Origin of the sequence: Gabonia massiliensis, from assembly GCF_001403595.1 — a bacterium.
GTDB classification, from domain to species: domain Bacteria; phylum Bacteroidota; class Bacteroidia; order Bacteroidales; family Coprobacteraceae; genus Coprobacter; species Coprobacter secundus.
In genome coordinates this window covers 1,454,481-1,512,151 of record NZ_LN877940.1, presented here as the reverse complement: position 1 = coordinate 1,512,151, position 57,671 = coordinate 1,454,481, and the positions used below count along the sequence as shown (strand labels likewise).

Sequence of the window (57,671 nt, the reverse complement as noted above, 5' to 3'; positions counted from 1 at the left end):
ACCGCCGAATTTGTAACCGAGCTCAATGCTGAACAAGAATTTCCGGCATGGAAAACAGACCTCGAGTCTGGAAACATAAATGGAGGACTGCCCATACATATCTGGCGAAACGATATTACTACCGATATAAAGAAAAGCCAAACCGCTAATCCGATATACATCTACACACAAGGAAAAGACATCATAATAACCTCGGCATCCGACATACAAACCATACACCTATATAACATCACAGGACAATTGATAAATACTATAGACAAAAACCTGGCAAATACGACCCGGATAAATATACATACCTCCGGAATCTATATGGTTGTAGTGACCGCTAACAACACGAATACAGCACAAAAAATTATCATAAAATAATACATTTGCGACCCCCTCTCTGTTTCGAAAATAGGTGTAATTATAGATAGCAAAACACTGCACCTTTTTTTCGAAACAGGATTAAGCTCGTAATATCCTTATTGCACTCCCCACAGTACGCCACTGACAACAACAACAAAATTTTACGCAAACACACAACTTTTGCCAGTATATTTCATCAAATATTTAAAGGATTGTTCGCTAAAATCTTCACACACTAACAAATAGACAAAAATTACATCAAATTAAATTCAAATTGTAGCTTATTTCTTTGTCGTACACAAAAAAAATATTAATTTCGCATCATTATTACAATATCTGAGAAACAGACAAAAAACAATATAATTAACTATAAAAACGATCAAATGAAGAAGCACAATTTTTATGCAGGGCCTTCTATCTTAAGTGAGTACACCATTAAAAATACAGCTGATGCTGTATTGGACTTTGCAGGAACCGGACTATCACTATTGGAAATCTCCCACAGAAGTAAAGAATTTGTTGCCGTTATGGACGAAGCCAGAGCTCTCGTAAAAGAGTTGTTGGAAGTACCTGAAGGTTATGATGTTGTTTTTGTAGGAGGCGGTGCCAGCATGCAATTCTGTATGGTGCCCTTTAATTTATTGAAAAAGAAAGCTGCCTATCTGGAAACAGGTACGTGGGCTGTAAATGCCATAAAAGAAGCCAAGCTCTTCGGTGAAGTCGATGTCGTTGCTTCTTCCAAAGAAGATAACTTCACATACATCCCTAAAAACTATACCGTACCCGAAGACGCTGACTATTTCCATATCACGACCAACAATACGATTTTTGGTACGGAAATGCGCTATGACCCGGACGTTAAAGTTCCGTTAGTAGCCGACATGTCGTCCGACATATTCTCCCGTCCTATCGACGTTGCCAAGTACGATATAATCTATGCCGGAGCTCAAAAAAATCTGGCTCCCGCCGGAGTAACCATTGCCATTGTCAGAGAAGGTGCTCTCGGACATGTAGAGCGGGCTATACCTACTATGCTTGATTATCGTACCCACATCAAGAAAGGTTCTATGTTCAATACACCGCCTTGCTTGCCGGTATTCTCTGCATTGCAGACACTCAAATATTACAAACAACTCGGAGGTGTAAAGGTACTCGAAAAGATGAACCTTGAAAAAGCAGCCATCTTATACGATGAAATAGATAGGAACAAGCTCTTTAGAGGTACTGCCAAAGAAGAAGACCGGTCTATCATGAATGTATGCTTTGTTATGAACGACGAATACAAAGACCTCGAAACCGAATTTGCCGAATTTGCAACCAGCAAAGGAATGATAGGTATCAAAGGTCACCGCTCAGTAGGCGGATTCCGGGCATCTATATACAATGCGATGCCGAAATCAAGTGTAGAAGCTCTTATCGAGACAATGAAAGAATTCGAAAAGAATCACTAATTTTCTAATACAGTACAATACAATTAGAGAGTTGTCTCATAAACCAACGCCATTATACGTTGTTTTGAGACAACTCTCCGCTTTTAAAAAAAACATCACATCTGCCACTGTTTAGCCGAGTGGCACGTAGCAGTGACAGATATAAAAAAATAAAAACATGAAAATATTAGTAGCTACAGACAAACCTTTTGCTGCCATTGCCGTAGAAGGAATCAAAAAAGAACTGGACAAAGCCGGTATCGAAATGATTCTCCTGGAAAAATATGGAGAAAAAAGTAAACTTATCGAAGCCATTGCCGATGTAGACGGTGTAATTGTAAGAAGCGACATTCTCGATGCCGAAGTATTGAACGCAGCAAAAAAACTAAAAATTGCTGTACGTGCAGGTGCAGGATATGACAATATAGATTTGGCAACAGCAACAGCAAACGGAGTATGTGTGATGAACACCCCCGGACAAAACTCAAATGCCGTTGCCGAACTTGTATTTGGCATGGCCGTAATGCTGGTTCGTAACTTTTATAATGGAACATCCGGCACCGAGCTGAAAGGGAAAAAATTAGGTATACACGCTTTCGGACAAGTCGGCCGTAACGTTGCTCGTATTGCCAAAGGATTTGGCATGGAAGTATACGCCTTTGACCCCTATTGCCCTGCTGAAGCTATAGAAGCCGAGGGGGTAAAACCGATTACAGATATTAACGAAATGTACTCAACCTGCCAATACATCTCATTACACATCCCAGCCACTCCGGAAACGAAAAAATCAATCAATTACAATCTGCTTAAGCAAATGCCCAAAGGGGCAGTACTTATCAATACAGCCCGCAAAGAAGTAATTGACGAAGAAGAACTCGTAAAACTGATGGAAGACCGTGCCGACTTCAAATACATATCCGATATTAAGCCGGACAACGCATCTGTATTTGCCGAAAAATTTGAAGGCCGCTATTTCTTCACTCCGAAAAAGATGGGAGCTCAAACAGCCGAAGCCAACATCAACGCCGGTATCGCAGCAGCCAAGCAATCAGTAGGCTTCCTCAAAGAAGGCATCGACAAATTCAAAGTAAACAAATAAGAACCCGTTAAGGACACTACAAAGAGTAAACAATTGATAACGGATTGTTTACTCTTTCTGTATTAATAGACGATTATTGTCATAAGCTTTCCTGGAACTTCGCCGAAATCGAAATATAAAATAAAAATTCCCGGAGAGATTTGCAGGCAATCCGGAATTCAAAATATCCGTCTATTACAAATCCCGAACAGTTCTAAAATCCGGTATCGGTTGCCCGAAACACTGCGATAAAGTCCCAGCCGATTCCAAAAACTCCACAAAATATAGAGTAAAAGAAAATAAAAAAAATTTCAGCTCTTGACGCTCTTTCCTTTTTAAATATTATTTTCGCAAAAAATTTACTTATAGTTAACTTATGAATATCGGCAATCTCAATGACACCAAATTCGGGAAAAACGATATTCCCCATAATTCGACATACTCATGGCACGGATAAAACCTTTCAAAGGAGTAAGACCTCCAAAAGAACTTGTAGAGCAAGTAGCATCGCGTCCTTACGACGTTCTCAACTCGGAAGAAGCGAGGAACGAAGCCGCCGGAAACGAAAAGTCGCTTTACCATATCATTAAACCCGAAATAGACTTTGCTCCGGGAACCGACGAACACGATCCCAAAGTATATCAAAAAGCCATAGAAAACTTCAAGAAGTTTCAAGAAAAAGGATGGCTGCAACAAGACCCGACCGAAAGATATTACGTATACGCCCAGACCATGAACGGACGTACACAATACGGACTCGTCGTAGGCGCTAATGTCGATGATTACCTCAACGGTGTTATCAAAAAACACGAACTTACCCGCCGCGACAAAGAAGAAGACCGGATGAAACATGTCCGGATAAACGATGCCAATATAGAACCTGTATTTTTCGCCTATCCCGACAACAAGGAAATAGACCAAATCGTTGCAGAGACAACATCCCATCCTGCAGAATACGATTTCATTGCACCCGATGGGTTCGGACATCATTTCTGGATAATAGATAATCCGGAAACCATAGACCGCATCACCCGGTTATTTGCCCAGATACCTTACCTCTATATCGCCGATGGTCACCACAGGACAGCAGCAGCAGCTCTCGTAGGAGCCGAAAAAGCAAAAGCAAACCCCAATCATAACGGAGACGAAGAATATAACTTCTTCCTGGCAGTATGTTTCCCCGCTTCACAACTCAACATTATCGACTATAATCGAGTAGTAAAAGACCTTAACGGACTCACTGACGAACAATTTCTCGAAAAAATATCAGAGCACTTCTTTATCGAAAAAAAAGGCTCCGAAATATACAAGCCCGCTGCTCTGCACAATTTCGCTTTGTACCTCAATCACAACTGGTATTCGCTCACGGCCAAACCGGGAACCTATAAAGAAAATGACCCTATCGGAGTACTCGACGTCACCATATCATCAGACCTTATCTTACGTGACATATTGGGTATCACTGACCTGCGTTCCGACAAAAGAATCGATTTCGTCGGAGGCATACGTGGACTGGGTGAACTTCAAAAACGTGTCGACAGTGGAGAGATGCGTGTAGCTCTCGCATTATACCCTGTATCAATGAAGCAACTCATGGACATTGCCGATACCGGAAACATCATGCCCCCCAAAACAACATGGTTTGAACCTAAACTTCGTTCCGGACTTGTAATACACAAGCTTAGTTAAAAAACATAAAAGCCGTGCAGCTATCAGTAAACTATTTGCATCTTACTAATAGCGCACGGTAAAAAAGAAACATTACCGAATGGATGAAATACAACTTATAAAAGGTTGTAAAGAAAATAAACCGAAAGCGCAAAAAGAGCTTTACGAAACCTATGCTCGCAAAATGATGGCCGTTTGCCTGCGTTATACCAACGATAGGGAAAGTGCGCAAGATTTGTTGCAAGATGGGTTCATTAAAGTTTTTACAGCTATAGGTACATACAGCGGTAATGGATCGTTCGAAGGTTGGATGCGTAAAATTTTTGTAAATACCGCGCTTGAATATTTGCGAAAAAATGACATCCTCCGTGAGACTGTCGATATAGACAGTCCCGATACTTTAAAAGAGCCCGATTATTCGGCACTCGAAAAAATATCGGCAGATGAACTGATGGAATTAGTACGGGAATTGCCGACAGGATTCAGAACCGTGTTCAACATGTTTGCCATTGAGGGCTATTCGCATAAAGAAATAGGCGAAGCATTAGGCATAAATGAAAGTACATCAAGGTCTCAATTTACAAGAGCAAAAAAATTGCTCCAAAAAAAATTAGAACCTTTCAGGTGAACGATTATAAGAAATACAGGTTAATTAAAGAAATAAGGTATTAATAATAACAATGGACGACAAGCGATTTGAACATATCATTCAATCGAAACTGAAAGATTACGAAGCCGACGTTCCTCAGGATCTTTGGTCCAAAATAGAGAACGAGCTGCCTCGTAAAAAGACAGTTTGGATGAAGCCCGTCTATCGCTATGCGGCAGCTTGTGCTGCTTTGCTGATAGGAGGGTTTACTGCGTTCATGTTCCTATACCGGCCGGAATCAGGCAACCATCTGGCAGTCAATAATGAGCCTATATCCATTACGTTACCCGAAAAACAGGAGATACCGACGCCACACCAAAACATCGACAAATCCTCAGAAGAAATTCTTTGGGTCGACAATACTCAAGGCCTAATATCTCCCCAAAAACAGAAAATAAGAAGTACTGACCACCGTACAGATGTCCAAGTAAAAACGACTCCGGAACAAGAAAACAAAGTTGAGGCAGAGTCGCATGCCATTGCCTTCCCTGTCGAAAACAAGGAGAATCGACCTTTATTGGCTGAAACACCGGTAACAAACCGGCCTCAATCCATTTCACAAGAAGAATACGAGCGCAAACTGAAAGAATTCGAATCGGCAGGGCAACAACTGCAAGAGTCTGATTACGAACAGATACTCAATTCCAAGCATGATGAGCACGGATTCTCCATAGGACTTATGGCATCTAACTCATTGCCCGGAAATAAAAATATGGAAAACAGGCCTCTCACTCGTAGTGCTATGGAAATAGATGATGAGCTCAATCTCTATTCGGCAGAAGAGCCTCTCAAGTTTATGCATAAGGTACCTATTTCATTTGGTATTACAGTAGAGAAAAAACTACCTCGAAATTGGGGATTAGAAAGCGGAATAATATATACTTTACTACGGTCTGACTATAAAACTGCCAGTAACAACAGAAAAGGGAAACAAGAACTTCACTACATAGGCATCCCATTAAACGCGATATATCGTTTTGCTCACATACAAAATGCATCGTTCTATGCGGCAGTAGGAGCAAAAGCCGACTTCAATGTAAGCGGCCGGCGCACTGAAAATGCACAAAATGACAACAAAGATGCCAAACTGTCTGAAGATATAAGAGACCATAGAGTACAATGGTCATTCCACGCCAAAGCGGGAGCTGCCTATGCATTCCACAAGATGGCAGAACTTTATGTTGAGCCCGGAGTTTCTTATTACGTGGACAACAGTAACATCCCCAACTTGTGGCACGACCGTCCTGTAAACTTTACAGTACAAATAGGGCTAAGAACAAACTTTTAATCACATTAGCAAAATAATATATTAATTAATAAAAAGCAATTAAAAACAAGACCAACTGTATGAAAATGATGAAAAAAATCAGCTTTGCCTTGATGGCTGTCGCTTCAGTAATGCTGACGGGATGTTTGAAAGACAACGGTAATATCCTCACCTCCTATGGTGTAGGTACGATAAAACAGACAGCAATGGGGACCAAGTATATACAATTCGATGATAGCAGACTTTGTATTCAAAGTGAACAGATAAATCCTGACAGCCATGTAAACCAGCGCGTTTTTACAGGATTCACTATCAATTGGGACGAACAGCCTGCCTCTGCCAACCAAGACGGAATATACGCTGCCACTCTTAACGGGGAAGCCGACTATTTCACAGTAGGAGAATGCAATGCTTTCTCAGAGCAGAATAACGCAGCTTTCAGTACCAGTGACTCGTTGTTAGACATGTCTACGCCCTATATTACATACCTCTATGACAAGGTGAATAACATTATCACGTTCCAAACAGCTATGTACGAAACCGAAACCGGGCAACCCACATTACAATTAATGAAAGGAATATCAGGCCTTCACGAAGAAGGTTCGATAAAAACCGATACACTCTTGTTGGTATTCGACCAAGGCGATATAAAAAAAACATCAAAAAAATATCCTTGGAAATCGTTCCATTTACCATATTATCACGAAAACGTAACTATTGTGTTTAAAATAAAAGCACACAACCTGTCATTCAACGCCACTAATCCCAAAGGGACCGATTACTATACATTCAATGTACAATATACGAAACCCGAAGAAAACTAATAAACAAGGCTTTTATTTATTGATGTGATATTTCCAGTGAAAGGCGGGCTGCATATTCTTAATGTAGTCCGCTTATTTTATTAACCCTTTCACAAAAAAGCAACCCGTGACATCTCCAATAACACACATCCCATTGACAACCACAACCTCTATTCCCACCAAATTATATCAGAACAGAGTATGCCGTACCTTCATTTAAGCAATATAGAAACAGACGACAAAAATAAACTCCAAAAACCGTTTAAATACCCAAATAAAAAAATTGAAAATATTGATAATTTGCTATACGATACCTATTTTTCATCCTTACTATTTTATTCTGAATACGAAATGTCGATATTCCTAACTTTATCATAGAACGATACCCACTCTTTCAATCCGTACATTCAAAAAAGAAAAAACATAATAATTTATCATCACATACATCATTTTCTTAAAAAATCAATAAAAACATTCCTCTCCACACACCATTATTATATAAATAAAAATATATCCAAATAACTCTGTATGCACAAAAACACCTGCTTTCGAAACATTTTTACCCTTCGTTAAAAAGCCCGTATTCTATATTTGCAATACATTTTTTAAACAATAAAAAACATAAATTCTGATATCACAAAGAACACAATATAAAATTATGAAAAAAACTCTTTTATCATTATTACTTTTATCTTCTGCAATTTTTGCAAGTGCCAATTCAGAGATTCCACGCCCCGAATATCCGAGACCACAATTCGAAAGAACCGAGTGGATCAACCTCAATGGTACATGGAGTTATGAATTCGATTTTTCCCAAAGCGGTTTAGAGCGCTCACTATTCAAATCCAAAGGATTTGATCGTCCTATTACCGTACCATTCTGTCCCGAAAGCCCATTATCTGGCGTAAATCATAAAGACTTCATCAATGCCATGTGGTATCATCGCAAAATCTCCATTCCTCAAAATTGGGACGGCAAACGCATCCTGCTCAATTTCGGAGGAGTAGATTACAAATCTACCATATATTTAAATGGTGAAGAGATTTTTGTTCATTACGGAGGCTCTTCCTCTTTTGCCATAGATATTACGGCATATGTAAAAGCCGGTAGTGAAAATGACCTTATTGTATATGTACAAGATGACTTACGGTCACAGCTTCAAACCGCAGGTAAACAATCGCGCCGATTATATTCCTACAGTTGCCTGTATACTCGTGTAACGGGTATTTGGCAGACCGTATGGCTCGAAGCCGTTTCAAAAGGCGGGCTGAAACTCTGCCGCATCACCCCCGATTTGGACAACAAGCAATTCGTTTTCGAACCTGTATTTTACGATTTAGACCTAAACGCAACATTCAAGGTCCGTGTACTGGACAACGGGAAAGAAGTTTATTCTCAGAAAGTACCGGCAAGTGACAATGCCTTCATAAGTGCTAAAATCAAAAACATAAAAACATGGTCACCCGAATCACCTTTCTTGTACGACATAGAATTTTCTGTATTAGATGCCGAAGGCAATACGATAGACAAAGTAAAGTCCTACGCCGGAATGAGAAAAGTGGAACTGCGCGGAAAGACATTCTATCTCAACAATGAACCATACTATCAACGACTTGTTCTTGACCAAGGATACTACCCCGACGGACAGTGGACTGCACCCGATGACGAACAACTCAAAAAAGACATTATCCTTGCCAAAGAAGCCGGATTCAACGGAGCAAGACTGCACCAGAAAGTTTTCGAACAAAGATATTTCTATTGGGCAGACAAATTAGGATATCTCACTTGGGGCGAATCGGCAAGTTGGGGAATGGATTGGACAAGTCCGCTCGCTGCACGTAACATGATTACCGAATGGGAAGAATGCGTGGCCCGTGACTATAATGCTACATCATTAGTCGCTTGGTCTCCACTCAACGAGACATGGAAAGAAGACATCGACGGACAACGCGCTCGATTGACCAACGACCTCTATTTTATCACAAAAAGGCTCGACCGTACACGCCCGGTTGTATCTGCCAGTGGAGGTTATCACGCAGGATTTACCGACATATATGCCGAACATACATACGTTCAGGACCCGATAGAGCTTTACAAACAACTCTCTCTCGACGAAAACGGATATCCCTACATACATCATCCTAATTTCAGCGCTCCCTATAAAGGCGAAGCCTATATGATAGACGAATTCGGAGGAATACAGTGGATTAAGGAAATGAAAACTGCCGAAGTTGCCGGAACCGACGAATTCTGGGGATATGGAAAACCTCCGAGAACCATAGAAGAATTCTACAAACGGTTAGAAGAGCAAGTAAATGTCGTATTGAGTATGGACCACATTACGGGATTCTGCTACACTCAAATTGTAGACGTCGAGCTCGAAAAGAACGGTATCTACACATACGACCGCAATTTGAAATTCGATATGGAACGTATTCGTAAAATATTTTCCAAATCACGAGAACAGGCAAAACTCGAAGTCGCGAAGATGCTTTCCGAACGAAATGCCCGTTGAATGACAAAGAAGCTAATAAATAGCAATATAAACAAACACTATCATTAACTAATTTATTCACACTATGAAAAAAAGAAACATTTTACTCGCTACGGCTCTCCTATCTGTAGGAAGTGTATTTGCTCAGACTTTGCCTGACGGTATGACCGCGTTGCTACCTTCCGGAGTAACGCCTAATATTACGCAAGATAAAAAGTTTATCATGCAAAAAAATCTGACAGTTGCCGGCTCTCCGGAAAAAGGCTATTATGCTTTTTTCTCCGCCTCAGACAGCGATCACGGTGAAGAACTTTGGGTAACTGATGGTACCCCCGAAGGAACGCGTATGGTCAAAGACATCAATCCGGGTGTTGCCACTTCAGATGTCAATTATCTTACCCGTTTCAATGACAAAGTCGTGTTTTCTGCCGATAATGGCGAAGACGGTTATCAATTATGGATTTCCGACGGTACCGAAGAAGGGACTCGCATGGTCAAGAAGATTCATGAATTCGACTCTTCCAATCCCATTGGCTTTTGCCAAATGAACGAAACACAATTCATCTTTTTTGCTTCCGATTACGAAAGCGAAAATTTCAGCAGTGAAGGTGCTCAGAAATGGCTTTATGTCAGCGATGGGACAGAGGAAGGAACCAAACTCGTCGCTCAAGTCGATTGTCAATTCCCCGGCGAGGACATTGACCATCGTTATGGAGCTGTTATCCGCGTAGGTCGCAAAGTCTTCTTCAAAGGAGATGTTGCAGACAAAACAGGTACCACTTATGGGTTAGAATTATGGGTAACCGACGGAACTACCGAAGGCACCTATATGGTAAAAGACATCAATCTTGAAAAAAATGTAAACAAGGAAGGTAGTACATTAAGTTCTGCTATCAACTCGATGCAAAATTTCTATAATGAAGGTTTATTCTTCAAAGCCTGGGACGAAGACCATGGCAATGAACCCTGGTTTACCGACGGCACTGAAGAAGGTACCTACCTGATTTACGATACCGACCCCACTGTCGGAGCTAACGGAATCGGAGTCGGTGGAGGCGTTACTATGGTGGGAGAAGTATACAACGGGGAAATTTGTTTCCGAGGAAAAGACCCGAAACTTGGATGCGAATTCGGTGTTACAAATTGTGAAAAAGGAAACTTCAAATGTTTTGACATCTTCACTGTAGAACCTACCCAAGACCACCAGTCATTTGCCGACAACGGCGTTGTATTCGATGACAAATACATGTTCTGTGCAAATACCGGAACAGATGCAAACATTGAATCTTGCAAAGGAGGAGAACTTCACTGGTATGACGGAGAGAAAGTACAAATGCAATATGATTTCGCCCCCGGTGTAGGTTGCGATTGGGTCAAAGAACTGACGGTAGCCGGTGGTAGCCTTTACTGGTGGAACGAAGGCAATATGGATGGAACCACAGCTACCGATACCAAACTCATCCGCCTTGACAAATGGGATGGCGTGCCTCAAATCGTTTCGAATATCGATGCCAACGGTGATAAAATATACTGCTTGCGCAACTTGAACGGAGAATTGCTTTTCACTTCAAAAGCAAGCAATCAATTATATTGCTACCACTATCGTCAAGACGGATATGACCCTGCAAAAAATCCCGATAAAATGGAACCGGAATATCGTACACGCGAAGAAATCGAAACAGGGATTGAAAACGTAACGGATAACAAAACCAACAGTTTCGAAATCTATCCCAATCCGGCAACTGAAACATTCCGTATCAAAGGTATCGACACAATGAAAAGCAATCTGAAAATTTATGACATATCGGGCCGCCTCGTAAAGAGTATCGATAATGTATCTGTTTGCGATGCTATCAGCGTATCCGACTTAGCTGCCGGTATGTACGAAGTTATTGCTTCCTCCGCTACCGGAACTAAATCTACTCGATTAATTGTTAAATAAATAAACCATATCCATGAAGGTGTTTCATTGATAATCATTACAAAATTGTCGATGGAACACCTTTCTACTCTTTATCATTGTATTCATTCTTCTTCAGCAATTATGCTTACACTTTTACATTTAGAAAGAATGAAATCTAAAATCTAATAAAGAACCAACAATGAATGATTTCAAATATCTGAGAACGGCAATATGTATCATTGCCTCATTTTTCACATTTGCCTCGTATGGACAGAAAATAGACATAACGGGAGCAGTGTTGGATAGTATCAACAAAGAGCCGCTCATTGGGGTCACTGTGATGGAAAAAGGTACGACAAACGGTGTCTCTGCCGACTTCGACGGAAAATTCAAAATTCAGGCAGCGCCCAAAGCAACCCTTATATTCTCCTGCGTCGGTTATACTTCAAAAGAAGTAAAACTTTCCGGACAAAGAAATATAACCGTCCTTATGCAACAGGCAAGTAAGACATTAGATGAGTTTGTAGTAATCGGGTATGGTATCCAACGCAAAAGTGATATCACCGGTTCTATCTCCTCCATTTCCGGCAAGGATGTAAACGACGTTCCTGTCGCCTCAGCACTGCAAGCCCTTCAAGGAAAAGCTTCCGGTGTAAACATCATACAGAATACCGGAGCTCCGGGTAGTAATACCACTATCAAAATTCGCGGTACCGGTACTGTCAACGATGCCGACCCTCTCTATGTGGTAGACGGGTTCATCGTCGATGACATAAACCATATCAATCCAAATGATATTGCAAATATCGAGATATTCAAAGATGCCGCCTCAAGTGCCGTATACGGTGCCCGAGCAGCAAACGGTGTAGTTTCCATTACCACAAAAAGCGGAGAATCGGGAAAAACAAAAATTACATTTGACGGCTACGTCGGCATTTCCAACCCTTGGAAAAAAATCGACGTCATGGGAGTAGACGATTATGCCCTGATGCAGGATTATATAAACGGGACAAGTATATACTCTTCCGACGGACGTTTATACTATTCCAAAAATAGTGACAATTCATATCAATTTGATGACCACAAATATTTCTTAGTCGACACGATACGCCGCAATTCTCCATCCAATTGGTGGGATGCTATTACCCGTACCGGCTTCAAACAACAATATAACATCTCTGTTTCAGGCGGAAATGAAAAAACCAAATTTATGGTCAGTGCCAGCTACTACGACGAAAAAGGTATCGTAAACACATCTGACTACAAACGTTTCAATACCCGCATCAATATAAACCAAAAATTAGCCTCATGGTTGAACATGACAGCCAATCTGTCATACGCAAACGAAGACCGCAACATAGTGCCAGAAGGTTCAAACAGTGTCCTCAAACGAGCTCTATATCAAAATCCGCTCATATATACATATGACACCCGCGGATACTGGAGCGAAGACCACCCCTTGGCTATGATAGACCGTAACCATAACAAAATAAATCGTGACCGTTTCGACATGAATCTGAATCTCTCTGCCGATATAACGAAATATTTGGTATACCAGTTCAAAGCATCTTACTATCTGGTTCCGGAAACAACCAATAAATTCACGGAAGTAAACAATCTGGAAACAGACTTTGCCATGACCGACTTGACCACTGTCTATAAGATGAAAACAAGCACGAACAAATGGGAAATAAACAACCTCCTGACATTCAACTGGTACAACGATATTCACAACATTACCGTACTGGCCGGTCAGACTGCCGAAGGTTACAAATACGGTTACCAGGAATCTACTCGCAAAGGGACTCCGAGCAACGCCAAAGACCAATGGTATCTGTCAAGCGCATTCACCGGAGATAAAACATACGGGCTCGACCGTGAATGGACTGCAGTAGGTGTTATAGGACGTATCAACTACAATGTGCTCGACCGTTATTTGCTCCAAGCCAATATACGTGCAGACGGTTCCTCCAAGTTCTCGAAAAACAATCGTTGGGGATATTTCCCTTCAGTATCCGTCGGATGGAAATTTTCTTCCGAACCGTTTATGCAAAGAGCCAGTTGGATGGATCTCGGTAAATTGCGTGTAGGTTGGGGTATTTTGGGTAACAACCGTATCGATGAACTCGCCCGTTATACCTACCTTACCAATCAATACAACTATCCATACGGTCAAGGTAATCACATACTGCAACCCGGTATTACCGCCACAACGCTCGGAAATCCGGATATCAAATGGGAAAAAACAGAAACATTCAACGTAGGTCTCGACTTTGCATTCCTGCGCAATAGCATCACTTTCGGTATCGAATACTTCAACAAACATACGACCGACATGTTGCTGGCCGTACCTACCGTTTCCTCAGCCGGACTTGACACCGACCCGATGACCAATGCCGGAGCTGTCCGCAATTACGGTATCGAAACGAGCTTGAGTTATAAAAAACAAATCAACAAATTCGGATTCGAAGTAGGATTCAACCTATCTTGGATTAAGAACAAGGTTACAAGCCTCGGAACCGGTAACGAACCTATCTACGGCTCCTATCTGAGTGAAGGCAGTATTGTCGATTACGTAACAAAAACAGCAGTAGGTATGCCTATCGGAAGTTTCTACGGATATGTAACTGATGGTATATTCAACACATACGAAGAAGTAAAAGCCAGCGCACAATACGAGCCGGGGAAACTCGACCACGAGCAAACGACCCGTCCCGGGGATTTCCGTTTCAAAGACCTCAATGGTGACGGAAAAATTACCGCTGAAGACCGCACATACCTCGGCTCTCCACTACCCGACTTCGTATTCGGTATCCCCTTGCAATTCAGTTATGGCGATTTCGACCTCAACATCTTCTTCCAAGGACAAACCGGAAACAAAATATTCAATGTAATGGACTATTATTTGTATAACGCTGCCGAAGGAAACGTGTATGCCGACATCCGTAGCAAACACTGGTCCGGACAACTCGCCGAGAACCGGGCATTCTTCCCGTTGAACACCGATGCCGAAGTTCCCGACCTCGACAGTAGCGACAGTCCACGTAACTTCCGTTCGTCTGATTTTTTTGTAAAAGACGGCTCTTATTTGCGTCTCAAAGAATTACGTCTCAGTTATAATGTTCCCAAAAAACTCATTTCAAAATGGAAAATCGATAACCTCTCGTTTTCTTTGACAGCTTACAACCTGCTTACCTTTACCGGTTATGATGGATTCGACCCGGAAGTCGGAAAAGTTTCAGGCACGGAAAGTAACAACTTAAGTATGGGTGTTGACCACGGTAACTATCCGCAAGCACGTTCATTCACCCTTGGTTTCAAGATTGGTTTATAATTATAAAATACTATCCAACTATGACTAAATATATTTTCAAGATACAAATACTATGTCTCGCGCTTCTTGTATTATCAGGGTGCAACGATTTTCTTGATAAGGAAGTCTTAGGGAATTCGACCGACAAAAATTTCTACGACACCCGATACAAATTACAAGCTGCCCTCAATGCCACCTATGACATTTTACAAAGCGACGAATTCACCGATAGCGACTGGCGATTCGGCGAAGCCACTGCTGACGATGTAATCGGGTCGGACGAAGGGCTCAGCAGCCAAATGGGACAACTGGTACATTTCAGGTTCAATACCTCCAATACATACATCAAAAAACGTTGGGACATCAACTATAAAGGCGTCCACCGCGCTAATCAGGTCATTGCCAATGTCGACAGAGTGCAGCTCTCAAACAACGATTACAGCAAATACCGTGAAATACGTGAGATTTTAGGACAAGCCAAATTCCTACGTGCATTGTTTTACTTTAACCTTGTCAAAACATTCGGAGGCGTTCCCATTCGTCCCGAAATCGAGACCGTAGACAATCTGGTAATTCCAAGAAGCTCCCGCGAAGAAACATTTGCATATATCGAAAAAGACCTGCGTGAAGCCGCCTGTATGCTCTCCAACCGATACACATCAAGTAATTCGGGCAAAGCCAGTGCCGGTGCTGCCGTAGGATTGCTGATGAAAGTCCTTATGTATCAGGCTACTCCGGGAACACCATCTGAAAAATGGGAACAAGTGGTAGAATTGGGCAAATACTTCGTACAAGGAGCCTCAATGACTATGAGCCAAATGCTTCGTTACGACGAACGGTATAACGAAGATTGGGAAACCCTTCGCAAACGTCTATGGTTCAAACCCAAAGAACTCAACGGAGAAACAGACCCCTACGAAGGTCCCGACTTCGAAATCGCAAAACTGGTAAATGCATACACTTTCAAATATACCGATGCCACAGGTTCACCCATTACGTATCTCGACCAGTTCTATTCCGCCGGAGAATTTTGTAGTGGCTCTATATTTGAAATTGTATTCAAAGAATCCGGAGACGGAACGACTGGCGACACCAATGAGGGTAGTTCGATATACTCCACTCTATTTGCATCAGGAAGTCCCATGTATGCCGACGACCAAATCATTGCCAATATCTTCGGCAACGATTACCGACGCAACTTTACCATCGGACACCATCAATACACTCCCGACCATGAAAACACCGAAATTGGTGCAGGTCGTATATTATCCTTGAAATGGTACACCCCTATCAAAGACCGGCCTACATATACAGGAGACAGTGGTAAAAACCGTCGCTATTTGCGTTACGTAGATGTAGTACTGATGTTTGCCGAAGCTCTTAATGAATGCGGAAACGGTGCAGAAGCTTTAGAGCAACTCAACAGTTATAAAGCCGTCGTCAACGAGTTAAACAACAGTTCATCCCTCTATATCGGAGGCGGCTATGGTTACCTCCGCGACCAAATTTGGAAAGAACGCCGTATCGAATTCTCTTACGAATGGGAACGATTCTGGGATATCGTGCGACAAGGCCGTGCCGCAAGTGCATTAAAGACATTCAGTACGATGCGTCCTAACAAACGGGGGCTCTATTTCCGCGAAGGGGTTAACGAAATATTCCCGATTCCCCAGACTGAAGTAGACATCTCGAACGGAGTAGTTACTCAAAATCCCGGTTATTAATATTAATCTGAAATTTATCTGCAATGAAAATAGCATTAAAAACAATATTAGGATTTTTGGTCATTGCGGCTTTCACTGCGTGTGAAGACGATGAAGCCACTCAGCCCCATGCCGCAATGTCAGTCGGAAAATACATCTACGACACAAACGAAACGATGAAAATACACTTTACGGGTTCCGCCGAAAACGTAGTCATATACACCGGTGATACCGACCACGACTATGAACTGCGCGAAGCCAGCAATTACGGATTGGTTGTCAATAAAGGTTTGTTTACATATTCATACCAGCAACCGGGCACTTACAAAGTAGTATGCGTCGCAACCAACCACACCGACGCAGGAAATTCCATCAAACGCGATACCTGCTCCTTCATGGTAAAAGTTATCGATGACGTTACCGAAATAGAAAGGCTATCCGCTCCCCAGGTTATCTACGATGAAGTATTTGCCAATCCAGTCAATGAAACCGACTGGTTGCTGCGCCTGCCACGAAAAATCAAATTCAAAACATCCAATGCGACAGTTTCGCTTTCTCAAAAGCTGAAATTCTACATCGGATCCGATTCCACAAAAGTCTATATCGATGATAAAGAATTCTCTTCTACGGCCAAATATAATCTGGCAAACGTTCTCAACATCAAACTGAAATCTCATGAAGGAACCGAACGTCCGTACAAACTCTATACGGTAAACTACGGAGAATTCAAAACATTCGAATTACTTGGAGTACAAGGCACGATAACCCGTTCGGAATTTGATTACAGTTATTACGAAATCAATATGACTGTTCCGTCGGGAAGTGATTTGAGCAACCTCGCTCCCACTTTCACCTTATACTCAGACAATGACAAAGTATATATCGATGACGTTGAGCAAATTTCAGGTACCACGACAGCAGACTTTACCAAACCGATATGTTACCGGTTTGTAGCGTCATATCCCAATCGGCCCGATATCACTGCCGAGTCTACGGTTATAGTAACGGTAACACCTCAATAAATTCTTTCCGGGGAATCTGAATTCCCCGGAAAGCAATCAATAACTATTATAAAATCAAAGGCACCATGATAAAATCCAAACTACTGACGATAACATTTATATTTCCTGTCTTATATCTACTGAAGGAAAAAATGTGTATATCTACAACGAGAAATCCAACAAACCTATTAACACATTCACAAACGTACGTAAAATTACATTTACGGAAAATACTATGAATATAACCGAAAGCAATGATAAAACCTCTGAAATTCCTCTCTCTGACTTCAACTTTTTCACCTTTATAGAAAAAGTAATCTCCTCCGTAGAAATGCCATCAAAATCAAATACCATTGTCTATATTGACACCAACGACATCCTTTCTATAAAAACAGATAATACCATAGACAATGTCGAAATATTCTCTGTAAACGGAAACAAAATACTTAGTTCTATACCTGTATCCAGCACGTTCTCACATTCTCTCGCTTCTTACCCTGCCGGAATGTATATAGTAAAAACAAGAATAGGAGAAAATCAAGAATTTCATAAAATCATCAAGAAATAAAACTATGAACATAAAAAATAACATTCTGATAAAATTATCATTGGTAAGCTGCCTGATTTTCTGTGGTTTCTGGTTAATCGCACAAAACGATTTATTCATTTACAAAAATGGATCCATAATTTTCCAAGGTTCTACAGAAAACATAGACCAAGTAAAAATAGAAGACAATAAAACTAAAATTTCTATATACGACACATCCGGTAAGACCCTGTACAGCGAAGCTCTTACCCAAATCGACAGTATTACTCTTATCGAAAAACCTATAGCCGATGTCTTGGATGTCGTTTTCAATGAAGACGGCTCGGCCACAGATATCTCCCCCATGAAAAATAACATTGAGGCTGTAGGTACAAAAACATATTACAATGATATATACAATAGATATGTATCTACATTTGATAATACCTGGGCCGGTAAAACATCTTCATATTACAAAATAAACTATGCCAATAACCAGGCATTCAAGGATGCTCTTGCCGACGGACATACCTTAGAAGCTGTCGTCATGGCAAACTATGAATCACCTATCGCAAACGGAGAAGCTAAATTTTTTGCATCTCACGAACGTGGAGGTACGGGTCTTATGGTGTGTAAAACAAACAACGGCATGAATGAGACAAATGAACTCACATTTCTTCCTAATGTCTCATCAGGAAACAGTACATGGCGTTGGGGAACCAGTGGTATAGTACCCCAACCGCGAGAATATTATCACATAATAGGCGTATGGAATAAAGAAGAGGCAAAAGTCTATATATACATAAACGGAGAATTAAAAAATACAGTTGATACTGAAGGTAATTTTATATTCCCAGTAAACGGTTCCGACTGGTTTGCCATCGGCTGTGATGCAGGACCTACTGCCCAATTAGGATGGAGTGGAGACGTGGTAATCGCCCGTATATATGACAAACCTCTGAAGGATACTGAAGTAAAACTACTATGGAACGATATTGAAAAGCTACAGAAAAAACCGGTAGCAGATATACTCGATGTCGTATTCAAAACCGATGGTACCGCCGAAGATATTTCCCCTATGAAAAATGTCATTACAACAAACAACAGTGGAGCGTTATCTACATATTATAGCAATACTTACAAACGATTTGTCGCTAAATTCGGGAATACGTGGGCCGGTGCTACTTCAGGATTCTACCGCATTGATTATGCCAATAATGATGCTTTCAAAGAAGCTTTGAAAGATGGTCATACTTTAGAAGCTGTCGTTATGGCTGACTTCGAACCGCCTATCTCCAATGGAGAAGCTAAATTCTTCAGTTCACACGAAACCGGAGGTACCGGATTGATGGTTTGTAAAGCATTCAGAGGTTTAAACGGGAAAAACGAACTCTCATTCTTGCCTCACGTCGGGGGAGACTGGAAATTTGTCACAAGCGGTATAGCACCTCAACCTCAGATATACTACCACATCATTGGAACTTGGAATAAAGAAGAAGGAAAAGCCAGGATATATATAAACGGTGAACTGAAAAATACGATAGAAGCTGTCGGGGAATTCAAATTCCCAAAAGATAATTCAAACTGGTTCGCCATCGGTTGCGATGCCGGGCCTACGGCCCAGTTGGGATGGAGCGGGGATGTGGTATTAGCTCGTGTCTATGACAACCCGCTTACCCCTCACGATGTTGCCGTGCTATGGGACGAAGTGAAGAAGCTACAGGAAAATGCCGTAGTCGATATGGTAAGTGACATTGACTTCATCTCAGGTATCGCCGTCAAAATTGGAGCTACTTATAATATCTCCGGTACCGGATTTACCGAAGACGATAAAGTCATTTTCACTTCCGTAACCGATGCATCGAATATACAGACCCTAAACTGTACACTCAACGGAGAAAACGGTATATATATCACTATCCCGGAAGGATTCCAATCCGGGCAATACCGTATGATGCTTTTACGAGGTGAAAACAGACAAGACCTCGGACTGACAAAACTCCAAATCGTAACAAAAATGCCCCAACCGGCTCAAATCATAGCCCACAGAGGATATTGGGATACAGAAGGGTCTGCTCAAAATTCTCTGACAGCAATACGAAAAGCCCAAGAACTCAATCTTTATGGGTCGGAACTCGACATCTGGCTTACTACCGACGGACATCTCGTTCTCAACCACGATGCAACTTTGAATGGAGTAACTATTCAAAATTCGACATACGAACAAGTAAAAGACCTTACGCTAAGTAACGGTGAAAAAATAGCACAATTGAGCGATTGTTTAACACTTATCAAAGAGAGTGAAAGCCCTACAAAACTAATTATTGAAATCAAGACTCACTCAACGGCTGAACGAAATATGGCCGCAGCAAAAGCTGCAGTCGAGGCCGTTGCCGAATCCAGAATGCAAAACAAAGTAGAATACATAGCTTTCGATTTAGATATCTGTAAAAAAATCGTTTCCCTCGATGCCTCAGCCAAAGTCTCGTATCTGGCAGGAGGAATTGCCCCGGAAACACTCCATACCTATGGCATCAGTGGATTAGACTATCATATTCAAGAATTCCGAGACAATCCACAGTGGATAAAACAAGCAAAAGACCGGGGAATGTCGGTAAATGTATGGACTGTCAATTCAATCGGAGATATTGCCGAAATGACTAATGAAGGAGTACAATTTGTAACTACCGACAAACCTTTAGATGCCCTGAAAGTCAAACAATATTACGAAAATAATCAATGAACAAAAAAATGAATGTACATATAAATTTCAAAACCTCAATACTCATTATGTTTTTACTTGCAGCATACAATATATATGCCGTCAGTAAAGACCCATATTCCGGTTCTCGGATTTTTTGGGATACCGATAGTGAACTGACCCTATTCCCTTCCGGCAACTATGCCCGTATCATACAGCTTCAAGACGGTCGTATCATGGCCGCAGCCGAGTCCGGAGGCGGAATATCGGTATGTTACAGTTCCAACTACGGAAAAACCTGGACCTCCCCTGAGTTGATTGTCAGGCAACAAAGTCTGATACCATACGCTGTACCCGACCTGATACAATTGACCGACGGTACCATACTTGTCGGATTCAATCCTCGGCCATCATCCCCATATAGCGAAAACCGAAAATTCGGTATACGTACCATGATAAGTCATGACAACGGAAAAAACTGGGAAGGACCTATCTTTATCTTCGATGCCCAATATATTTCTGATAATGGATGCTGGGAACCTTCATTCCTTGAATTGCCTTCAGGAGAATTACACTGCTATTTTGCCAACGAAAACGACTTTACATTAAGCAACGAACAGTGCATATCGATGTGCCGCTCATTCGACAAAGGGAAAACATGGAGCGATCCTGTACGCATATCCTTCCGGCCCGGTTCCCGGGACGGTATGCCGGTGCCTATCATAACCGACAATGGAGAAATTGCAGTAATCATTGAAGACAACGGTTGGCCGGGATACTCAGGGTTCAGAGCAACGACAGTACGATGTCCGCTTTCAGACAATTGGAACAGCGTCATAGGAGCCGACAGCCCAAACCGAAATATCATATTTGCCAATACAAATGACAAAAAATATAAATCTGCAGCTCCCTATCTGCGCAAATTACAATCGGGTGAAACCATAGCTTCCTGGCAAGGCGACTATGGCGACCGCAAAGGAGTCGGAGAATCTCAATATGATATGTTTGTTGCCGTCGGGGACAAAGATGCCAAAAATTTCAAAGCCATAAGTGCTCCCTTCAATCTCTCCCTGTCCCAACATTCATTATGGAACTCAATAGCCGTTGTAGGAGACGGCAGTGTAATTGCCCTTGGCTCCATAGGAGACCCGAATACCGGAAATGCCATAAAAATGATAAAAGGATATCCCAAAACATATTTTGAGGCCGACTTCGGCACCCCCGTTCTCGATGGGTCGGCTTCAGGCGACACATGGACATACAAAAATGCCCAACAGGTATTTATGGGTAACGTTACCAAAAACAAAACAACAGCCGATTTTTTGTATGACAACAAATATCTCTACTTCACAGCAAGAGTAATAGATCGGGACATCTACACCGACAAAGTAGACAACGACGGTATTTTCCTGTCTCTCGACTTGGAAAATGCCTGCGATACATACCCACAAAAAGGGATGTTCCAGTTTTTCCTCGATGTCAATGGGAACGTTACCATGAAATATGGAGATAATAATAACTGGCATGATGCCGACAATACCGAAGATATAACCTATATCGTCAATACAAAATCTTTTTATTACGATATGGAAATAGCCATTCCCTGGAAACTGCTTGGTTACGAAACAGCTCCTGTACAAAACCAAATGAGAGTAAATCTGGAAATTCGAAACCGTAAAGACGGAGCTGTCGAAAAAGAAATAATACCCGAAACACTGGCTAAGCAATCTTGGAGCTGGATGGAGTTCAGACTGAATAAAACTGAAAGTGGTATCCAAACACCACTTTCAGACAACCAGAACATAATAGCATACACCGAACATGGAACACTGAATATAAAAAGCAATACCGATATCTCCGGTATCTCTGTATACGCTTCCAATGGAGCTCTGCTACATCAAACTCAAAGTTACGGTAATTCGTACCAGATTCCTCTATCCTATTCCGGAAACGGAATTCTTAAAATCAAACTCGCAAACGGAAATACCGTATCCAAAAAGATTTTATTTCCTTGAAGAGTTTTATTATTTTTTAATTTATATTTATCACAAAAAAAATCAATTCTCCACTTTATGAAAATACGATTAGTTACTTTAGCAATCATCCTCACCGCTATTACATCTGTGGCTCATGCCAAGCGGGTAGACCCATATAAAGGTTCTCGGATATTCTGGGATACAAGTAGCCAGACAACAATCTTCCCCACAGGAAATTACGCCAGATTGATAGAATTGCAAGATGGTCGTCTGCTCGCAGCTGCCGAAAGCGGAGGCATTGCCATATCTTTCAGTGAAAATAAAGGAAAAACATGGAGTGCTCCAACCAAAATAGTCAGCCCTTCAAGCAAAATGTTCCTTGCTGTACCCGACCTTATTCAACTTTCTGACGGAACAATTCTGGTAGGATATAATCCGAGACCCGAAGCACCCTATTCCGAAGAACGCCGCTTCGGAATACGTGTAGTACGCAGTACCGATAATGGAGCTACCTGGAGCGAACCCATTTTTATATTCGACGCTAAACATAATTTCGACGACGGATGTTGGGAACCCTCATTTCTGGAACTGCCCTCAGGAGAAATTCAATGCTACTTTGCCAACGAGAACGAATACACGTCAAGCAACGAGCAATGCATTTCCATGTGCCGCTCTTTTGACAAAGGCCTTACCTGGAGCGAACCCGTAAAAATAAGCTTTCGAGCCAATTCTCGTGACGGTATGCCGGTACCGGTACTTTTAAAAGACAAAAGCGAAATTGTTGTTATCATCGAAGATAACGGTTGGCCGGGACGAGGCAATTTTGCCGCTACTACGGTACGTACCACACTCGAAGATAACTGGACGAGCGGCTATGTAGATGCCGGAAGTTCCAATCGCAACATGATTTTCGAAACCACTCCTGCTGTTGGAATCATATCGGCAGCACCTTATTTGCGGGTACTACCCTCCGGAGAAACTATCGCATCATATCAGGGAAATGAAAATAGGAACGTTACCGATTTGCAATACTTTGACATGTTTGTAGAAGTGGGTGACGAACACGCCCGAAATTTCAAAGCACGAAGCACACCTTTTGCTTTAGGAGCGGACAAGCATTCCATTTGGAATTCCGTTGCCGTAATCGATACCGGAATTGTCGTTGCCGTCGGTTCTATAGGAGAACCCAACAAAAACAACTCCGTACAAATTATCAAAGGCTACCCCAAAAAATGTTTCGAAGCAAAATTCGGCACTCCTGTAATTGACGGAGCAGCATCAGGAGACACATGGACATATAAGAATGCCCAACAGATATTTATGGGTAACGTTACCAAAAACAAAACAACGGCAGACTTCCTGTACGACAGCAAATACCTCTATTTCACAGCAAGAGTAGTAGACCGGGACATATATACCGACAAAGTAGACAACGACGGTATTTTCCTATCACTCGACTTAGAAAATGCCTGCGATACATATCCGCAAAAAGGGATGTTCCAGTTTTTCCTCGACGTCAATGGGAGTGTTACCATGAAATACGGGGAAAACAATAAATGGAATGATACCGACAATACAGAAGGCATAAAATATTCTGTAAACATAAAATCCATATATTACGAGATGGAAGTAGCCATACCTTGGGAACTACTCGGCTACGAAACAGCTCCTGTACAAAACCAAATGAGAGTAAATCTGGAAATTCGGAACCGCAAAGACGGAACTGTCGAAAAAGAAATAATACCTGAAACTCAGTCAAAACAATCATGGAGCTGGATGGAATTCAGACTGATTGATAACGCGACCGGTATATCACCCGTCACGACAGACAATAATAAAATAAAAACTATCATCCAAAATAAAGTCCTTAATATTTACGGAAACAACGACATGACCACTGTTTCCCTATATTCCTTCAACGGAATGATTTTGCACCAGGCAAGAAACTGTGGCTCAGTCTACCGGATTCCCCTTCCCTACTCTGGGGGAGGAATCCTGAAAATACAACTCGAAGACGGAAGTGTCGTGAACAAAAAAATATTGTTCCATTGAATCGAACCCTCCATTCCAATTCACAAACAAATCAATTTTTCGCCAAATGCCTAAACATCTGTCATCACTTATCTTATTGATTATCCTTACGACGGTTTTTCCACAATCACCGGCAGCCAAAACCAACTTCAGATTCATGCATATCACCGGCAAAGACGGACTGCCGTATCAGCAAGTTGAAGAGCTCCTCCAAGATGATAAAGGACGACTATGGATAGGAACGCGCAACGGTCTGTCCCGGTACGACGGATATAACATCGTGTCATACTTCAATCAGGAAGATAACCAAAACTCACTGACACATAATACGATAGAATGTATCTTTCAAGACAGTAAAAAACGTATATGGATAGGTACCCACGACGGGACATGTCTCTATCGTCCGGAAACCGACGACTTCAAACGATACGAACCGATAGCATCATCTATCATAGAGACCCACGATGGCAAAATTGTTTGCGGAGGGAAACAACTATATTATTATGACGAAAAAAGTGACAACTTCATTTTAGTACAACGTAAAGACTCTGAATATATCATATCCTTAGCCGTCGACGAACAAAACAGAATATTTGTCGCTACAAACAATTCTATCTTCTATTATGACTCCTCCTTTACGAAAACAACACAAATAAATCCGTCCTATTTTTCAGATTTTCTCACCGGATTCGACGGAATCATACCCTTATATTTTGACTCCAAAGGATTATTATGGATTGGACGCAACGGAAAAGGGGTTATGAATATAAATCTCACTACCGGCGAATCAAAAATATACCATCCGGAACAAATCTCTGACGGAACAGTACGATGCATTACAGAAGACGATATGCACCGTATATGGCTCGGAACAGAAAAAGGTGTTACGATAATCCATCCTGACGAAAATATTGAAATCCTGCAACAAAATTTCGTAGATAAAAACAAGTTAAATGACAACGCTATCTATACAATACTCTGTGACCGCGACGGTAATATCTGGATAGGAACATATTTTGGAGGTATCAATATATTGCTCCGAAAAAACGAACAATTCGACTGGATAGAACCAGGATACAACTCTACTAACCTCAAAGGAAAAGCTGTAAGAAAAATCATAGAACCGCAAAAGAATATTCTGTGGATAGCTACCGAAGACGGAGGACTGAACATTTTCAATACAGAGACCAATGATATTACGGTATTCGACCACATTCCTATTTTAGGGCACAATATACACGACATACTCTACGACGAACAAAAAAATTCCATGTGGATAGGAACATTCCGCAATGGACTATTTTTATACAATCTATCCACCCGACAATGGCAACAATACTTGCCTGAAAATGCGGAAGGACTGCCTTCCGATGCCATTTTTTCTATCAAAAAACAACGCAACGGAACTATATGGATTGCCACCACGCAAGGATTGCGATATTACGATGTCGAAAAAAATACATTCTGTACCGTAAACCACAACAAACTGGATATAGACTTCATCTATTGCTTATACATAGACTCTGACGACAATGTATGGGCCGGAACACGTAACAATGGGCTTTTTCGCATCGATAACAAAAGCAAAGAAATAGTTGGATGGTCGACCCCTACCCTAAAAGACTATTACATTACCTATCTATATCAGGACTCAAATCAAAACATCTGGATAGGAACCAATAACAACGGGCTCCAATACATCGAACCTACAGGAATGCAAGTACGCTCTCTGAGTCCGGAATTGTCTCTATCGAAAAACACAATTTGCAGCATTATCGAAGACCAATCCAAACAACTCTGGATAGGTACAGGACAAGGGCTGTATCGGCTCAACAAAACCAGAAACGATATCATCCGATATACAGAAGAAGACGGTCTCCCGACCAATCAATTCAATTTTTCCTCAGCCATTCATGCCCAAAACGGATTATATTACTTCGGCAGCGTCAACGGATTGATATCATTCGATCCTACTCATATGAAGAACGAACGGAAAACATTCGAAGTGCACCTTACACAACTGATTATAGATAATCAGATACTGACAGCTAACTCTCCCGACTCACCTCTTACGACTGAAATCGATAACATGGAAAGTATCACCCTATCGTATGACCAGTCTCGTTCGTTCAGCATCGAATACGCAGCCATCTCGTTAGGAAATACAAGCTCTATCAGTTACCAGATAAGACTACTGGGGATAGACGACACTTGGCACAACGTCGGACAAGAACGCAAATTCGTCGGGTCAAACCTATCATCAGGCACATACACGTTGCAGATAAGAGCCAACAATTCTAATATGGGATGGGAAAAAGAAGCTATCAAAGAAATTAAATTAATCATTCAACCCCCATTCTATCTGTCATACCCGGCATATATCATCTACTTCATACTCTTCGCTTTAGCCATCTACTTTACACACCATATATTCTCCATCAGGCTGAAAGAAAAAAATGAAGTACGGATTGCAAACATGGAAAAAGAGAAACTCGAAGAACTGAACAAAATAAAACTAGACTTTTTCACTTCGGTTTCACACGAATTGAAAACCCCATTATCTCTTATCATGGCACCATTAAAATATATATCACAGCACTATCCGTTAGCAACCGAAGCCTCAGAGAAACTGGATGTAGCTATCAAAAATACCGATAAGATGGTAGGGCTCATTGATGAGCTGGTAACATTCAATAAAGTAGAAAGCGGTAATTTCCAATTTTATATACAACAAGGCAATCCTCTCGAATTTATAGAAAGTATCACCCGGACATTTAAGGAAAGCGCTGCAGAAAAACAAATACAACTGTTTACTCACTGTGAAAATAATGGTGAAACTGTCTGGTTCTCTCCCTCTTATGTAGAACGAATAATGAACAATCTGCTTTCCAATGCACTCAAATTTACCTCTGCCGGAGGCAAAATCTTTGTAAATGCATCCATTATAGACAATGCAGACAAATGTACATATCTCCATATTGAAGTCAGGGACACCGGCATAGGGATAGCTAAAGAAGAGCTCGAAAACATCTTCAACAAATATTATCAGACCAAACGGGGACACAACAAGAACAACAAAGGCTGGGGGCTCGGGCTTGCACTGGTAAAAAAACTGGCCGAAGTACACAAAGGAAATGTTTCTGTAGAAAGCTCTATCGGACAAGGTAGTACCTTTACGGTAAATTTGAACGTTTCAGAAAAAGCATTTGATGCCAAAGACAGAATCAATGCCGACAAAGCTGAAGTATCCCTCAACCAATACGAGTTCACGACTCCGATGCTGGTCAACGCAAATGTCACATCCCATGTCCCTAACGAAAAAACAGAACTTCAGTTTTCAATTCTCCTTGTCGAAGATAATACGGAACTGCTTTGTTTCCTCTCCGAAATATTTGCTCCAAAATACAATATATTCACTGCAGAAAACGGTAAAGATGCCCTAAACGTCGTAACGGATAATCCTATCGACCTGGTTATTTCAGACATTATGATGCCCGTTATGGACGGTAATACACTATGCCAAAAACTTAAAAACAACATCTCATCATCCCATATTCCCGTCATACTGCTCACTGCAAAAAACGATGCCAAAGATATAGCGGAAGGCTATGAAAGCGGAGCCGACGCGTACGTACAAAAACCCTTTGACCCGCAAATTCTCGAACTACAAGTCAATAATATCCTCAAAAACAGGCAAATTTTACGTGAAAAAATGGTCGATAATCAGAATTCTGACAACATCGAATCAGTATCGTTAAGTAAATTTGATAAAGAATTTATAAATAAAATAAACGACCTTATTGAAAAAAATATGGACAACGACGAATTCTCGATAGCTGACATTACCTCCAGCCTGAGTATCAGCCGTAGTCTGTTACATATCAAGATGAAAAGTCTGCTCAACATCTCTACCGGTGACTACATACGCAAAAGACGCCTGAACAAAGCCTGTTCACTATTGAAAGAAGGATATAACGTATCGGAAACAGCATATCATACAGGATTTGCCGACCCGAATTACTTTTCAAAAGCTTTCAAAAAAGAATTCGGAGTAAGCCCGACAGAATATCTGAATAACAACCATAAACAATGACCCGAATACCTGTCCGTTATGTACCTTACATCAAAAAAAAGTCTGTTGTTTACAGCCATGCTGGCCATATTTGCAGTCATCACATACGCAAAAGAATCTTGCTTTACCTCAGTGACAGGATTACAAGTCGAATACTTGCACAATCCCATCGGAATCGACGTTAAAAAGCCCAGATTCAGCTGGAGAATAGAATCTAACAGACCCCGCATCATGCAATCCCATTATAGGATCACGGTTACCTCTGGCAAAGACAACTCGGATATCATCTGGGATTCAGGCAAAGTAGAATCAGGACTATCCGTACACATCCCTTATGACGGTCCGCAACTCCAACCCTTCACCCGCTATCATTGGAAAGTAGCCGTATGGGACAATCATGGAAACCAAATAACGACAGCAAGCCGTACCGGCTCATACTTTGAAACCGGCCTGCTAAATACCGGATGGTCAGGAGCACAGTGGATAAAGCCGGCAGGTAACAAACTCCGTAAAGATGCCGTTCTGCTCTTCAGGTCCGAATTCAATATAAAAAAAGAAATCGAATCGGCCCGTATATACTCGACAGCATTAGGAATATACGACGTGTTTATCAATAGTAAACGCGTAGGCAACATTTCAGATAACGGAAAGACGACTTATGATGAACTCAAACCCGGTTGGACCAATTATTCGAAAACTCTATTCTACAACACCTATGACATTACCCCCTTCTTAAATAAAGGAGGCAATGCTATTGGAGCCGTAGTCTCCTCAGGCTGGTGGGCCGGAGATATCGCTCACGGTGAATACGGCAACCCGGATTTAGGTTTTCTCGCATTACTTCGCATAAAATATACCGACGGCACGATAGAATGTATCACAACCCATCCCGACACATGGAAATCTAACGACAACGGAGCAATAACAAGTGCCGATATCTATGCAGGTGAATGTTACGATGCCCGACTGGAATCCAGTTGGAATTCGTTCGGTTATGACGATACAAATTGGAAAAGGACAGAAATAAATCACGGCTTTCACGGAAAGATAACATCATTCATTGGCCCCAGAGTACAAGTACGTCCGGAGTTAGAACGTTTTCCGGTAAGTTGTATAAAATATAACGGTAGTACCCCCGATGCCTATGGATTCGGTACAATAGACACTGTAGAAATCTGTGATGCAAAAAAAACTGTAAATCTCACAAAAGGAGATACAGCCGTTTACGACATGGGGCAAAACATGGTAGGATGGATAAAGTTTAAAGTAAAAGGTAAACGAGGTACCCGCGTTACATTCCGATTTTCAGAAATGCTGAATGACAACGGCAGTATCTCCAGAGGCAATGATGGCCCCGGTGGAAGCCTGTATCGTACTATCCTCCGCACAGCAAAAGCCACTCTCCAATACACTTTGAAGGGAACGCCGGAAGGAGAAATATTCCGACCGTCCATGACGTTTTTCGGATTTCGCTATTGTGACGTGTCCGTTACCGATGACCTATCGATAGAATCACTCAAAGGTGAAGTTGTCGGTACCGTAAACGAAGAAGGTTCTCACTTTATTACCAACAACGATTTATTACCAACAACGATGCTGTAAACAAACTGTATCGGAATATCTTATGGGGACAACGTGGAAACTTCTTAAGCGTCCCTACCGATTGTCCGCAACGTGATGAAAGGCTGGGATGGACCGGAGATATTCTCGCTTTCTGCCGTGCTGCTACCTATAATGCCGACGTCAATGGCTTTTTCTGTAAATGGCTGGGGGACGTAAGAGACGGTCAACGGGAAGACGGTGCATTCTATGACCTTGCCCCTCGCGTATGGGGAAATGAAGTAGGCAATGCTGCTTGGGCCGAAGCTGCACTGGTCGTTACATGGAATACTTATCTGATGTACGGAGACCTGAGAATTATCGAAGAAAACTACGATGCTATGGAAAGATTTATGCAACAACGAGCAACTCAAGTATTCGACGGTTATAAATACAATGGTGGAGGCATCACCCACGGAGACTGGCTGGCTCCTGAAGGAAACGAGCCTGGAAAAAAACGATGTATTGCCGTATGCTTCTACGCTTATTCTGCCCGGTTGATGCAAAAAATATCCGAAGTCATGGCAAAATATCATGGGAAAAAATACGAACAGAAAGCTTTGGAATATAAAACTTTGTACACCAATATCAAAAAAGAATTCCAAACTCGTTATATAAACTCCGACGGTACCTTGGCACAAGATGGACAGACAACATATTTACTCGCTCTGAAACTGGACCTCTTCCCCGATACTCAATCGGCAAATAAAGCAATAGTCCATCTCGACAGTCTCATCAAATCGAATGATAACCGTCTCGGTACAGGATTCGTTGGTACGGCAATCATCAATCAGACCCTGAGTGAATGCGGACTATCAGAAACGGCTTACAATCTGCTGTTACAACGTAAAAACCCATCTTGGCTATATAGCGTAGACCAAGGCGCTACGACTATTTGGGAACGGTGGAACGGGTATACATACGAATCGGGATTCCATCCGCAAATATCTATGAACTCATTTAACCACTATGCCTATGGAGCCGTTTTAGAATGGATGTTCCGATATATGGCTGGAATCAACCCCGATATTGACAATCCGGGATTCAAACACATTACCCTGTCCCCGCATATAGATTCACGTAATGCAATCCCGACAGGGCAAGAACGCATAACATACGTCGATGCCTCTTATGAATCCCACTACGGCAAAATATCAAGTTCCTGGAAAATAAATAAAAAAAACGGCAACATAAAATATGATTTTACAATCCCGACAAATACTACGGCTACTGTAATTCTTCACCTACAGGACAAATGCAACAAAATAAAATGTAACCAACGTTCTCTGGACAAAGTCGCCGGTATCGTATCTCATAAAACCGACAATACCAAATCCATAATAAATTTATTACCGGGAAAATATAGTTTTACTGTTAGCAAATAATACTGATACTTTCGTCTCAAAAGACTATAATTAGACAAAAAAACACTTTTTCAGAACATGGTTACCCATATTTAGGCGTAATATTGATTTCCTTTGTAACGCATATAATCTAAAAATTTCAACAGACCATGAAAAGTGGTATTTTCTTTTTACTCACAATGACATTAGGTTTATTCTCCTGCATAGACAATCAACAGGAAATAAAATTGGTCGATGCCGATAATTTTACATCATCGATCAATGGAAAAAATGTAAATCTATACACCCTTAAGTCAAAAAATGGAATGACAATGCAAGTTACCAATTACGGCGGTCATGTCGTTTCACTATGGGTCCCCGACAAAAACGGGCATTTCGACGACATCGTTCTCGGACACAATACACTGAAAGAATATATCGACTATGAAGGTGAACGCTTTATCGGTTGTGTCGTAGGCCGCTATGCCAACCGCATTGCCAATGGACAATTTTACATTGATAGTATCCGGTATAACATCCCTCAAAACAACAACGGTCAAAGTCTTCACGGCGGACTGAAAGGTCTTGACCAGGTAATTTGGGACGTGGACTCTGTCACTCCAAACAAAATATATCTCTCCTATACCTCTCCCGATGGGGAAGAAGGATATCCCGGAACTCTCAAACTAAATATGGACTATTCACTTACAGATGATAATGAATTCATAATACAATATCATGCTACAACAGATAAGCCTACAGTTATCAACCTATCTCACCACGGATTTTTCAATCTGAAAGGTGAAGGAAGAGGCTCAATCAATGACCATCTACTGACGATCTATGCCGATTCGATAACCCCGGTAAATAACGTACTGATTCCGACAGGGCAACTTATGGCCGTCGAGGGTACCCCTTTCGACTTCCGCAAAGCAACGGCAATAGGCAAACGAGTCGATACAGATAACGAACAATTGAAAAACGCAAACGGGTATGACCATAACTGGGTACTTGACCGAAAGTCTGCATACGATATCGAACTCGCAGCATCAGTATACGAACCAAGCAGCGGTAGATACCTCGAAGTTTTCACCGACCAGCCTGGTCTCCAGTTTTATGGAGGTAACTTTTTCAATGGCAGTGGAAAAGGCAAATACAGTCCAACCATCGACTATCGTGAAGCACTGGCACTCGAAACCCAGAAATTTCCCGATAGTCCTAATCAACCCAATTTCCCGTCTGCCCGTTTAAATCCGGATGAAACATACAGACACACTTGTATATACAAATTCTCCGTAAAATAAAAACAATACGAAGAAACAATATAGACACTTATTTGTGCACATGTCTCTGCTGCTTCCGGCAATTCATTCGCTCTTTACATCAAAACACACAATACATATGAAAAAAATACTGTTACCTTTTATCTGTGCCTGTGTCGGCTTTGTTTCGCCACACGCACAAAACATACCAAACCCCGTAATTCCTCGCGTTGCCGATGCCGGAGTGATGAAATACAATGGCAAATATTACATTGGCGGAGTAGGTACAAACGGAGACTTCTATATATCGCAAGACCTGATTCACTGGAGTGAACCTGTACATGCCATAACAATGGACAACGAATGGACTCAAGGTACAGGAGCCAAAAACAATCAAATACATGCAAACGATATGCTCTACCTCAATGGTAAATTTCATCTTTACTGGTCAGTAAATTATTGGGGCAAAGACCGTCATGCCGTACACATCGTACATGCAGAAAGCGATAAGCCTCTCGGTCCGTATACCGAACCTGACAAAACCACGTGGCTCGACAACCGTATCGACCCCAAAGTCTTCAAAGATGATGACGGACAACTCTACATGTATATGGTACGATTTACCGAAGGCAATACTATCTGGGGTCGAAAAATGAAAAATCCGGCAGAGTTCTCAAGCGAACCCGTCTGCCTGTTTGCCTCCCTTCCCGATACATGGGAAACAATGGATAACCGCGTTGCCGAAGGCCCTTGGGTTATCAAATACAGAGGTCAATATTACATGATGTATAACGCAAACCACACAGGACATACATGGGGTAACTATCAATTAGGAGTAGCACAAGCCAATTCCCCTCTCGGATTCAATAACGGTAACAAATATAGCTATCCTGTAGTGGGCAGCAATCAAACCCCTCTGGAAGAAAAATATGTAGATATTCTACGATACACCGGTAAAAATTATACTCCCCTGTTTTCTTATTCCGAAAATAAACCGGCGAACAATTGGTATGATATAACCTTTGACGATTCTGGTTGGAAAAAAGGGGAAGGAGGATTCGCATCGAAAGAGATAGACGGTTCCACGGCAAGACATTGCGGTACAATATGGCAATCTCCTGCACTATGGCTTCGTAAAAAATTCATTGCCGATAAAAATCTGGGAAATTTGGCACTGAGAATAACTCATTACGGTGATACTAAAATTATGTTAAACGGCACGGTAATATATGACAAAAAAGGGTCGGACTATTGTATGGTCAATCTTACTCCCCAACAACGTAAAGCATTGAAAACTGGAGAAAATATACTGGCCATAGAAACTTCTGCCAAACGCTCGAACTACTTTGACATATCACTCTTCGACCTAAAGAATGACACAGCCGACGATATACTATTCACACCGGGACAGCCCAACATCCTTAGAGGGCCCAACGGATTTGAATGGTGGCTTGTCTATATGGCAAACAGAAATGACAAATCTCGCGACCAGTACATCGACCGGGTTCAGTTTTTCGACAAGACCATGTATGTCGACGGTATTACCGGTCCCAATACCCCTGGGTATCATCCAGTACCGGCATTACCCACATTCTCTGTCGACAGTACAGCCCCGGCTTCCGGAGTATTTTCTCAAGTTCGGCCTTCTGCAACATATTTATTCGAAACCGGAATTAAGACCTCGGGTAATGCCGGAGCAATCGCTTGGTGGAAAGATGAGAACAATTATGCTCGGGTCGGTCTCGATGCCTCTGACAACACATGGTATCTTTCCGTAAAATTGAATGGTAAAGAGACAAAAGAAAATTTCGAACTTCCGTACAATTTCAATTGGAATGTCTATCATCATTTCAGGATTGAGCGGAATGGACATAATCTGAAAATAAACTTAGACGAGATACCGGCACCTACCAAAAATACATTTGACAATATCATTCCAGCAACACCCGGATATCCCGGCACATTCGATATAACTGGTAACTCCCTGTTCGACGGTACGATATATACTATCGGATTTGATGAAGAAGCCATTCAATTGTCTGAAAATGAAGAGATACTGAAAGGTGATCTTTCTAATAAATACGAATTAAGTTTCCAGATTTACGGATTGGACAAAAGCAAATTCACAGGATGCTATCCGGCATATACCGATAAGGATAATTACGTAAAAGCTATATTTAACGGAACATCAGGCAATCTCGAAGTAACAGTAGTAAACAAAGGAAAAATAAAACTCCAAAAAGAATACTCTCTGGAAAATCTGCGTACAGCCTACCCCGATGTCAAATATACCGATACATACGAAAAAAACTATCGTTTCACGACTCCTACAGTAATTGATGCACTATATTTGAATAGGCACGATATCGACAATAAATCAGACTTCACCGCTAACATGTTCGACAAATTTTCTGTCGAATATCTGGCCAATGGTAAATGGTATCCTATCGACAAAAGCAATGCCGAAATAGACGATAACCCGATGTATAATCGACTCACTTTTGCCCCGGTTAAAGCCGAAGGAGTACGATTTATCAACAGCACAGCAACAGACTTGCAACGACATATATACAAAATAAGAGTCAATGAAAAACTAAAAGAATCATACAATTTCCGGACAGTCAGAGATAACGAGAAATTATATATATTTGTTGATGGTCGGGAGCTGGATACGCTGGATATTCCTTTACCGGCTTCGAAAGTAGGATTCTGTAACAGTAACTACTACTCTACATATCAGGGTATTTTATATTACCATATCGGGGAAAAATAACAAGTTATCAAAACATCATCTGAAAAATAATGATTAAGAGCCTATTTAAATTTTACTCGAGTTAGCCTTGAAAATTTCTTCATGGATTTTTTTATTTGCATGAGGATAATAGCAAGCTATCTAACCAATGAAAACGGGAAAACAGGCCGAAAGAAAGCCTGACAGAATTACTTTTATCAGAAAATTTAAACAAGCTTTATTTTAAAAATAACATATATGAACAACAAATTCTTATCAAAAACAACTATTGCCTCCCTGGCGATTATTACTGCTGTGCTGTGTGCATGCACATCTGAAAAACCGGTATCCGAAAGTGAAATTTTATTTGCAGACCCCACCATATTTGTCGAAAACGGCAAATATTACCTCACTGGAACTCGAGAAAATGGAGGAGGAGGTTTTCAAATCCTCGAATCAGACAATTTGGAAAACTGGCATTATTACAATGAAGACTCTACATACTTCATACTCAAATCAGGGGAACAAACATTCGGAGATAAAGGATTCTGGGCTCCCCAGATTTACAAAGAAAATGGAATTTACCATTTTTTCTATACAGCAAACGAACAAGTTGTTGCAGCAAAAGCAGATTCTCTTACAGGACCTTATCGCCAAAATATCATCCGACCTATCGACGGTAGTGAGAAAAATATAGACCCGTTCCTTTTCAAAGATGAAGACGGTAAATATTACTTATATCACGTACGATTCGACAACGGAAATTATCTCTGGTCAGCAGAATATGACTTCGACAATGATTCTATTTATAAAAACACTTTGACAAAATGTTTTGAAATGACCGATGCCTGGGAAAAAACCGACAATAACATTTGGCCTCCCATTATGGAAGGGCCTACTGTCATTAAGCTCGACAGCGTATATTATCTGTTCTATTCGGCCAATCATTATCAAAACCCTGACTATGCAGTAGGCTACGCTACGGCAACATCTCCCTCCGGCCCTTGGACTAAACACCCCGATAATCCCATCATACATCGTGACATCGTAGGAGAAAACGGCTCGGGACATGGAGATTTGTTCATGGGACTCGACAATACACCTTATTATGTATATCACATTCACAATAATGACTCTACGGCTAATCCCCGTCGCACACGCATTATTCCTCTAAAATTTAGTAAAAACGACAGTACAGGGATATACGACATAACAGTCGACAAAGAACATATTATCATTCCCCATATTAATCAGGTTAAATAAAAAGCATAAGATAACCGATATAGGAAACCGGACAAACTAAAATAAACAAAAAGGCTGTATCGTAACATACACGATGCAGCCTTATAAAAACTACACAGTAGTTTCTAAAATCAACCATTCAATTTATAAAAGCCACTATCTCAATCTGCATCTTCTTCCAACGTCTCTAACAAGAAACTAACCGGACGAAAACCATCATTACATGAAATCATTGCCGACTTTTCATTTTTCATCCATCCACTATAAAAATTACCTCCTCCATGAGTTAAAGTCATAACAAACGGTGACATACTTTCCCAGGCACTATCGCACATCCCTTCAGGCTTTTTCCAACCGTTGGCAATAAATACTTGTCCCTCTTCCATATCACAAGCATGCTCGATAGGATTCTCATACTTCGCTATCAAATCCCGGTAACAAGCGATTCTCATAACTGTAATCTTACATTTTTTCATAATATCACACTTTCAAACCATTAAGAAAATCCTTAATACTGACCAGCCTTCTGGCGCCATGTATCAATCTCTGTTTAAAAACAACAGCTTCAATATTCTCCTTAACATTACGAAATACATTCTCACTACGTTTATATTCCGGTAAAATCAACTCCTCTGTAGAAGATATTATTTTTACCACTCTCCTTATAGAGTCAAAAGCCTCTTGGGTATTCGTATTTTTCAATCTCCAGATTATTTGTTCTATTTCATCATTATCTTTCCATATGAAAATGATAAAACACGGCAAATCGGAAGACTCTTCAAGAGAAAAGAAATCCAGAAATTTCCGGTTACTATTCGGCTCTTTCCATATAGGTACCATCATTTGGCACATTTCCTCTGAACACCTCGGACGTGTATAATATCCATCATCTAAAGGCTTAATTGAAAAAATAGGCCAATTTGCTCCGGATATCTCATCCAATTCATTCCAGAAATCATTATCACGCAAGACTTTTACTATGTAAGAATGCTTTCTGGTATACATGATGAAACCATATATTCTGGAGGTTGCATTATCACACACACCCCTCAGTTTTTCAATACCGAATTCTTCGTTCAGTGCAATCATAATATTTTCAATTTAACGGTCACCGGTTATAACAGACATACAGCAATAATTATCGACGCAACATTTTTCACTCCTGCCCTATTAAACAAACAGAGCGTAACAAATGCCCTTTCATCCATTCGCTACGCTCTGTTTCGATTTATTTAATTCTTTTTACAAAATATGATTTCACAGACACAAATCAGTCTACTTTTATAACAAGATATTTAGACAAACTCCAAAATTCCGTAGGGTTAGTGATTACCAAAGTCAACAAATCTTTGTCATTTTTCTCAAAAGTATACGAACCTTCGGGATGTGTAGTAAGCAATTTTGCTTTTTTACTTTCCAAAGAAACCTGTTTGAACGTACGTAAATCTTCTTTTGTGAAATAATTCTTATTGAAGTCTCCCTTCATCACTTCGCTGGCTTTAAATAATCCACCACCTGAAATGATTTTTTGTTCCTTCAGTTCCTTTGTCGTACCGAATACATAATAAACCGTATTTATCTCTTTTTCCTGAGACGAAATAGTGCTTTTCTGTTTCTCAGTCTCCTCAGAAAGAGTATTTACCTGACCGGCCAACTCCGACACGGCGTTATCAAGCTCTTGTATACGCACATCACGTTTTGCCAACTCTTCCTGCAAGGAAACAATCATGGCTGTTTTGCTCTCGATCTCAGCATTCAATCGTTCCACTGTTTTCTGGAACTGGGACGACTGATACTTACTATTCTTCAACTGGCTTTGCAATTTTGCCAGCTTTTCCTTATTATCTTTCAATGTCTGGGCCACCAGTTGCATATCAGATTTCAAACGCTCCCGAGTAGTCATATCTACCTCGCCGGTTGCCGAACTCTGCACGACCAGATAATTTTCAGCCTCTTTAATTTGCCTAAAACCATCTTCCACATCATTCATCAACTGCAACATCTCATCAAAATCAGCTTTGGTCTGAGCATTAAGCTGTACCAAAGAATCATTCTCTTGCCGGAGTTTTTCCACATCGCCCGACTTGGAATTACAAGCCGTGAACATCATCGACGCCATCACGGCAACTGATAAAAGAATCTTTTTCATAATCTTTCGTGTTTAAAATTCAGAGAACTTATTTGGGTTGTCTTTTTCTTTATTTTTTTCCTTGCCTGGAACCCCAGCCACTACAATAACAATCTCTCCTTTAGGTTCGTGTATAGTAAAGTGAGCCGCAAGCTCCGACAAAGTATCTCTTACCGTCTCCTCATGTACCTTTGATATCTCACGACTGACCGAAGCTTCCCGGTCACCCCCGAAAACTTCAACTAACTGAAGGAGAGTTTTTACCAGACGAAAAGGAGACTCGTAAAATATCATGGTCCTCTTTTCTTCCGCCAACTCGGCCAACCGCGTAGCCCGCCCCTTCTTCTGTGGGAGAAAACCTTCAAAACAAAATCTGTCATTAGGCAATCCCGATGCTACCAATGCCGGAACAAAAGCTGTAGCCCCCGGCAGACATTCTACTTCTACCCCGGCTCTGCGACACTCACGCACCAGCAAAAAACCCGGGTCCGAAATAGCCGGCGTACCTGCATCCGAGATAAGGGCTATGTTTTCACCTCCTTTGATACGCTCCACCACACCTTCCACAGTCTTATGTTCATTAAACTTATGATGTGACTGCATACGAGTTTTAATATCGAAATGCTTCATCAATATACCACTGGTTCGGGTATCTTCGGCTAAGACGCAATCGACTTCCTGCAATATACGTATAGCTCTCATCGTCATATCCTCAAGATTCCCTACCGGAGTGGGTACTATATATAACTTTGCCATAATGTTTCTTCTATAAATAACGTTTCTCTACCAGTGACATGAAGTCGATAACCGTTGCATTTTCAGGATCCCATCCAAACTGGCCCTGCAAAAAAGTTTCAGCATCGGCAAATGTACCTATCTCCCCAAGTGCATCTATAGCAGAATTCATCACCTCATCGCTATTCAAAAACAGTTCCCGACGAAACCGAAAACGGTCATTCAACGTCATTGCCTTACGTATGTCCTTGGCTCTTTTTCTCTGTAAAGCCTCATCTACCGAAATTTCCGCATCAACATTTTTCGGAAAAACTGTTTTATCAACTACGGCGTCGACAGCATTAACGTCTTTCCCAATGTCTCCAGATTCTGTAAACTTCGGTACTGCAACACTCTCCGGCTCCTGTATCTGACATACACTTTCCCGTTCTGCTATATTTTTAGAAACAATATTCTGTCCGTTTTGTTCCTCATTCAAAGTCCTTTCAGTATCATCTGAAATTTCCTCCACCACCTCTTCCTCTTGCTCTTCATCAACAGAGGGCGTACATTCTACCACAAATGGCACTTCTTCATCATCGATAACAGGTCCTTCTGGATAACCCAAGTCCGGTATNTCTTTCACACCATTGTCTTTCTGCTCAGACACTTTTTGCTTGACGTCGTGATGCAATAAAAATATAGCATCCGTCAAAGCCTGAGCCTTTTCTCCTGCCAGTTTATATAAAATTTCAGGGGTTGAGGGAGTCTGGTCGATCACCAATAATAACTCTTTCAATTCGGCCAGATCGTCCAAAATCGGTTGTATTCGGATATCCCGGGACATATCTTATTCTTTTTGTTACACAAACATAATATAAAAAAGCGGTTTTAACAATCCATCGGCTTATTTTTTCATACCGGTAAACTAATCTATATCATCTTCCGGACAATTCAGAAAGGAACAATCGCTCAATATCCCTCCTCAATATACTTCGAGGACCGGTAAAATTATTTACCATAAGTACTATAATATATGGCTTCTGCCCTATATAATATCCGGCAAAACACTGTACCCCCATAATACTGCCACTTTTCAGATACAAACTACCATTGAGTCGGCTTCCTTTCAATAAATTTCTTACCGTACCTTCCTCTCCCGCTTTAGGCAAAGTACGAAGAAAAGAATCTCCATTCTTCCCATTCTTGATAGAAAACAATATGCGGGCTACCGCACCCGCCGAAATACGATTTACAGGGGACAGACCGCTGCCATCTGCAAGCATAAGAGACGAAACATCTATACCCTTCTCTCTCCAATACCCGGATACAACCTCTATTCCGCGCGATGCCGACGCTATCGGATAACGAGTAAGGGCTATCTGTTTCAATAATGTCTCTGCAAACAGATTGTTACTACGCTTATTGGTGACGGTAATAATATCTATAAGCTTATCGGACGAAAAACTCAATAACTGATGCATGCCAAAATACGAAAACGTCTCCCCTCGTTCCCGCAACAGTCTTACCGTAATCGGTTTACCTTGCACTTTTATACCTTTCGATACAAACATCCCCGAAACCACTTGTCCCAAATACAATGCCGGGTCTGGAATATCTCCCTTTACTGTAAAAGTAGAGCGGTTAGCCGGTAACGTCCCATACAAATACCTCTGACCGGAAAACGGAGCACCATAGATATAAACACTATCGATAGCATTAGCTGCCGCCCGCAAATAATTGGAAAACATAAGATCGGGAATCTCCGGTTTCGTCCCCAAAATTTGCGGAGCAGTACCCACAGTGCCCGACCGGAGTATGAGCCTGTACATATTATCAGAATAATTCAACCCATAACTTCCTGCCGCAAAATAATTACCCATATCCTCCCACAACCATTTATGAGATACACCTTCTGTATCAAACAACGAATCGTCACACACAACACGTCCTTTGATTCCTTTAATACCGGCAGCTTGAACAGCAACAAACAATTTATTCAAAAAATGGTCTTGCGGATACCGGCTGAATTCCGACCCCAACATAGGGTCACCACCTCCTCGGATAATAAGATTCCCCTGCAATATTCCGTCTTTATCTACTGTCCCTGTATATCCGACCTTTGTAGCAAAACGGTAATCTGGTCCAAGCAAATCAAGAGCCGTAGCAGTCGTCACTACCTTCAACACAGAAGCAGGTAACAAAGCCCTTTCCTCATCATAAGAATGTATCATTCTTCCGGTCGTTGCATCCAGCAAGCAATAACCTACCGAAGCAACCGACAACTCAGGAGACTTTATAAAATGCAAGATTCCTTCGTTTGCATACAATGCAAACTTTGTCATGCTCATATAACACAACAATACTATACCAATCGATTTACCCCAAACTTTTCGTAACATAAATATATTCAATATCTTATATCCTGTCTAAATTCCACATAGTCATTTTTTTTACAAGCCCTTTTCCGAGATATTTTTTGTTCCGATAAGAACTACGTAACGTATAGAGGAACAAGAAAACAGACTGAAAAAACGATAAAATCCGGATATATTAATCTTCTCACTGGAAAATTCAGACTGGCTCTCAATCATAAATACAAATATATAACGTTTTCTTAGAGTCCGCTCAAAATTTGCACAGACATTTTTTGTTTTGGTATTATTTATCGTTTTCTCCTTAAATCCCCTCTCAAGAGGGGAAACTTCCCCACTCAAACAGCCCATTACCAAAAAGAAAGCACCATCCAAAACCTCCCCTCTCGAGAGGGACCAGGGGTGTGTGACGCCTGTACATAGCCACCTAAAATCAAAAACAACACCTCACCAAACAGTAGCAAAATCATCTCATCCCAAACCGTGCATCTTATCCCAACACACTTCCCGAGAAGAAAGATTATTGTTTCTAAAAATAACCCAGTTATGTTTTCTTCCAAGAATATTTTCCCACTTTCATTCGTCAAACAGCCTGTTATCACCCTCATAAAAACCAAAAACAATATCAAAACAAACCCTTTCAAATTTTTATAGCAGCCAATGAAACTATAAATAAAAAATCTGCGTACATTTGTACATATTAACGATATTCGAATCCTTTACACATGATATTTTCTGAAGAAAATTATGAAACTCACCGCAGAGGACGTATCGAAGTCATTTGCGGCTCTATGTTTTCGGGAAAAACCGAAGAGCTCATCCGTCGGTTGAAACGAGCCAAAATAGCTCGTCAACAGGTAGAAATTTTCAAACCCGCTATCGATGTAAGATACTCAGAAGAAGACATTGTCTCCCATGATAGTAATTCCATAGCTTCCACTCCGGTAGACAGCTCCGGTAGCATTCTTCTATTATCAAGCGGAGTAGATGTCGTAGGTATAGACGAAGCTCAATTTTTCGACGACGGCATAATAGATATTTGTAACCAATTAGCCGACCAGGGTACACGAGTTATCGTAGCAGGATTAGATATGGACTTTAAAAAAGAACCGTTCGGACCTATGCCAAAGCTGCTTTCCATTGCCGATGAGGTAACCAAGGTACATGCCATTTGTGTAGAATGCGGACATCTGGCCAACTATTCCCACCGCCTGGTCGACAATGACAAACGGGTATTATTAGGTGAAAAAGGAGAATATCAACCACTGTGCCGCAGTTGTTATAATAAAAAGCACGAAGCCCATAAATCATAAAAAGACCGCCACGTATGTACATTTCTCGACGACCTTATACTTTCGACCGCGTTATACGCATACTCTTTACTATAGCTATCGTTGTAGGGATATTTTATCTTATCGATTTACTGAAAGGAGCTCTATTGCCATTTCTTGTTGCCTGGCTTCTCGCTTATCTCATCCATCCTTTAGTCGACTTTTTCAAAAAGAAATGCCACATACATAACAATTTTTTAGCCATCGTAACGGCCCTTATTTCCATTATTTTATTTTTCTCTTTACTGGGTTGGATATTCATCCCTTCGATTCTCGATGAAATAGACAAAATAAAAATAATGATACAAGATTATTCAGACAACGAATACAACATTCCTTTCCTGCCTGAAAGCTGGAAACTTTTTATACAGGAGAATATCGATTTTGAACGTATTGCCGGAATGATGAATAAAGAAGACTGGTCAAATTTGGTAAAAAAAGCCTTGTCTGAAACTTGGATTATCATCTCTGGGTCAGTAAGTCAAATAATTACGATTGTAAGCTGGTTTATCGTTCTTATATACCTTATTTTTATTTTACTTGACTACGATAAAATCATTTGCGGATTCCGAAACATGATTCCCCGCCAATATCGTCGTCCGGTATTATCTATCCTCAGCGACGTGCAAGTAAGTATGAACCGCTATTTCAGAGGTCAGGCATTGGTCGCCTTCATCGTAGGAATACTGTTCAGTATCGGCTTCCTAATCGTAGGGATGCCATTAGCTATCGTCCTCGGATTATTTATCGGACTATTGAATATGGTCCCTTATTTGCAAATCATAGGATTCATTCCCACAATACTTCTCTGTCTGTTAAAATCTGCCGAAACAAATGAAAACTTCTGGGTACTGTTCGCTGCCTGCTTGGTTGTATTCATCGTAGTACAACTTATCCAGGATCTTTTTCTGGTTCCTCGTATTATGGGTCACGTTACAGGGCTTAATCCGGCAATTATTCTACTCTCACTCTCTATATGGGGAAGCCTATTAGGCATCATAGGCATGATTATAGCCCTGCCTTTAACAACTCTCTTGCTGGCCTATTACCAAAAATATATTTTACATACAGAACCGGATGAAAAAAAGAAATCGCAACTGCCAAGTAGGAACAAACGCGAAAAGAAAATACCCGAAAAATAATATCCTGTTCAAATTTTGCTCATACCAACTTCGAGAATTTCCTTTTATCGGAAAATTCAAACTGGCTCTACATACATCCATTTATCTGTCCTGATTACGACTGAAAAGTAACAAGACATAAGACATCATTTCTCCCAACAAATCTTTGCTGACAACTCCATTCACCCGATAATCGATTCTATCTATATTACGAATTACCTCTCGTAACAGAGCCTCATCAGAGAATATTACATTATCGAAATATGACAACGATTCCTTTAAATTGGCAAAAAAACATTTCATATTCTCTATCGTCTCCAAAAGAGAATCCGTCAATGAAATACTCTTATCAGCCTGAATATAATATGACCATCGCGACTGCTCATACATCATATAAAAAGTAAAAATGTCAAACTGTTCGGCTGTTGTCTTATAAAACAAATCCTGAGGAGGATTTCCACCCCGGACAATACCTACCGGCGAATTAAACACCTGATAAAAATAACGGAGTATCAGTAATACAATGATGAAATACGGATAGTCCGCATCCCCGCCTCTTCTTTTATTCACCCGGTTAACGACCCGGCTCAATACCTTATACGAATATTTATCTGTTATCTTCATATCTGTATAACAAACAAGTAGAAAAAAAGATAACAGTAAATTTCATAAAAGAATAAAAATCCGATAAGGAAATATCCCCTACCTAAGAGAAGCCTCTCTCTCGAATTTATAACTCGATAAAAATGAATTATATCAATCTATAACGATTACAAATATGTCCTATAAATTTATGTTACTCCGATACCATAGCATCAAGAGCCTTGCACAACTGGTCAGGGCACGACGTTTGCTTATTGCCGCAACGTATCCCGCTCAAACGATGCTTCACTTCTTCCACCGACATACCCTCTACCAACCGGCAAATACCTTGAAGATTACCGCTACACCCGCCTCGAAAACAAACATTCTTTACAACTCCGTCACACACCTCGACTTCAATCTGAGTACTGCATGTACCCTTTGCCTTATATATAGATTTCATAATATAATCAATTCGATAATTTATCAATATAAAGTATTCCCGATAAATGATCTATCTCATGCTGGAAAATCACAGCAGTAAATCCGCTTACTGTATCTTGCTTTTCTTGCAGAGTGCTCTCATCGACATATCTTACCACAATATCTGTAGAACGGGCGACCATTCCCATACGGTCAGGTATAGAAAGACAGCCTTCTTTCCCTACTTTTTTTCGTTCCGACATGTAAACCAAACGAGGATTAATATAAAATTCGAAAGGTTCCCCAGGTTTATCAAAACGCTGTACAGCAATCAGACAACGGCTTATCCCCACCTGTGGTGCTGCAATCCCCACCCCCGGTTGCACCGTATCATTAACGGTATATAACATTCTTTTTTTCAACGTTTCGAAACAAGACGAGCGTATTTCTTTCTCCGATAGAAGTTTTGCTTTCCGACGTAGAAATAAAGAATCTTCATAGTTGGTTGTCAACCAGACTCGCATAATACTGTCTTTATCGGTTCCAATAATCATCTTCTCTTCCTTACTGAAAGAAGACTCGTGCCTTTGGGCTACACACAAAAAAATAAAAATAAATACAGCAAATAATATATAATGTAATGTTCTCATATATTTAATTCTCCGCTATCCCTTTTATACATCAAGCAAGTATATAGCAAATAAAAAACAACTTCAATTATCAGAGAATTCTACTCTCTCGATTTTGTCAGTATCAATTATCGGTCAACTATATACCCAATTACTCCCAAAAATCCTCTTTTAGCAGGAGGCAATCGACCCACCGAGAGCAGATGATTGAGAATACTGACAATTATAATCAATATCCTCTATTCAGACAAGCTTTCAACCTCAAATTTTTTGCGGTGCTTGACGATAGTCTTCATATGGGTTTGTGCCCATTCGGTAAGCTGGATAATAAACGGAACCAAAGACTGTCCAACATCGGTCAATCGGTATTCCACTTTGGGTGGTACGACCGGATAAACCTTGCGAGAAACCAATCCATCAGCCTCCAGTGTTCTTAGCGTAGCCGATAATACACGTGACGAAACATCCGGTATCAACCTGCACAATTCATTGAAACGCACTATCTCCTGTTCGCTCAAAACCAGAACGACCAACAATGCCCACTTATTGCCGAAACGTGCAACGACATTCCTTATAGGGCAAATCTCGATAATTGAATTTTTCTCTTCTTTCTTCAACATATTCTGCAATTTTTATATATCGGCAATATCATCTATATTGCATAAATAGTTACTTACTTTTATTTGCAAAGTTAGCAAATTTGGATTCAGACAAAAACAATTCCCTTTGCTAACCCAACTTTTTCCGCTCCACAAATAGTTGTTTCTTTGCAAAATCGAAAAAAGGCTAGTATTAATTACAACCATAACTCACTGATAAACAAAACTTAGTAGTTCGATTTTTCTCTATAAAGCAGAAATTTATTCGTAACAAAGAAAAAAAACTTATCCAAAATTCCATGAATAAACACTAACTTAGTACCATGAAACAAAAAATTCAATTCTACTATTTTATTATAAAATATGAATGTTGAAGAATTCAGAGAATACTGTCTTTCATTTAAAGGCGTACATGAAAAAATGCCTTTCCCGAATGTTACCGACCCTTACAGCCGTAACGTACTTTGTTTTTATATCGGAGATAAATGGTTCTGTTTTGTAAATATCGAGGTTTTTGATTTTTGTTGTATCAAATGCCAACCCGATAAAATAGGAGAATTACAAACCGATTATATAGGTATAAAGCCAGGATGGCATATGAATAAGAAACACTGGATCAGTGTATACTTCAATCAAGATGTACCCGACAAAAAAATTAAGGAGCTTGTAGAAAACTCCTATAATATCGTAATCAAAAGTCTCACACAAAAAGACCGGGAAACCTTATTGTAAATATTTTTCAAGAAACAATCATTTACAATCATTTTCGATAAATTTCTGCATCTGTTCTATCTCTTTTTTCTGGTCAGACACAATACCTTGAGCAAAAGTAACAAGCTGTGATTGAGGCTCAAGTTTCAAAAATACCATTGCCATATCTACTGCAGCCTGGTGGTGTGGCAACATGACCATAGCAAAGGAACAATCGACATTCTTACCTTTCAGCTCCTCATCCGTTGGCGTCTGATGCATCATATCCATCATTATTTTATTCATAGCATCAACATATTTTATCGGCACAGTCTCTCCTTCTTTATACGGATAGTTTTTCAACATCGTCTCCATCTCGGCAATTTCCTGTTGTTGAGCTGTCACTATCTTTCGAGCAAGCCGTATCATCTCCGGACTCTTACCATATTTGATTTCATACTCAGCCATTTCTACTGCTCCCTGATGATGCGGAATCATCTGTCGTAAAAAATCACCGGAAACAGATGCGTCCAAAGAGACCGAGTCCATCTCTGTCATCATAGAATCCATCATCTTTAGTAACATACTTTTTCTTTCGGCACAATGTTCCGTATGCTGCTCACCATTGGCAGCCAATAAAGTTATACACAAAAATACCGACAAAAGACACAAACTGGCAATCATTGAAAACCGGTTCAGATTTATAGCTTTTTTACCCATACTATCAATTTTTTATTGGTTATATAACAAAAATACCGGTAATACAGTTCTTCAAAACTCATACAATAAAATGCATCCCATCACGTTTTGAATGAAGATAAAACACTGAATCAATAGACCTGTTACTACGAATCGAAAAATTTAACTCACAAACCTCCGATTTATTTTCAAACGATAAAAACATTGCGATTATCTTTACAAACTTGTTCACAAAGCTTTACAAACAAATATTTGAAGAATTCTTATAACATTATGAATAATATTTCAAGTCCGTTCCATGTTTTTTCGATTGCTTTGCAGAAAACATTTATGCTTTGAAAACAACTGGAAATAAATTTGATTTTATAGGACTCATTTATATTGTCCTTATCTCCGTCATGATACTATTTTTTTTGACGGTCGTCTTTTAATATCTAAACTATAACAACAAATTTTAAATGAGCTTTATATGAAAAAACCAAATCTCTTACCACTACCCTTTCATTACTTTTTGAAAACAGCATATATATGCTTTTTTCTTTCTGTATTGAATATCCCGTTATTGGCACAATCCGAGGGGATAAAAATATCCGGTACCGTTACCGACACCAAAAAAGAACCGCTTATTGGTGTCAGTATTCTACTGAAAGGTACAAACAAAGGTACACTTACCGATATCAATGGCAAATATACCATCACTGTCCCCGACCAACATGCCGTTTTACAATTTTTCTACACCGGATTTAACCGTGAAGAAATCACCGTAAATAAAAAGACCACTATAAACCTAATCATGACCGAAGCAATAAAAGAGCTGGACGAAGTTGTTGTTGTAGGTTATGGAGCAATGAAAAAACGAGATGTAACCGGAGCCATCGCTTCCATATCATCTGAGACAATAGAACAGCGAAATGCAATTTCTATTGCAGATGCATTGCAAGGACAGACTGCCGGAGTACAAATCACTACCGGGTCAGGGGCTCCGGGAGAAGCGGCAGATATCCGTATCCGGGGTACATCCACATTCGAAGGTGGGGCAAAACCCCTATACATTGTAGATGGTGTCCCTTTTGAATCCATCGAAGATATAAACCCTGCCGATATAGAATCTATCGAAGTCTTGAAAGACGCGGCATCAGCTGCCATATACGGTTCACGTTCAGCCAACGGTGTTATCTTGATTACGACAAAACAAGGAGAAAAAACCCGCCCGAGACTCGACATCCGTTACCTCAAAAGTTTCAGTACACTCAGTCGTAAAATGCCTAAAGCTAATGGAGACGAACGCCGTTACTATGACCGGGTACGACGCGAACTGACTGGTGGAGTCAATGGGTACGACATCAAAGACTCTCTGGCTTTTTTCAATAATCAAGACATAGACTTGCAAGACCTGCTTTTCCGTACAGCCTCACGCGACCAAGTTGATTTAAGTGCCAGTGGAGCATCCGATGCTTTCAAATACTATCTGAGTGCCGGATTCCTATCCGATAAAGGCATCATGGTAAACAGTAATTACAATCGTTTCACCACTCGTATCAATACCGAATACAAACCTAATAAATACATTACACTGGGGAGCAAAGTACACTTGAGTTTTGCATATAAAAACGGTATTTCTGAAGACGGTGTTTTAAACCAAGCCCTTGAGCGACCTTCATATTGGGCAATATTCAATCCCGACGGGAGTTACGTCCCCAACATCAGCAGCCGGCGCAATCCCTATGCTGTTGCCATGGATGATGTAAACAAAGCTCAAAACTACCGGGCTTCAATATACGAATATGTAGAAGTGCGTTTCAACAGTAAATTCAAATTCAATACAAACATACAAGGAAACTATTTAAACGACCGAAGCCAATTTTTCCGCACTACACCTCAATTATCAACCGAAGAGAGAAGTACAGGACGTGACCTTTCGGAAATAAGTTACGACTGGGCCAATGAAAACTATCTCAGCTACAACGATAAATTCAAATATCACGAACTAAATGTCATGGTAGGTAATAGTGTACAATTTTGGGGGCGCGAAAACTTGAACATCGTAGGTCTCGACTACACCACCGACATGATTTATACGCTGAATACAGCTTCTCTATTCGATACGAAAAAAACATATACCCGGTTTTATCGCCACAAAATGGCCTCATTTTTCGGTAGAGCCTCATATAACTATAAAGGAAAATATTTGCTGAATGCCAACATCCGTTTCGACGGGTCTTCTCGTTTTGGCTCGTCAAATCGTTGGGGTACTTTCCCATCAGCATCTGTAGGTTGGCGTTTCTCCGATGAGAGATTCATGCGCTGGAGCAAACGCTTTCTAAGCGATGCCAAATTAAGAGCCAGCTGGGGTATTACCGGTAACCAGGAAATCGGAGACTACGACTCTTGGCAACTTTACAGCCCTAACTACATTTATGAAGGTGTATCGGGAATTGCTGCCAGTAATCTGGCATATAACGGACTCAGCTGGGAAGAAACCACACAATACAATATCGGACTCGATTTACGTATGCTGAACAATAAACTCAGGATTGTTGCCGATTACTATAAGAAAAATACGGACAAACTGCTATGTCAAGTAGAAGTTCCCAAAGAAACCGGTTTCAAAACAATGCGTAAAAACGTCGGAGCCATGACCAATGAAGGTTTTGAATTTACTGTCGATTACGACATATTTCGTAATAAAAATTTCTCCTGGTCGGTCAACTTCAATATTGCCAAGAACAACAGTGTAATCACTCAAATTGCCGATGGAGTTCCATTTTATAAAGGTATGGACGAAGCCATTTATGTACAACAAAATGCCAGACTGGGTGAATTTTACGGATACAAATACCTTGGAATATTCGCTTATGACGAATCGAACGCCTTCAGTGACAACTGGGAACGCCTGACCCCGGTCTTCTCAAACGGTACATTTACCGGTAAATACTATTTAGGTGACAAAGAATATACAGGCACCGTACAACAAAAAAAGAGTTCTGACGGAAGCGTATTGAAAGGCGGTGATGTCGACTTTTTCGACACCAATGGCGACGGGACGATAAACTCTGCCGACAAAACCAAGATAGGCTGTGCCCAACCCGACGTATTCGGAGGCCTCAGCACCAACTTGTCTTACAAAGGTATCTCTTTATACATCTCATTTTTCTACTCTTTAGGAGGCGATGTATATAATTATGCCGAGGCTAAACGTAACAAATTTTCTTATGACGGAGCAACCCCTTCTCCTGATGCAATACACAACATGTGGACAAAACCGGGCGATATAGCCAAATATCCGGCTCCTATCAATAAAGAACATAACCGACTACCGCCATCGAGTTTCTATATAGAAGACGGCTCCTATATAAAACTTCGTAACGTGAAACTTAGCTATTCTTTGCCCAAGAACTGGATAAAACCAGCTTTATTGAAAGCTGCAACCGTATATATTTATGGTAATAACCTGTTGACATTTACCAACTACACAGGATATGATCCCGAATTTTCCCTGAACACGGGCGACCCGTTGACTCTCGGTATCGACCAGAACCGTTATCCGAGAAAAAGAGAATACGGATTTGGAGTTAATATAACCTTCTAAAAACTTATTGTACGATGAAAAATAAACTTATTATATTATTCTCAGCATTGCTCACATTCTCTTCATGTAGCGATTTTCTGAATGAGAAACCTATTAGTGACCTTACAGCCGAAAGTTTCTGGCAAAGCGGGACAGACGCAGAAATCGGGGTAGTCGCTATATACAGCGCTTTTGCCGAAGCTATGTCTCCGGGACTTTGGGACTGGGGAGAACTAAGAGCCGATAATTACATTCCACATGACAAAGATGCATTCGACCAGAAAGAAATGATATACAATACCATGTCGAATGATAATCAGGCAGCATATTGGACCAACCTTTACAACGTTATCAGCCGAGCCAATGCCGCTATTAAATATATCCCCGACATTACCATGACTGCCAGTACCAAAAACAATCTTCTCGCTGAGGCATATACCCTGAGAGCATGGGCATACTTTTATGCTGTACGGGTATGGGGTGATGTCCCCATGTACACCGAACCGATAGAAGAAATTTCACAAGGCATATATCGAGAACGTACAGATAAAAACCGCATTTTCCAAGAAATTATACTCCCTGACCTTGAAAAAGCATATTACCTCATCGATAAAACCGCGACAAAACGTACTCGAGCCAATGTAGCTACAGTATGCGTATTGATGATGGACGTTTATGCATGGCTTCACGAATACGAGAAAGTCGTAGCCGTAAAAGAAGAAAAAGTAGACTTGCTCAGCAAGAGCCGTTGGGGCCTGTCGGCACTCGAACCTACGACATTCGAAAAAGACTGGCGCGCTATGTTTTTTGATGACGAAACCGCAGAGATTCCTATCGAAGTCATTTTTAAAGTAGCTTATGATGAATTAGGTAATGGAGAAAATCTGTCAATCAGTTATTTCGCAAGTTCACAACCTCGCGTCTTTCTTTCCGACAAAGCAAAGGGCATGTATGGCATACTGGACAAACGATTCGGCTCCACCCAATGGGAAGATATAGGCGAAGGCAAGTCGCAGCTCAAATTCAAATTCTGGCCCGATGGCACTATCTTTACCGGTACCGGACGTATATACTCGGACAACGACCTAGTCATCTACCGCTATGCCGACATTGTACTCTTATATGCCGAAGCCCTCAATGCTCTCGACCGTACACCGGAAGCCATTACCGAACTCAACCGTACACGCACACGAGCAGGAGAGAATCCATATTATGTCAGCGATTTTGTCAGTAGCGACGAAGTACTCGATGCCATACTGGACGAACGGCAAAAAGAATTTTTAGGAGAAGGTAAACGATGGTTTGACCTCGTACGCTGTAACCGATGGAAAGAAGTGATGCAACCCATCAATGGAATGTCTGATGAACGAAAAGTACTCTTTCCCATCCACAGAGACCATCTGAACCAAAATCTGAACCTGAAACAAAATCCTGGATATTAACACCTAAAAACCGAAGCAAAATGAAAAATATAGTTTTATCACTCACAGCAGCCCTGTGCTGTTTCTTATTCAGCGGTTGTCTGGGTATACAGTCGAGCTACGATTACGAGCCCGCCAACATCGATAACAACGTATATATGAATACCTGGGAATTTATCCAATCGCGTCCTGATGCATTCTCTTCCCTGAAAAGAGCCATAGAACACTCCGGCATAGATATTAATATCTATACACAGAACGACAGGAAATATACCTATCTGCTCCTGCACAACGATGCCTTTAAGGGGGCAAACGGAATCCTTTCGAACTATGGTGCTGCCTCTATTGAAGATATGGACAAAGAAACCTTGAAAAACATATTGTTATACCATACAGTCGATGGATACTACCACGGATTGGGAACACTCAACTTCGACCCCACATATGTGATTACACTTTGGAAATCACCCGATGCTTTCATGACATTAAGGCTGAACAACAAAAACTCTATCGAACAATATTCCCGACTTATCATCAATGACATGGCAGGAAACAGCACTCCCGTTACTGCAATCACCAGCAACATCCTTACTACGAACGGAGTTGTCCATGTTGTCGATACACAAATTGTATATAAACCCTAATTTTTATAGCCATGAAACAAGTTCAATATATAAAGACAGGACTTCTGTCCAATTTAATACTGATACTATGTATATGTGCTACATGGTATTCCTGCAATGACGATGCAGACCAGGCTGCTGCCGCACCTGAAATATTATTCATGAACGAAAATCTGACGGTCGATTTGAATAAAGCGACCAATCCGCCGATTGTCTGTGTCATCAACGCTGAAGCAGGACTTAAAAGCGTACAGACATTCATACAGAAAACCGGAGATGTAGAAGTTGCTCTGGAAAAAGAAGTTGTATCATTTTTCAACAAATACAGTTACTCTTTGAGTCAAACCCCAGTGTATAGTGAAGACATGATAGGATTCAAGGTTATCGCCACCGACGAAAACGGAAAAACGACAACAACAACATTACCTTTCGAAGTAATCCCATTGCGAGACGCTCCGACAGTAACATTCAACGACGGTATCAACGAAATCAATTACCGCGAAGGAGACATGATGCCCAACATATCGATAACAATAGAAAGCGAAGAAAATCTACAATACCTCGTACTCTCCGAGGTGGTAAACCGAGTAGAGAAAAAAATAAAAATCAACGGAAACGATACGCTCAAGTTTACAAATGGCGAACAAAGTTATACACTGAATCTTCAGGATGACGGATTTCAATTCAAAGTAGGAACTACCGCATTAAAGGCAAAAGCCGGAGCCGGGCCTTCTGACCGTATCAAGGTAAAAGTCGGTACTTTGAAAGTAAACTTTACTGAAATTCCGGCTCCTCAAGTCACATTCGACGGAGGCGATACTCCGATTAATGCCGATGAGTTTAGCGATGTAACCGTAAAAGGTTCTATTACCACTGAATCGAAACTGGTATCTGTTCGATACCTTAAACGCACACAAGATGGTCTGGTACAAATAGGAGAAAAACAAGAATTTTCCCCTTCCATAAGCAGTCACAACTTTGAAGTAACATTAGAAAATGTATTTGTCGATGTCACAGGCCTTATAGTCGAGGCTACGGACGAACTCGGGAAAAAGAGCAACACCGAAAAACAAATCATTGTGAAAGAAGTGGCCCCTGCACCGACAATCACATTAAATCAAAAAGAAAAAGAGTTCAACGGTGTCGATATCAACTCAACTCTATCTGTAACCGGAAACATCACATCCCTATCAGGCATAACAGATATAAAACTGATAACGACCACCCGCACCGGTGAAGAAACCGTAAAATCTCTGAATATCACAAACGATAAAAACGTAACACTTAATGAATCCGTCACTGCTGATAAAACTCTTGCCGGTATCAAAATCGAAGCGACTGACATCAACAATAAAAAAAGTAATATCTCGTACGATGTACATGTAGGATATTATTACCACGAAGTATTGATGTCTCTCGACGGTGCTCCTAATCACGGCGACTCTACTCCCGGATGTTTCTTCTCTGCATCACAGGCCAGGGCCTACGATTATTGTGACGGTATGGCAAACTGGCAGGAAGTCGATATCGCATTCTCATCATACAGTACAAACACGGTTATACGGGTAGCCTCTTTGAAACAAAGCATCACCAAATTCAAACATGCGACTTGTGGACTCGATAAATGGGAAAATGTAAAAGGATGCTATTTCAAAAAAGCAGCTAAAATAAAACGAAGTACTTTTGACCAAGCTACAGTTGACGATATGCTGGCCGAAACATTGCCGACCAATTTCGAACAAATTGCGTCCTTAACTTCCGGTAATTTCGAAACACCGACTGAAGACGTCGGGGTATATGCTACACCTATCGATGGAGTGACCAAAAGGGTAATAATCGCATATGACCATTTTGTAAAACGGACCGAAAATAATCTGGCAGCTTCTCAATTTATGATAAAAGTAAAAATAGAAAAATAGCTCTTTCTCAAGTGTACCTTTTTCATAACACCGTATACGCCCCTGTTCCTTGTAACAACTATAAGTTTCCTCTTTCTGAAAAGAGACAGGGGTGTATCATTTCCTTAAAACAAAAAAATTTGAAGAATATTTATAATCTTTTGAACAATGGTGCAAGCCATTCTTAACAATGATACGGACATTTGTCATATCTCAAAAATAATAAACGCTATGAAAATAAAACTACGACATTTAGCCGGAAAAGTATTTTTATCCCTAATACTCATATCCGGATTATCGACTCCCATTTCAGCACAAAATCTGATATCGAACGGGGATTTTGAAACTTGGGAAGGCATATCTACTGACACAGGACTCGACAAAGGAATTCCTGCTGGATGGACCTCACAAACCGGAGACGGTAACTTGACCTTATACCGAACCGGTACACCTCATAAAGGGAACTATTCCGTATTCGCCCGTAACACATCCGGTAATGTAAGCCGCATGTTCACACCCACATTACAACCCTTATCGGCCGGAAAAATGTACAAACTGACGTTCTATACCCGAGGTAAAGGAACCTTAGCCAATATCACACTGACTGAAAACGGAGAAAAACTGAACGGTGCTGTAGCAACCTCTCCTTCCGACAAAAATATCTTTGCGTCGCCATCAATGCTAAATAAAGAATATAACAACGGAGAGGAATGGGAAAAACAGGAATATACGTTCACCATACAAACAGATGGAATATACAAACTGATATTCTGGCCCAAATCGACTGCCGGCACAGATGGTGAAACATCGGATTATTTTCTTCTCGATGATATAGAATTAGTGGAATTTGTAGACGAAACTATCTGTACACTATCTGAAATAATAGTAAAAGGGTCCACCCTGAAAGAATTCGACCCAGGAATCCTCACCTACAATATCACCCTGGCCAAAGGTACTGCAATACCCAAAGTTACGGCTACCCCTGCCGATACCAAAGCATCGGTAAAAATTACCGCTGCTACTAAAATAGACGGTACGGAGCCAGAACGCACCACGACAATCAATGTTACAGCTGCCGACGGTATCTCTACCCGAGAGTATAAAATCATTTTCGAAGAAAGTAACGAAATCCTTCGCGAAGGATTTGCATCCGAAGACCGTCCCGAAAAATTTACATATCCCAATAAAACAAACTGGATTATAGATGCCAATGCAGCACAAAACAATGGAGTATTTTTCGGAAACAATTCTATCCGGCCCAAGGGCAGTGATTTTACCGATGACTACTTTACAATAAACAACTGCACTTCGGCCGGTATTCTCTCCTTCTACCTGAAAAACAGAGGTGACAATGCCAACGCCATATTGACAGTATCCTATCAAAAGACCTCTGATAGCAACAATTGGATTGAACTTAAAACAATTCCCGATAGCGAAATCGGAACTTCTTACGAAAAAATCAGCTTACCCATTAATTCCGGAGAACCGATAAATATTAAATTCCATATCCAAAAAACAGCCGGACTCATCGGATACAATATCGACGATATCTCTTTGACCCCGTTCATAGCTACAAAACAGGAAAACGAGAAGACGGGCAAAGATATAGTTTTTGCAAATGGGAATACGATTCATTTACAAACTTCCATTCCTACCAATTACACTTTATACAATATAAACGGACAAATATGTACAACCGGAAACGTATCAGGAGAATACACATTATCCGT

40 protein-coding genes (2 of these 40 cut by a window edge) are annotated in these 57,671 nt (G+C 40.8%); 30 read left to right on the top strand and 10 right to left on the bottom strand.

Annotated features, from left to right (window positions below):
- The 22 genes from BN2628_RS15745 to BN2628_RS15635 all read left to right on the top strand — a co-directional run.
- Positions 1–366, top strand: the final stretch of a protein-coding gene (locus BN2628_RS15745; protein WP_055099839.1) for a T9SS type A sorting domain-containing protein. It extends 843 nt beyond the left edge of the window; the window shows 366 of its 1,209 coding nt (coding positions 844–1,209); the start codon falls outside the window, past its left edge; its stop codon occupies positions 364–366.
- Between the two features lie 365 nt (positions 367–731).
- The gene (gene serC / locus BN2628_RS15740; protein ID WP_044230468.1) at positions 732–1,799 is read left to right on the top strand and encodes a 3-phosphoserine/phosphohydroxythreonine transaminase; all 1,068 of its coding nucleotides are present in this window, start codon (positions 732–734) and stop codon (positions 1,797–1,799) included.
- Between the two features lie 157 nt (positions 1,800–1,956).
- A complete protein-coding gene (locus tag BN2628_RS15735; RefSeq protein ID WP_044230467.1) occupies positions 1,957–2,877 on the top strand; it encodes an NAD(P)-dependent oxidoreductase in 921 nt (306 codons plus the stop codon).
- Between the two features lie 423 nt (positions 2,878–3,300).
- Positions 3,301–4,545, top strand: a complete 1,245-nt coding sequence (locus BN2628_RS15725; protein WP_044230465.1) for a DUF1015 domain-containing protein — start codon at positions 3,301–3,303, stop codon at positions 4,543–4,545.
- Between the two features lie 79 nt (positions 4,546–4,624).
- The gene (locus BN2628_RS15720; RefSeq protein WP_044230463.1) at positions 4,625–5,152 is read left to right on the top strand and encodes an RNA polymerase sigma factor; all 528 of its coding nucleotides are present in this window, start codon (positions 4,625–4,627) and stop codon (positions 5,150–5,152) included.
- A gap of 52 nt (positions 5,153–5,204) precedes the next feature.
- Positions 5,205–6,461: a porin family protein gene (locus BN2628_RS15715; protein WP_044230462.1), complete on the top strand. Its 1,257-nt coding sequence runs from the start codon at positions 5,205–5,207 to the stop codon at positions 6,459–6,461.
- Positions 6,462–6,520: 59 nt separating this feature from the next.
- The gene (locus tag BN2628_RS15710; protein ID WP_021931035.1) at positions 6,521–7,264 is read left to right on the top strand and encodes a hypothetical protein; all 744 of its coding nucleotides are present in this window, start codon (positions 6,521–6,523) and stop codon (positions 7,262–7,264) included.
- 637 nt (positions 7,265–7,901) lie between these two features.
- Positions 7,902–9,758 carry a glycoside hydrolase family 2 protein gene (locus BN2628_RS15705; RefSeq protein WP_021931034.1) on the top strand — a complete coding sequence of 619 codons (1,857 nt, stop codon included), beginning with the start codon at positions 7,902–7,904 and terminating at the stop codon, positions 9,756–9,758.
- Between the two features lie 64 nt (positions 9,759–9,822).
- Positions 9,823–11,679, top strand: coding sequence for an ELWxxDGT repeat protein (locus BN2628_RS15700; protein WP_021931033.1), 1,857 nt, complete (start codon positions 9,823–9,825; stop codon positions 11,677–11,679).
- A gap of 160 nt (positions 11,680–11,839) precedes the next feature.
- On the top strand, positions 11,840–14,974 hold the full coding sequence (locus BN2628_RS15695) for a SusC/RagA family TonB-linked outer membrane protein (RefSeq protein ID WP_055099821.1): 3,135 nt from the start codon (positions 11,840–11,842) through the stop codon (positions 14,972–14,974).
- Positions 14,975–14,994: 20 nt separating this feature from the next.
- Positions 14,995–16,677: a RagB/SusD family nutrient uptake outer membrane protein gene (locus BN2628_RS15690; protein ID WP_044230458.1), complete on the top strand. Its 1,683-nt coding sequence runs from the start codon at positions 14,995–14,997 to the stop codon at positions 16,675–16,677.
- 23 nt (positions 16,678–16,700) lie between these two features.
- Positions 16,701–17,678 carry a DUF5017 domain-containing protein gene (locus tag BN2628_RS15685; protein WP_055099815.1) on the top strand — a complete coding sequence of 326 codons (978 nt, stop codon included), beginning with the start codon at positions 16,701–16,703 and terminating at the stop codon, positions 17,676–17,678.
- A gap of 214 nt (positions 17,679–17,892) precedes the next feature.
- On the top strand, positions 17,893–18,225 hold the full coding sequence (locus BN2628_RS15680) for a T9SS type A sorting domain-containing protein (protein ID WP_154668486.1): 333 nt from the start codon (positions 17,893–17,895) through the stop codon (positions 18,223–18,225).
- A gap of 4 nt (positions 18,226–18,229) precedes the next feature.
- Entirely contained in the window at positions 18,230–20,926 is a 2,697-nt protein-coding gene (locus BN2628_RS17080) for a LamG-like jellyroll fold domain-containing protein (protein WP_082430190.1), read from the top strand.
- Positions 20,927–20,934: 8 nt separating this feature from the next.
- Positions 20,935–22,899: an exo-alpha-sialidase gene (locus BN2628_RS15670; RefSeq protein ID WP_044230500.1), complete on the top strand. Its 1,965-nt coding sequence runs from the start codon at positions 20,935–20,937 to the stop codon at positions 22,897–22,899.
- Between the two features lie 57 nt (positions 22,900–22,956).
- A complete protein-coding gene (locus BN2628_RS15665; RefSeq protein ID WP_044230457.1) occupies positions 22,957–24,912 on the top strand; it encodes an exo-alpha-sialidase in 1,956 nt (651 codons plus the stop codon).
- A gap of 46 nt (positions 24,913–24,958) precedes the next feature.
- Positions 24,959–28,984, top strand: a complete 4,026-nt coding sequence (locus BN2628_RS15660) for a hybrid sensor histidine kinase/response regulator transcription factor (RefSeq protein ID WP_055099797.1) — start codon at positions 24,959–24,961, stop codon at positions 28,982–28,984.
- Between the two features lie 18 nt (positions 28,985–29,002).
- Complete coding sequence (locus BN2628_RS17300; protein WP_087880354.1) at positions 29,003–30,565, top strand: family 78 glycoside hydrolase catalytic domain; 1,563 nt, start codon at positions 29,003–29,005, stop codon at positions 30,563–30,565.
- Entirely contained in the window at positions 30,544–31,947 is a 1,404-nt protein-coding gene (locus BN2628_RS17295) for an alpha-L-rhamnosidase-related protein (RefSeq protein ID WP_087880353.1), read from the top strand. The genes BN2628_RS17300 and BN2628_RS17295 overlap by 22 nt, the downstream gene beginning before the upstream one ends.
- Positions 31,948–32,075: 128 nt before the next feature.
- Positions 32,076–33,209 carry an aldose epimerase family protein gene (locus BN2628_RS15645; RefSeq protein WP_044230454.1) on the top strand — a complete coding sequence of 378 codons (1,134 nt, stop codon included), beginning with the start codon at positions 32,076–32,078 and terminating at the stop codon, positions 33,207–33,209.
- 97 nt (positions 33,210–33,306) lie between these two features.
- On the top strand, positions 33,307–35,940 hold the full coding sequence (locus BN2628_RS15640; RefSeq protein ID WP_044230499.1) for a family 43 glycosylhydrolase: 2,634 nt from the start codon (positions 33,307–33,309) through the stop codon (positions 35,938–35,940).
- A gap of 216 nt (positions 35,941–36,156) precedes the next feature.
- Positions 36,157–37,161, top strand: a complete 1,005-nt coding sequence (locus BN2628_RS15635) for a glycoside hydrolase family 43 protein (RefSeq protein WP_044230453.1) — start codon at positions 36,157–36,159, stop codon at positions 37,159–37,161.
- A 140-nt stretch (positions 37,162–37,301) separates the two neighbouring features.
- Here BN2628_RS15635 and BN2628_RS15630 read toward each other — a convergent pair whose 3' ends face one another.
- The 5 genes from BN2628_RS15630 to dacB form a co-directional block, all read right to left on the bottom strand.
- On the bottom strand, positions 37,302–37,616 hold the full coding sequence (locus BN2628_RS15630) for a TIGR04076 family protein (protein ID WP_044230452.1): 315 nt from the start codon (positions 37,614–37,616) through the stop codon (positions 37,302–37,304).
- 4 nt (positions 37,617–37,620) lie between these two features.
- Positions 37,621–38,229: a hypothetical protein gene (locus tag BN2628_RS15625; protein ID WP_055099785.1), complete on the bottom strand. Its 609-nt coding sequence runs from the start codon at positions 38,227–38,229 to the stop codon at positions 37,621–37,623.
- 181 nt (positions 38,230–38,410) lie between these two features.
- The gene (locus BN2628_RS15620; RefSeq protein ID WP_021929322.1) at positions 38,411–39,289 is read right to left on the bottom strand and encodes a Cbp1 family collagen-binding glycoprotein adhesin; all 879 of its coding nucleotides are present in this window, start codon (positions 39,287–39,289) and stop codon (positions 38,411–38,413) included.
- Between the two features lie 12 nt (positions 39,290–39,301).
- Complete coding sequence (rsmI, locus tag BN2628_RS15615; RefSeq protein WP_021929323.1) at positions 39,302–40,024, bottom strand: 16S rRNA (cytidine(1402)-2'-O)-methyltransferase; 723 nt, start codon at positions 40,022–40,024, stop codon at positions 39,302–39,304.
- 896 nt (positions 40,025–40,920) lie between these two features.
- A complete protein-coding gene (dacB, locus tag BN2628_RS15605) occupies positions 40,921–42,384 on the bottom strand; it encodes a D-alanyl-D-alanine carboxypeptidase/D-alanyl-D-alanine endopeptidase (RefSeq protein ID WP_055099773.1) in 1,464 nt (487 codons plus the stop codon).
- Positions 42,385–43,082: 698 nt separating this feature from the next.
- Between dacB and BN2628_RS15590 the strand changes: the two genes are divergently transcribed.
- Entirely contained in the window at positions 43,083–43,670 is a 588-nt protein-coding gene (locus BN2628_RS15590) for a thymidine kinase (RefSeq protein WP_021929326.1), read from the top strand.
- A gap of 14 nt (positions 43,671–43,684) precedes the next feature.
- Positions 43,685–44,830 carry an AI-2E family transporter gene (locus tag BN2628_RS15585; RefSeq protein WP_055099752.1) on the top strand — a complete coding sequence of 382 codons (1,146 nt, stop codon included), beginning with the start codon at positions 43,685–43,687 and terminating at the stop codon, positions 44,828–44,830.
- A gap of 81 nt (positions 44,831–44,911) precedes the next feature.
- Here the strand turns inward: BN2628_RS15585 and BN2628_RS15580 are convergent, their stop codons facing one another.
- The 4 genes from BN2628_RS15580 to BN2628_RS15565 all read right to left on the bottom strand — a co-directional run bounded on the left by BN2628_RS15580 (position 44,912) and on the right by BN2628_RS15565 (position 47,063).
- The gene (locus tag BN2628_RS15580) at positions 44,912–45,433 is read right to left on the bottom strand and encodes a hypothetical protein (protein ID WP_055099747.1); all 522 of its coding nucleotides are present in this window, start codon (positions 45,431–45,433) and stop codon (positions 44,912–44,914) included.
- A gap of 172 nt (positions 45,434–45,605) precedes the next feature.
- Positions 45,606–45,854: a TIGR03905 family TSCPD domain-containing protein gene (locus BN2628_RS15575; protein ID WP_055099741.1), complete on the bottom strand. Its 249-nt coding sequence runs from the start codon at positions 45,852–45,854 to the stop codon at positions 45,606–45,608.
- A 7-nt stretch (positions 45,855–45,861) separates the two neighbouring features.
- Entirely contained in the window at positions 45,862–46,464 is a 603-nt protein-coding gene (def, locus tag BN2628_RS15570) for a peptide deformylase (RefSeq protein WP_021930048.1), read from the bottom strand.
- Between the two features lie 218 nt (positions 46,465–46,682).
- Positions 46,683–47,063, bottom strand: coding sequence for a winged helix-turn-helix transcriptional regulator (locus BN2628_RS15565; RefSeq protein WP_055099735.1), 381 nt, complete (start codon positions 47,061–47,063; stop codon positions 46,683–46,685).
- Between the two features lie 342 nt (positions 47,064–47,405).
- On the opposite strand from BN2628_RS15565, the gene BN2628_RS15560 reads away from it, so the two are divergent.
- Positions 47,406–47,774 carry an MmcQ/YjbR family DNA-binding protein gene (locus tag BN2628_RS15560; RefSeq protein WP_021930050.1) on the top strand — a complete coding sequence of 123 codons (369 nt, stop codon included), beginning with the start codon at positions 47,406–47,408 and terminating at the stop codon, positions 47,772–47,774.
- A gap of 18 nt (positions 47,775–47,792) precedes the next feature.
- Here BN2628_RS15560 and BN2628_RS15555 read toward each other — a convergent pair whose 3' ends face one another.
- Complete coding sequence (locus BN2628_RS15555; protein ID WP_055099730.1) at positions 47,793–48,452, bottom strand: DUF305 domain-containing protein; 660 nt, start codon at positions 48,450–48,452, stop codon at positions 47,793–47,795.
- Between the two features lie 448 nt (positions 48,453–48,900).
- On the opposite strand from BN2628_RS15555, the gene BN2628_RS15550 reads away from it, so the two are divergent.
- The 5 genes from BN2628_RS15550 to BN2628_RS15530 all read left to right on the top strand — a co-directional run.
- On the top strand, positions 48,901–52,020 hold the full coding sequence (locus BN2628_RS15550; RefSeq protein WP_055099725.1) for a SusC/RagA family TonB-linked outer membrane protein: 3,120 nt from the start codon (positions 48,901–48,903) through the stop codon (positions 52,018–52,020).
- 14 nt (positions 52,021–52,034) lie between these two features.
- On the top strand, positions 52,035–53,441 hold the full coding sequence (locus BN2628_RS15545; protein WP_055099720.1) for a RagB/SusD family nutrient uptake outer membrane protein: 1,407 nt from the start codon (positions 52,035–52,037) through the stop codon (positions 53,439–53,441).
- A 20-nt stretch (positions 53,442–53,461) separates the two neighbouring features.
- Entirely contained in the window at positions 53,462–54,064 is a 603-nt protein-coding gene (locus tag BN2628_RS15540; protein ID WP_021930054.1) for a fasciclin domain-containing protein, read from the top strand.
- A gap of 11 nt (positions 54,065–54,075) precedes the next feature.
- Complete coding sequence (locus BN2628_RS15535; protein ID WP_055099710.1) at positions 54,076–55,962, top strand: hypothetical protein; 1,887 nt, start codon at positions 54,076–54,078, stop codon at positions 55,960–55,962.
- 210 nt (positions 55,963–56,172) lie between these two features.
- A protein-coding gene (locus BN2628_RS15530; protein ID WP_055099705.1) for a T9SS type A sorting domain-containing protein crosses the window boundary here: on the top strand, positions 56,173–57,671 show its 5' portion. Its footprint extends 76 nt past the window's final position; 1,499 of the gene's 1,575 nt are visible here — the first part of the coding sequence; its start codon is at positions 56,173–56,175; the stop codon falls past the right edge of the window.

Excerpts from the sequence above, each read along its gene's own strand:
- serC (WP_044230468.1), top strand. The coding sequence starts at position 732 with ATGAAGAAGCACAATTTTTATGCAGGGCCTTCTATCTTAAGTGAGTAC.
- BN2628_RS15735 (WP_044230467.1), top strand. The coding sequence starts at position 1,957 with ATGAAAATATTAGTAGCTACAGACAAACCTTTTGCTGCCATTGCCGTA.
- BN2628_RS15725 (WP_044230465.1), top strand. The coding sequence starts at position 3,301 with ATGGCACGGATAAAACCTTTCAAAGGAGTAAGACCTCCAAAAGAACTT.
- BN2628_RS15720 (WP_044230463.1), top strand. The coding sequence starts at position 4,625 with ATGGATGAAATACAACTTATAAAAGGTTGTAAAGAAAATAAACCGAAA.
- BN2628_RS15715 (WP_044230462.1), top strand. The coding sequence starts at position 5,205 with ATGGACGACAAGCGATTTGAACATATCATTCAATCGAAACTGAAAGAT.
- BN2628_RS15710 (WP_021931035.1), top strand. The coding sequence starts at position 6,521 with ATGAAAATGATGAAAAAAATCAGCTTTGCCTTGATGGCTGTCGCTTCA.
- BN2628_RS15705 (WP_021931034.1), top strand. The coding sequence starts at position 7,902 with ATGAAAAAAACTCTTTTATCATTATTACTTTTATCTTCTGCAATTTTT.
- BN2628_RS15700 (WP_021931033.1), top strand. The coding sequence starts at position 9,823 with ATGAAAAAAAGAAACATTTTACTCGCTACGGCTCTCCTATCTGTAGGA.
- BN2628_RS15695 (WP_055099821.1), top strand. The coding sequence starts at position 11,840 with ATGAATGATTTCAAATATCTGAGAACGGCAATATGTATCATTGCCTCA.
- BN2628_RS15690 (WP_044230458.1), top strand. The coding sequence starts at position 14,995 with ATGACTAAATATATTTTCAAGATACAAATACTATGTCTCGCGCTTCTT.
- BN2628_RS15685 (WP_055099815.1), top strand. The coding sequence starts at position 16,701 with ATGAAAATAGCATTAAAAACAATATTAGGATTTTTGGTCATTGCGGCT.
- BN2628_RS15680 (WP_154668486.1), top strand. The coding sequence starts at position 17,893 with ATGAATATAACCGAAAGCAATGATAAAACCTCTGAAATTCCTCTCTCT.
- BN2628_RS17080 (WP_082430190.1), top strand. The coding sequence starts at position 18,230 with ATGAACATAAAAAATAACATTCTGATAAAATTATCATTGGTAAGCTGC.
- BN2628_RS15670 (WP_044230500.1), top strand. The coding sequence starts at position 20,935 with ATGAATGTACATATAAATTTCAAAACCTCAATACTCATTATGTTTTTA.
- BN2628_RS15665 (WP_044230457.1), top strand. The coding sequence starts at position 22,957 with ATGAAAATACGATTAGTTACTTTAGCAATCATCCTCACCGCTATTACA.
- BN2628_RS15660 (WP_055099797.1), top strand. The coding sequence starts at position 24,959 with ATGCCTAAACATCTGTCATCACTTATCTTATTGATTATCCTTACGACG.
- BN2628_RS17300 (WP_087880354.1), top strand. The coding sequence starts at position 29,003 with ATGTACCTTACATCAAAAAAAAGTCTGTTGTTTACAGCCATGCTGGCC.
- BN2628_RS15645 (WP_044230454.1), top strand. The coding sequence starts at position 32,076 with ATGAAAAGTGGTATTTTCTTTTTACTCACAATGACATTAGGTTTATTC.
- BN2628_RS15640 (WP_044230499.1), top strand. The coding sequence starts at position 33,307 with ATGAAAAAAATACTGTTACCTTTTATCTGTGCCTGTGTCGGCTTTGTT.
- BN2628_RS15635 (WP_044230453.1), top strand. The coding sequence starts at position 36,157 with ATGAACAACAAATTCTTATCAAAAACAACTATTGCCTCCCTGGCGATT.
- BN2628_RS15630 (WP_044230452.1), bottom strand. The coding sequence starts at position 37,616 with ATGAAAAAATGTAAGATTACAGTTATGAGAATCGCTTGTTACCGGGAT.
- BN2628_RS15625 (WP_055099785.1), bottom strand. The coding sequence starts at position 38,229 with ATGATTGCACTGAACGAAGAATTCGGTATTGAAAAACTGAGGGGTGTG.
- BN2628_RS15620 (WP_021929322.1), bottom strand. The coding sequence starts at position 39,289 with ATGAAAAAGATTCTTTTATCAGTTGCCGTGATGGCGTCGATGATGTTC.
- rsmI (WP_021929323.1), bottom strand. The coding sequence starts at position 40,024 with ATGGCAAAGTTATATATAGTACCCACTCCGGTAGGGAATCTTGAGGAT.
- dacB (WP_055099773.1), bottom strand. The coding sequence starts at position 42,384 with ATGTTACGAAAAGTTTGGGGTAAATCGATTGGTATAGTATTGTTGTGT.
- BN2628_RS15590 (WP_021929326.1), top strand. The coding sequence starts at position 43,083 with ATGATATTTTCTGAAGAAAATTATGAAACTCACCGCAGAGGACGTATC.
- BN2628_RS15585 (WP_055099752.1), top strand. The coding sequence starts at position 43,685 with ATGTACATTTCTCGACGACCTTATACTTTCGACCGCGTTATACGCATA.
- BN2628_RS15580 (WP_055099747.1), bottom strand. The coding sequence starts at position 45,433 with ATGAAGATAACAGATAAATATTCGTATAAGGTATTGAGCCGGGTCGTT.
- BN2628_RS15575 (WP_055099741.1), bottom strand. The coding sequence starts at position 45,854 with ATGAAATCTATATATAAGGCAAAGGGTACATGCAGTACTCAGATTGAA.
- def (WP_021930048.1), bottom strand. The coding sequence starts at position 46,464 with ATGAGAACATTACATTATATATTATTTGCTGTATTTATTTTTATTTTT.
- BN2628_RS15565 (WP_055099735.1), bottom strand. The coding sequence starts at position 47,063 with ATGTTGAAGAAAGAAGAGAAAAATTCAATTATCGAGATTTGCCCTATA.
- BN2628_RS15560 (WP_021930050.1), top strand. The coding sequence starts at position 47,406 with ATGAATGTTGAAGAATTCAGAGAATACTGTCTTTCATTTAAAGGCGTA.
- BN2628_RS15555 (WP_055099730.1), bottom strand. The coding sequence starts at position 48,452 with ATGGGTAAAAAAGCTATAAATCTGAACCGGTTTTCAATGATTGCCAGT.
- BN2628_RS15550 (WP_055099725.1), top strand. The coding sequence starts at position 48,901 with ATGAAAAAACCAAATCTCTTACCACTACCCTTTCATTACTTTTTGAAA.
- BN2628_RS15545 (WP_055099720.1), top strand. The coding sequence starts at position 52,035 with ATGAAAAATAAACTTATTATATTATTCTCAGCATTGCTCACATTCTCT.
- BN2628_RS15540 (WP_021930054.1), top strand. The coding sequence starts at position 53,462 with ATGAAAAATATAGTTTTATCACTCACAGCAGCCCTGTGCTGTTTCTTA.
- BN2628_RS15535 (WP_055099710.1), top strand. The coding sequence starts at position 54,076 with ATGAAACAAGTTCAATATATAAAGACAGGACTTCTGTCCAATTTAATA.